This is a genomic window from Bartonella rhinolophi, assembly GCF_036576165.1.
Classification (GTDB): Bacteria; Pseudomonadota; Alphaproteobacteria; order Rhizobiales; family Rhizobiaceae; genus Bartonella.
Genome location: NZ_JBAFWY010000004.1, coordinates 1 through 57,671, shown reverse-complemented (window position 1 = coordinate 57,671; position 57,671 = coordinate 1). Strand labels below are relative to the sequence as shown.

Here is a 57,671-nt window from a genome sequence, read left to right as displayed (position 1 = left end):
AGCATCTTCACCAGCAATAGCTGTTTTTACAAGTGGTGAATTTGCAATGGACAGGGCAATAGTCTTGGCAGCATTATCTGTTGTAGCACCAATCACATTAACCTCAATTAAATGACGGGCACCTTCACCATCACAAACAATTTGTAACGCAAGCTCACGCAAAAGCTCACTTAATTGCTTGTAAAATATCTCATAACGCGAATCAGATTTACTTGTGAGACAGGGAAAATTTCCCTTTGCTTTTCCTGTCGCAAACAGCATGAGTGTATCTGATGTTGAAGTATCGCTATCGACAGTAATCGAGTTAAAAGAACTCTGAACCGCTTCTGATAACATGACTTGCAGGATATCTGAAGAAATTGCCGCATCACTCACCACAAAAGATAACATCGTTGCCATATCTGGTGCAATCATACCAGCACCCTTTGCAATCCCGTTAATGGTAATAGTTGTTCCTCCACAATCAAATCTGCGTGTAGCAAGTTTTGGAAATGTATCAGTTGTCATAATAGCTTTTGCAGCCTCCAACCAATTTCCTTCTTTTGCTGTCTTAGCCATATCTGGCAAAAGACTTATAACACTGGATGCATCCATTGGCTCCCCAATAACGCCTGTAGAAGCTACGAAAATTTCGTTCTCTTTAACCTTCAAAGCACTTGCTGCAGCACACGCTATTGCACCTGTTGTTTGTTTTCCTTTTCGTCCCGTAAAAGCATTTGCATTCCCAGAATTAACAACAACCCCCCTAGCAACCCCATGAAGAAGCGATGCACGACAATGATCTACAGGAGCAGACGAACATTTTGAACGTGTAAAAACACCTGCTACACTTGCTGGCTCATCGAATATAATGAAAAGAAGATCTTTACGACCTTTATATTTAATCCCAGCCTCAGCTGTTGCTATCCGCACACCAGACATTGGCAGAAGCTCTGGTATTTTTAGGGGAGACAAAGGCAATAGTTTTAGAACCACAACACGTTTTCCATAAAAATAAATGAAGCTGTCTGCAATTTAATGATTACGAAAAAATGACTTCTAGCAAAAAAGTTGCTGGGCTCTTTAATAATGTATCAAATTGCCCAGCCTTAAAAGGTACTATTCCACTTCTTCTTCGTTAGATGTTTCACTTGGAAACGAAATACCATTTTCATGAGGTAATTGCATAAGCTTTTCAACATTAGCGTCAGGATATTTTACATTTATCGTACTGCGTAAATCAGTAATAAGCTTTTGGTAGCGCTCCTTTATAAGCTGTGTACGCAACATCTCTTTAACATCATCAAATACAGGAGGTTGCTTTAAACGACGGTCTTCCACCTTAATAACATGCCAACCAAAAAGACTTTCAACGGGTTTTTTGGTGTATTCTCCAACTTTCAAACTAAATGCAGCATCTTCGAAAGGTTTGACCATTTGACCACGACTAAAGTAACCAAGATCGCCTCCAACAGAAGCAGAACCATCTGTTGAATTCTTTTTTGCAACCTCTTCAAAATTTTCTCCCTTATTTAAGCGTGTAATAATGGATTCTGCCTCTTTTTTTGTTTTAACCAAAATATGGCGTGCTTTCACTTCATCCTCTTTGGGCAAAGCAGCAACTTCCTTATCATAAAGAGCTACCAAATCAGTATCTGAAATTTGATCAACAACCATCTGTTTAAAATACAGCTGCTGAAGAACATTATCACGCATCACAGCCATACGTTTATCGTAAGCTTCAGTCTTATCAAGACCTTTGCTAATTGCCGCTTTAGTAAGTACTTGCATATCCAAGTAAGCTTTTAAAACCGTTATACGGCGTTGTTCATCAGGAATTCGCGCTAAGTTAGGATTTATTTCAAGTGCTAACTCATCCAATTGTCCTGCTGTAATCTCCTTCCCATCAATAACTGCCATAACATGAGAAGCAGCAACTGTTTTTTCAGAATCTTTCTCCAAAGCTTTTAAATCATTTGGAGCAGATTCTGTGCTTTTTTGAGCAGCCACCCCCAAATTTGTGCTCGCCAATAAAGCTGATATAAAAAACAGCGTGATAAAGTTAAATTTCATAAATATACTCCTTAAAAATAGACGCATGCTCAAAATTTCAGTTTTTATCATAACACTTTACATCTCTAAACATAGATAAATAAATTGGTAATATTATAAAAATATAAATTCTTCCTCTTATTTTAGTCTATCTTATCGCTCTTTATGATGCTGAAAACATGATGATATAGAAAAATGTCATATTATACCCTAAATTACTCCGTAATTATGTCAACTAAATAGCATTACTAAAGTTGACATAGTGCACTTAGCTCCTTATCTCTACTTCATAATTTTAAGTGAAAAATTACGCACAAATAAATATAATACATAATACCATCTGCATCTGGTTATATTAAACACCTTAGAAGATGTGGAGTATGGGGATAACATATGAAAAATCCAATTGTAGTGATAATCAATAAAGGAAAGGACCAGAAATGGTCGGTTTAGGTGTTTTTGCACGTAGTCTTTTTGGCTCTACTCATGAACGTCGTCTCAAAGCTTTTCGTCAAAAAGTCGTAAAAATTAATGCTTTGGAAGAACAATTCCAAAAATTAAGTGACACACAACTTTGCCAAAAAACCGATGAGTTTCGTCAGCGATTAACTGAAGGCGAAACCGTTGATTCACTCCTACCGGAAGCTTTTGCAACTGTCCGTGAAACAGCGAAGCGTGTTTATAATATGCGTCCTTTTGATGTGCAACTTATTGGTGGGATGGTACTCCATGACCGAGGTATTGCTGAAATGCGTACTGGTGAAGGTAAAACATTAATGGCAACGTTGCCAGTTTACCTCAATGCCTTAGAAGGAAAAGGCGTTCATGTCGTTACGGTAAACGATTACCTTGCTAGTCGTGATGCTGAAGCCATGGGAAAAATCTACGGTTTTTTAGGATTAACAACAGGTGTTATTCTACATAATCTCGATAATGATGCCCGCCGAGCAGCCTATGCATGTGATATCACCTATGCAACCAATAATGAATTGGGTTTTGACTATCTTCGCGATAATATGGCTTTTGATCGCAATCAAATGGTTCAGCGTGAACATCATTATGCAATCGTCGATGAAGTTGATTCTATCCTTATTGATGAAGCGCGCACCCCTCTTATCATTTCTGGTCCTCTAGAGGATCGTACCGATTTTTATAACCTTATTGATACATTTATTCCTGCCTTAACTCCAGAAGACTACGAAATAGATGAAAAACAAAAAACAACAACTTTTACCGAAGTCGGTACTGAAAAAATTGAAAAAATGCTCGAACAGGCTGGACATCTTAAAGGTGAGAGTCTCTACGATATAGAAAATGTTATGATTGTTCATCACGTCAATAACGCTCTCAAAGCCCATAAGTTATTCGTCCGCGATAAGGATTACATCGTCCGCAATGATGAAATTGTTATTATTGATGAATTTACGGGCCGTATGATGCCAGGACGACGTTACTCTGAAGGACTTCATCAAGCACTAGAAGCCAAAGAACATGTTGCTATTCAACCAGAAAATCAGACATTAGCTTCTATTACTTTCCAAAATTATTTCCGTATGTATAGAAAATTGTCTGGCATGACTGGTACTGCTACAACCGAAGCCGAAGAATTTAATAATATTTATGGTCTTGACGTTGTTGAAGTTCCTACAAATTTACCAATACAACGTTGTGATGAAGATGATGAAATCTATCGAACAGCAGAAGAAAAATATCGTGCTATTATAAATAATATTCGTCAGGCGCATGAAAAAGGACAGCCTATTCTTGTTGGAACAACCTCTATTGAAAAATCAGAACTATTGGCAGAACGCTTACGAAAAGAAGGTATTACCGACTTTAGAGTCCTGAATGCCCGCTATCATGAACAAGAAGCATATATCATTGCACAAGCAGGGGTTCCTGGAGCTTTAACTATCGCAACTAATATGGCCGGTCGCGGCACTGATATACAGCTCGGTGGGAATGTCGAAATGCGCATTCGACAAGAACTACAAGACATCCCTGAAGGAACAGAGCGAACTGCTAAAATTGAAAAAATAAAAGAAGATGTTCAACAGCTCAAAGAAAAAGCACTAGCAGCTGGTGGTCTTTACGTTATTGCTACTGAACGCCATGAAAGTCGTCGTATTGATAACCAACTTCGTGGACGTTCTGGTCGCCAAGGCGATCCTGGTCGCTCAAAGTTCTTTCTCTCTCTTCAAGACGATCTTATGCGTATTTTTGGCTCAAATCGTATGGATGGCATGCTACAAAAACTTGGATTGAAAGAAAATGAAGCCATTATGCATCCATGGATTAATAAAGCCCTCGAAAAAGCGCAAAAAAAAGTCGAAGCACGAAATTTTGAAATTCGTAAAAATTTATTAAAATACGATGATGTAATGAATGACCAGCGCAAAGTTATTTTTGAGCAGCGTATGGAGATCATGAATGCAGATGACTTAACTGAAATGATCATTGAAATGCGCAATGAAGTCATCGAAGATCTTGTAGAAATCCACATACCATCTGAAACATATGCTGAAAAATGGGATGTAAAAGCACTTCAAGAAGAACTTCATCAGCTCTTCAATTTAGAGCTTCCAGTAGAAAAATGGGCAACAGAAGATGGAATTGTTGCAGAACAAATTTTAGAACGCGTATCAGATGCTGTTATTAAACTTGAAAATGAACGTGCTGAACGCTACTCTCCAGAAATTATGGCTTATTTCCAAAAAGCTGTATTACTCGAAACCATCGATATCTTATGGCGTGAGCATCTGGTAAATTTAGATCATTTACGTTCTGCTGTTGGTTTTCGTGGTTATGCGCAACGGGATCCACTCAATGAATATAAGACAGAATCATTTGAACTTTTTCAGACTATGCTCAAAAATTTGCGTAGAAATGTCATTTCTAAACTCATGCGTTTCGAGGTCGTCCAGCAACCTACAGAATCAATGCCTATACACACTGACGCAGATGATTCTGCCCTAAATGACCAAGGTAAAAAAAATGATCCCATCTTATGGGTACAATCACAAGAAAATAGGTTTGTTAACCCAAGTGACCGCGACCCCAATGATTTAACTACATGGGGAAAAGTTGGACGTAATGAACGTTGTCCTTGTGGTTCAAAGAAAAAGTACAAACATTGTCACGGAGCTTTCGTCTGAAAAGCAAACAATTAAAATGAATAAGAAAAATTATGAAAAAGAATTACGCGCAGCAGGTTTAAGAGTAACACGTCAAAGACGTATTATTCTTGATATTTTGATCGACACAAACGACCACCCAAACGCGTTTGAAATTTTTCAGCATGCCAATAAAATAGATTCTAGTATTTCTTTATCAACCGTTTATCGAACCATGAAAATATTAGAAGAAAACGGGACAATCCATCGCCACACTTTTAGTGGTGGACCTTCTCGTTTTGAGCAAGCAGATGGAAAGCATCATGACCACCTTATTGATGTAGAAACAGGAAAAGTTATAGAATTTCAATCTGATATGATTGAAAAACTACAAGAAGAAATTGCAAAATCTCTTGGCTATAATATCATTCATCGCCGTCTTGAACTTTATGGAAAAAAACGCAACCCTTAAATCAATGATTTCGTACGTGTAATTAAAAAGCTTTTCATGCAAATCGGATTTACATAAGTTTACAATAAAAACCTACACTGTAGCTTTCATTGGCAAAAAAGCTTTTCTGCTTTATTGTCCCCTTCTATATGATGCTATAAAATAATCAGTTACCAGTACTTAATAAATTAGGCTAATATTATCATGGTTTCTCTGCCACAAGATCGTATAAAACAACTTGAAAAGCGCTTTGAAATAATTGAAAATCAAATGGCTAAAAGCCCAAACGCTGAAACTTATGTAAAATTAGCTTCTGAATATGCAGAATTACAGCCAATTGTCACTTCTATACGAACATTAAGCGCTCTTTATGCAGAAATTACAGAGCTAGAAACTATCATAAATGACAAACTAACAGATGTGGATATGCGCAATCTTGCCCAAGAAGAGCTTCCATCATTATGTCAAAAAATGGAAAAACTTGAACAAGAGCTCCAGATTCTTCTTTTGCCTAAAGATGTTGCTGATGAAAAAAGCGCCATTGTTGAAATTCGAGCAGGGACAGGTGGATCAGAAGCAGCACTTTTTGCAGGTGATCTTTTCCGCATGTATGAACGTTATGCCGCTTCTCATAGCTGGAAAGTTGAAGTTGTTTCGCTCAATGAGGGTGAAGTTGGTGGATATAAAGAAATTATTGCCACTGTTTCAGGCAAAGGGGTCTTTTCTAAACTAAAATTTGAATCAGGCGTCCATCGTGTGCAACGCGTCCCTGAAACAGAAACTGGTGGGCGCATTCATACATCTGCAGCAACCGTTGCTGTACTTCCAGAGGCCGAAGAAATTGACATCGAGATTCGCCCTGAAGATATCCGCATAGATACAATGCGAGCATCTGGAGCAGGAGGACAACATGTCAATACCACTGATTCAGCTGTTCGCATTACACATATTCCAACAGGAATTATGGTAGTGCAAGCAGAAAAATCACAACATCAAAACCGAGCACGTGCGCTTCAAATTTTACGTGCACGTTTATTCGATATAGAACGACAAAAAGCAGAAAGTGAACGCTCAGCATCTCGCAAAAATCAAGTTGGCTCTGGTGATCGATCAGAACGCATTCGTACCTATAATTTTCCACAAGGGCGTGTCACAGATCATCGTATTAATCTCACTTTGTATAAACTTGATCGCATATTAGAAGGAGATATTGATGAGCTTATTAATGCGCTCATATCTGATTACCAAACAACTCTTCTTACTGAAATGGATGATAAATGAATGAGTGATCATTTTCTTAATAAGATCATTCAGCAAACTCAAGAAAAATTGCGTTATCATAGAATTTCTGAAGCTAATCTTGATGCCAAAATACTTGTTGAATGGATAACGAATACAAATGCATCTGATAGAATCATTCAACCAAATTTACGTTTATCTCCTGAGCAAATGGTACAATTAGAACAAGCTGTACAACGACGTATTGCAGGCGAACCTGTTTATCGTATCATGGGGAAACGAGAATTTTACGGTATATCCTTTGCATTATCGCAAGATACACTCGAGCCACGACCTGATACAGAGACGTTGGTGGACCTTGTCTTACCTCTCCTAAAAAAATATGTAAAACAATCAGGAAAAACAACGCTACTTGATATGGGAACAGGCAGTGGCGCCATCGCTATTGCAATTCTTAAACAAATTCCTCAATCCTATGCAGTAGCTGTCGATATTTCTGAAAATGCTCTCAAAACCGCTATAAAAAATGCAAAAAATGCGGAAGTTATACATCGTTTTACACCACTTCTCAGTGATTGGTTTGATTCTGTTACAAATCGATTTGATCTCATTATTTCTAACCCACCCTATATTCCAGAACAAGATATCAAAAATCTTGCAAAAGAAGTGCGTCTACATGACCCATTACGTGCGCTAATCGGTGGAAAAGATGGTCTTGATTTTTATCGAAAAATCGCACATGACGCGGTGCATTATTTAAACAAAAAAGGCCATGTAGCTGTTGAAATTGGCTATTCTCAAGAAAAAAAAGTTTGTGATTTATTTGAAAAAAACGGCTTTCAGTGTATAAAAATGCACAGAGATTTGTGTGATATACCCCGCGGACTTCTCTTTACATACGATCATTAAAACTCCCAATCATCATCTACGGTAGCAACTGCCTTGCCAATAACATAGGAAGAACCAGAGCCTGAAAAGAAGTCATGATTTTCATCAGAGCTTGGTGATAAAGCTGCTAAAATAGCTGGATTAACACGACAAACCTCAGGGGGGAAAAGAGATTCAAAACCCAAATTCATTAAAGCCTTATTTGCATTATAATGAAGAAAAGCTTTAACGTCTTCCGTCAATCCAATAGAATCATAAAGATCTTCAGTATATTTGCATTCAATATTGTAAAGATCAAAGAGCAAGTCGAAAGCAAAATCTTTTATTTCTTGTTTCTTGGCCTCATCCAGCTTTGCAAACCCTAATTGAAATTTATAACCTATATAATAACCATGTACAGCTTCATCGCGAATAATAAGCCGAATTAGATCGGCTGTATTGCTTAATTTAGCGCGACTTGCCCAATACATAGGTAAATAAAAACCAGAATAAAACAAAAAGCTTTCAAGTAAAGTCGAAGCAATTTTCTTCTTTAGTGGATCATTCGCTTCATAACGCTCAAGTACTAGTCTAGCCTTTTTTTGCAAATAAACATTTTCTTCTGACCACCTAAAAGCATCATCTACCTCTACAGTTGAACACAAAGTTGAAAAAATAGAAGAATAAGAACGCGCATGAACTGCTTCCATGAACGCAATATTTGTTAACACTGCTTCTTCATGCTCTGTTATTGCATCAGCCATAAGTGAAATGGCTCCTACTGTATTTTGAACCGTATCTAAGAGAGTCAACCCTGTAAAAACACGAATCGTTAGCTTGCGTTCTTCTTCCTTCAAACTTGCCCATGAAGGAATATCGTTAGAAAGCGGAACCTTCTCAGGCAACCAAAAATTTCCAGTTAAACGATTCCAAACTTCAAGATCCCTCTCATCATGCAATCTATTCCAATTTACAGCAGAAACAACAGGATTCTTGGTTGTAATCTTTGTCATAAACTATCTCCTATAGACTGCATGAAACACAGCCATCCACTTGTGTTCCACTCAACGCTACTTGTCGCAATCGCACATAATAGATACTCTTTATGCCTTTTTTCCAAGCATAAATTTGCGCACGGTTAATATCACGTGTGGTAGCAGTATCAGGAAAAAACAGCGTTAACGAAAGACCCTGATCAACATGCTGTGTAGCAGCAGCATAAGTATCAATAATTTTTTCAGGACCAATCTCATAAGCATCTTGGTAGAAATTTAAATTCGTATTATCCATATAAGGAGCGGGATAATAGACGCGTCCAATTTTTCCTTCTTTGCGAATCTCAATCTTTGCCGCAATCGGATGAATAGAAGATGTTGCATGATTAATATAGGAGATAGATCCCGTAGGTGGCACTGCTTGAAGATTACGATTATAAAGCCCGTACTTAACAACTAACTCTTTAAGTTCTTGCCAATCTTTTTGGTCCGGAATCACAATTTTGTTACGCGCAAAAAGCTCTTGCACAAGCGGAAATTGTGGTTTCCATTCTTTCTCAATATATTTTGCAAAAAAACTGCCATCTGCATAAGTTGACTTTTCAAACCCTGCAAACATTTTTTGACGCTCACGTGCAATCAAATTGGAAGCACGTATTGCGTGATATGTCACAGTATAAAAATAAATATTGGTGAAATCAATCGCTTCTGGAGACCCGTAATAAATCTGTTCACGCGCTAAAAAACCATGCAAATTCATTTGTCCCAAACCAATTGCATGACTTTCAGCATTGCCCTTCGCAATAGAAGGTACACAAGCAATATCGCTCATATCGGAAACAGCTGTGAGAGCACGGACAGCAGATTCCACTGTTCGCCCAAAATCATCACTTTCCATTGCTTTTGCAATATTCATTGAACCAAGATTACAAGATATATCACTTCCAACAGTGCGATACGTTAAATCCGTTTCCAGTTCACTTGCTTCACTCACCTGTAAAATTTCTGAACATAAATTACTCATAACAATACGTCCAGCTATCGGATTGGCGCGGTTAGCAGTATCCTCAAACAAAATATATGGATAACCTGACTCAAATTGAATTTCTGCTAATGTTTGGAAAAAGACACGCGCACTTATTTTCTTTTTACGAATCTCTGCATTATCAACAAAAGACCGATAGTGCTCCGTCAAAGAAATATCGCTAAAAGATTGGCCTGTGACGCGTTCAATATCATAAGGTGAAAATAGATACATATCTTCATTATTACGCGCAAGCTCAAAAGTAATATCTGGAATAACTACACCAAGCGAAAGAGTTTTAATTCTGACCTTTTCATCAGCATTCTCACGCTTTGTATCTAAAAATTTCATAATATCTAAATGGTGTGCATGCAAATAAACAGCACCCGCACCCTGTCGTGCACCAAGTTGATTGGCGTAAGAAAAGGAATCTTCCAAAAGTTTCATCACAGGCAAAATACCTGAAGATTGATTTTTTATTTTCTTGATCGGTGCCCCTGCTTCTCGCAAATTCGTTAAACACAGCGCCACACCTCCACCGCGTTTCGAAAGCTGTAAAGCTGAATTTATCGAACGACCTATCGATTCCATACTATCTTCAACACGCAGCAAGAAACACGACACCAATTCGCCGCGCTGCTTTTTTCCTGCATTCAAAAATGTCGGTGTTGCAGGTTGAAACCGCCCTGTAATAATTTCATCCACAAGATTCTCAGCAAAAGCCTTATTGCCTTGCGCCAAATATAAAGCCACAAGACAAACACGGTCTTCATAACGCTCCAGATAGCGCTCCCCATCAAAAGTTTTTAGTGTATAACTTGTATAATACTTAAAAGCGCCCAAAAAAGTAGGAAAGCGAAACTTAAATGCGTAAGCGCGTTTAAAAAGTTTTTTGATAAAAGAGAAGTCGTAAAGCTCAAACAAAGATTTTTCATAATAGCCTTCTTCTATCAAGTAATCTATTTTTTCCTTGAGATTATGAAAAAAAACTGTGTTTTGATTAACATGCTGGAGAAAATACTGCCGTGCAGCAAGTCTATCCATATCAAACTGAATATGACCATTGTCGTCATAAAGATTAAGCATCGCATTTAATGCATGATAATCAATAACTTTATCGATATCATGCTTAAAAGAGATAGCTTCTAAAGAGGTAGCTTCTTTTTCTCCCAGTTCCAAAATATCTACCCCTTTTATTTCAGTACTACAAAGTATACAAAGTATATTTCGTAGATATTGTTAATCGTAATTTTGTCAATATTATAATTATAGTGGACTATATATTCTTCCTCTGCTAGATTCAAGATGTTTAGTTTTGCTATCGTTTAATGTAGACAAAATTACGATTTAATTTTTAGTTACGACATATAATGCTGAAATTTATTTTTTAATCTCTCTAGAATTCTTTTAACTTTTTTTGCACATAAGTAACATCTTCATCTGTCCCACGTAATTCAAAACGGTAGAGGCAAGGTACACGGCATTTTTCAGAAACGATCTTACCAGCTAAACCATAATTGCGACCAAAATTACGATTTCCACCACTGATGACACCGCGAATTAATTTGCGATTTTCTACTTCATTGAGAAAATGAATAACTGCTTTCGGCACAGCCATTCTCCCTTCACCATCTGCATATGTAGGGACAGCCAATACATAAGGCTCGTGAACTAATACAGATGGCTTTTTTTTATCAATCTTAAAAAGTCGTTGGCCAATCCGAGAGACAAAATGCTCAGTATTCCCTGTTGCATTCGAATAATAAACAATAAGCCCCATTAATCATAAACCTCATTAACCACAAAGACCATTAATCATATCTGGTCTAAATCCTGACCAATGATTTTCACCGCAAACAACCACTGGAACCTGACGATACCCAAGAGATTGAATAAAACTATATGCCTGTTCATCACGGGAAATATCAACAACACGATACTCAATGCCTTTAGCATCAAAGGCACGGTAAGTTGCATTACATTGAACACAAAACGGCTTGCTATAAATAATAACCGACATCTCTTCAACTTTCACAATTCTAAAAGCCCCTTAAAAGAATTAATATTAACAATTTCGTAGAATCAAAAATAACAAAAACCAGCACTTCTACATAAACGCATGTAGCTACAACATATGTAGCCATACCCTAATTTGAATAACATATAGCATTCTAAACTATAACTTAAATGCCCATACCCTTACGTCAATAATTTAAAAATTATGATGAGAATACATGATTACCCTACAACTTAAATAATAAACTCTTCCCTCAATTATAAAATAATCGCTTGCTTGCATTATACTTCCCTCCTTCTACCCTTTTAAAAATCAACAATGTAGTACACCAGCGCCCCAAGCCGCCATTCCCACACATCTTTATTTGCTTTTTTATGATACAAATTAACTGACTAACAAAGCTTCCCTTTAAAAGATACTTCAGTAGAAATATTACTTTACTCTTCAAAACTCTTCAAAAAAATATTTAAATATAAAAAAATACACTATTATTCTTTTTTGTACTTAATAAAATTGGCTATTTTAAATTAGAATCGCCAATAATTCTATAGCGCCACATCATCAAGAAGCATTCAATCACAGCTTTTTAATTTTTCATGACCCACTACTGAAAATTTTTACTCCACTCATTCCCAAAATATATGTAATTATATAACATTTTATTGACATATGTAATTATATAACTGTAATTATATAACATGGCTATCTCGGACAAAATAATGAAAATGGTATAGGTTATGGGTCTGCTTCTTGATGGTATAACATTAGGGTACATAAACAGGGTGATAATACAGAACTTTTCCGCACAGCTGATAGCTGGCTCGTTAGTTGCAATCACGGGTGACAACGGTTCTGGAAAATCTACACTACTTAAAGCCATTGCTGGTTTAATTAAACCCATGAGCGGTAAAATTACAAAATCAAAAAAAAGTCGTATTGCTTATCTTTCTCAACAGTGCGACATCGACAGAACATTTCCAATTGATGTAGAAACACTTATAAAAACAGGACTGTGGTCTTTTTGCGGATTGTGGAAAAAACAGCGTCCTTATCAACATAAAATTCAGAATGCACTTGAAATGGTTGGACTCACAGCACTCGCAACCAGATCGCTTGATGCGCTATCAAGTGGCCAATTACAACGTGCCCTTTTCGCACGTATCATTGTACAAGATGCCGATATTATCTTACTTGATGAACCTTTCAATGGTGTAGATCGTAATACTCAAAAAGACCTTCTTGCACTGATTACTTATTGGCAACAACAAGGCCGAACAATTCTTACAGCACTCCATGACCCCCTCATTGTGCAAGAACATTTTCCTCACATGATTCAAATTAACAAACAAAATGCTTTTTATGGAAAAACAGCACAATTTTTCATCAACAGCACTCATCACGTTATGTTACCTCTCATACCCAACTCTTTCCATGGCAATCCACTAAAACAACGCCCTCCCGTCAATGATTCTCACTACACTGGATTGTAATACGTGTACGCATTTTTTCTTGCACCTTTTATTGACTTCCATTTTATGCAAAACGCCCTGATCGGTGCGATTCTTTTATCCATCAGCGCCTGTCCCATTGGGGTATTTTTGATGTTACGTGGAATGAGTTTAACAGGAGATGCTATATCTCACGCCATACTCCCTGGTGTTGCCGCAGCTTTTCTTTTTTGTGGCTTCTCTCTCATATCTATGACACTTGGTGGAATTTTAGCTGGTATTATCGTTGCAGTAGCAACTGCCTTGATTTCACGAAATAGCATTCAAAAAGAAGATGCATCAATGACAGTCTTTTATCTTATTGCACTCGCAACAGGCGTCATTATTGTTTCACTAAAAGATTCAACGATTGATCTTCTCCATCTCTTATTTGGTTCAGTGCTTGCTATTAATACACAGACTCTCCACCTCATCACCACTATAATGCTGATCACGGTGTGCAGCCTCTGCATTTTTTGGCGCGCTCTTGTAATAGAAAGTTTTGACCCCTTATTTTTTAAATCACTCTCTCCATTAAGCAAATATGTTCATATATCGTTGCTTGGACTTGTGGTGTTAAATCTGGTTGGTGGTTTCCAGTCACTTGGAACATTACTCTCTGTCGGCATTATGATGATCCCCGCTATTACAGCCCGTTTTTGGCTTTCGCGCTTAGGTCCTATTTGCATACTTTCCATCTTTTTGGGAATCATCGCTAGCACATGTGGCCTACTACTTTCTTTTCATCTATCACTTCCTTCTGGTCCTGCTATCATTATCGCCGCAGGATTTATTTATCTTCTTTCCTGCCTCATAAGTCCGCGCGGTTTTATTGTAGCATGGTTCCCTCGCCTTATTTTATACTTCCCCCTCACCTTAAGGAGATAATGTGTCTAAATTTGTTCAACAAGTTGTTTTGCTAGGAATTCTCTTTTTGTTTTCCTCTTTTTCACCTTCTGCTTCTGCGCATAATAAAATTAGGGTTGTCGCGAGCTTTTCTATTCTTGCAGACTTAATAAAGAATGTAGGAGGCGACCATATTTCTATAACCACTTTTGTCGGGCCCAACGCGAATACTCACATTTATAACCCTACACCCCGTGACGCCAAAGCTCTTAAAAATGCTCATATCATTTTTATCAACGGTCTTCATTTAGAAGGTTTCATTGATCGGCTTATCACTGCAAGCGATACAAACGCACTTCTTGTCGAAGTTAGCGCCAATATCCCCCTCCTCAAAATCAAAAATCAAGAACATGACGTTGAACAAAATAGCCATAACAGCAACATTGATCCACATGCTTGGCAAACTATCCCTAATGTCGAAACTTATGTCAAAAACATCGCCATAGCTTTCTGTAAAGTCGATCAACCATCCTGTGCAAGCTACAGAAAAAATGCTGATGCTTACATCCAAAAGCTTCATGAGGTACAAACAATTATTACAACACAAATTGCTACCATTCCAAGAGATAAGCGTATTATTATCACTTCCCATGACGCTTTCGGTTATTTTGCTCAAGAATATGGTTTTACCATCCTTGCTCCTCAAAGTGCTTCAACAGAAGCTGAAGCTACTGCCGCTGATGTAGCAAAACTTATCAAACAAATTAAAACGAATAAAGCAACTGCACTCTTCGTTGAAAATATCTCCAATCCTCGTCTCATAGAACAAATTTCGCAAGAAACAGGTTTAAAAATTGGTGGCACACTGTATTCCGATGCCTTGTCAAATAAAAATGGTCCCGCTGCAACTTATCTCGACATGATGAAACATAATGTTGATACCATTATCGGCGCGATCACAAAACGCTAAGACATAAAATTATTTAAATACAATCAAACAATTTTCTTCAAAAATATCGTCAAGAAATTACAAAGTAAGTAGTGCAAAAGCTAAACAGCAATCACATCAGCTGCAAAACATTTACTGTTTATATCTTTGATTTCTCTTACTAATTTTCCCATTTTTAAATCATTTTTGTTCTTTCATCAAATAACTAAAACGGTTTCGTTAACATACGATAGTAATCACAAAGGAAAAACTAACAAATTTAAACGAATTCGTTTGACCTTTTGCTGGTTCCTGTTTAAATGAACCTACATATTTTTAGAACAGAACCTTCATGGCATGTTCATATGTAATATGTAATCTAGGGGAAATCTGTATTCCATAACTTCAAAAAGGGTGAACTATGGGTCGTCTTTATTTTTCCATAGCAGTATTTACGATCGCTACTACCGTAGCGACTGTGGGTTTTGCGCAAACGAAAATCAGCTTTTGGCATTCTATGAGTGGTGAGCTAGGAAAACAGACAGAAGAGTTTATTAAAGATTTTAATGCGAGCCAATCTGAATACGAAGTTGTTTCTTCGTTTCGTGGTGAATATGAAGAAGGTATGATTTCACTCATTGCGGCATTTCGCGGAAAACAACAACCCGTTCTCGCCCAAATCTACGAAGTTGGTACTGGAACTATGATGGCTGCAAAAGGTGCGGTTTATCCAGTTCATCAACTTATGACCGATACAAAACAAGAATTCGATCCTACAGATTATTTGCCTGCTATCAGCAGCTATTACTCCGATTCTCATGGGCGCATGCTATCTCTGCCATTTAATGCTTCAACGCCAATACTTTATTACAACAAAGATATCTTTAAAAAAGCAGGTCTTGACCCAGAACAACCGCCTAAAACATGGCAAGATATTGAAAATTTCTCAAAAAAAATTCTTGATGCTAAAGCAGCAAGCTGTGGTTTTACAATGGCTTATGCTGCCCAATGGGTTGGTATAGAAAATTTTTCAGCTTTGCATAATATTCCCTTTGGAACGAAAGAAAATGGTTTTAGCGGACTTGATTCAGAGCTCACGTTTAATGGGCCTTTACAAGTGCGTATGTGGACCGATCTTAAAAAGTGGTCTGATCAAGGTATTTTTCGCTATGGTGGCCCTTCTGGCGCATTAGATGCAACACCAATGTTTATGGCACAAAATTGCGCAATTTTTATACAATCTTCAGGTTCGCGCTCTGGGATTGTTTCCGAAGCTCAATTTAATGTTGGATTTGGTATGCTGCCTTATTATGATATAGGAGGCGCTCCACAAAATTCAATTATTGGTGGTGCTTCCATTTGGGTATTGAAAGGTCATACTTCAAAAGAATATGCGGGAGCAGCTGCTTTCCTTAAATTCCTTTCAAAAGCAGATAATCAAGCAAAATGGCATCAAAAGACAGGTTATCTTCCAATTACAAAGGCTGCTTATGAATTAAGCAAAGAACAACATTTTTACGATCAAAATCTGGGCGCAGATATAGCCATCAAACAGATTAATCTCAATCCACCAACAGTTAACTCAAAAGGAATAAGGTTTGGTAATTTACCACAAATTCGTTCTATTCTTGATCAAGAATTGGAAGCTGTTCTCAGCGGCTCTAAGCTACCAAAGAGTGGGTTAGACACAGCTGTTGAACGTGGTAATAAAATTCTCCGTGAATTCGAAAAAGCCAATCATTAAAATTTAATGATTGCCGTTAAAAATTAAAAAACCCAGCCTAAAAATTGGGTTTTTCTAATTCTTTTATCGCTAATTTGCTAATATGTCTCATTAAAGAACCCAAAAAATGCAAGAAAAATATGCATATTTTAAAAATAGCCGACTTCCTTATTGGCTACTCTTCCCTCAACTTACAGTAACTTTTCTGTTTTTTCTTCTGCCTGCTGCTCAAACAATAAAGCTTTCTTTTGTACGTGAGGATCCTTTTGGATTTACGACAACATTTATTGGCTTTGAAAATTATATAACGATCTTCTCTGATCCTATTTATATAAAATCATTGCTCACGACCGCGATATTCTCCGTCTCTGTTACTATTGTTGCAATGACAATATCACTTCTTTTAGCTGCTTCTGTTGATCGTGTTATCCATGCAAAAAAGGCTTATACGATGCTTTTGCTCTGGCCTTATGCAGTTGCTCCTGTATTGGCAGGTATATTGTGGTTGTTTATTTTTCATCCTACCATTGGAATTTTCCCTTTTTTTCTTGAAAAAATGGGTATTATATGGAATCATCGCATCAATGGTGTTCAAGCGATGATCCTTATTGTGATTGCTGCAAGCTGGCAGCAAATTTCTTATAATTTTCTTTTTTTTCTTGCTGCTCTTCAATCTATTCCGCGTTCTCAAATAGAGGCGGCGGCAATTGACGGTGCTGGTCCCTTTAAACGGTTTTGGACCGTGATCTTCCCGCAAATTTCCCCAACAACCTTTTTTCTTCTTATTATAAATATTCATCATGTTATGTTTGATACATTTGGTATTATCGATAACATGACCGCCGGAGGACCAGCACGTGCAACGAGCACACTCGTTTACAAAGTGTATGATGACGGCTTTAGAAATCAAATAATCGGTGGATCAGCGGCACAATCAGCCATATTAATGCTGATAGTTATCGTCTTGACATTTATCCAATTTCGCTGGATTGAACGTCGCGTACAATATTAGGAGAAGAATCATGGTTGAAAATCGTCCTATTTTAAGGTTTATGACCCATCTTATCCTGATTGCTGGTATTATCATTATTTGTTTTCCAGTTTATGTCGCTATTATTGCTTCAACCCATAGTTCAGCTTCGTTTAATACAGGAACAATTCCTCTCCTCCCTGGAAAATATGCTCTGGAAAACTATACAACAATTTTTAGTGATAAACTTGTACAGCTCGGCCTTCCGCGACTAGGACCACTTTTAATAAACTCATTTATTATGGCCTTTGGTATTAGTATTGGAAAAATTATTATTTCACTCTTCTCTGCTTATGCAATCGTCTATATGCGCTTTCCTTTCCGAAAAACTGCGTTTGCCCTTATCTTTGTTACATTAATGCTCCCTGTTGAAGTCCGTATCATCCCGACATATACTGTAGTTGCGGACTTAGGCATGATAAACACTTATAGCGGAATGATTATTCCACTCATTGCATCAGCAACTGCCACGTTTTTGTTTCGTCAGTTTTTTCTTACTGTTCCCGATGAACTTTTAGAAGCTGCACGTATTGATGGTGCAGGACCATTTAAATTTTTTAAGGATATTCTGCTACCTCTCAGCAAAAGCAATATTGCTGCTTTATTTATTATTATGTTCATTTATGGATGGGTACAATATCTCTGGCCTCTTATTGTTACAACAGACCAAGACCATCAAACCATCCTCGTTATTCTAAAGCAGCTTATTGTAGAATCACTTCAACATGATCCCCAGTGGAATATCCTTATGGCAATATCAGTCGTTGCCATGGTACCACCCGTTCTAATTGTCATCTTTATGCAGCGGCTTTTTGTCAAAGGCCTCATTGAAACGGAGAAATAACTGTGGCCACAATTCAGTTATCAAATATAAAAAAACAATATGACAATGGTATTTTGGTTATTAATGATCTTAGTTTAACCGTCGCAGATCGTGAACTTCTTGTTCTTGTTGGTCCTTCAGGATGCGGAAAATCGACCCTGCTGCGCATCATCGCTGGACTTGAACAAGTCACCTCAGGTGATCTTTACATTGACAACGAGCGTATCAATGACCGTGAGCCAGCTGATCGTGATATTGCTATGGTTTTCCAAAATTATGCACTTTATCCACACATGACGGTTCGTGGAAACTTAGAATATGGTCTCAAAAATCGGAAAACCCCAAAAGATGAAATTAAAAAGCGTGTTGCACATGCTGCAAAGCTTTTGCAAATAGAGCCATTTTTAGATCGTAAACCACGACAGTTATCAGGGGGGCAACGACAGCGTGTTGCAATGGGGCGTGTGATTGTACGCCAACCACATGTCTTTCTCTTTGATGAACCACTTTCAAACCTTGATGCGAAATTACGTGCACAAATGTGCATTGAGATTAAAGCGCTACAGCGCTCTTTAGGTACAACTAGTCTTTATGTCACTCATGATCAATTAGAAGCGATGACATTAGCTGACAGAATAGTTGTCATGAATAAAGGAAATATCGAACAAACTGGAACCCCTATGGAAATTTATGATCATCCAGCAACAACTTTTGTTGCTGAGTTCATCGGCTCTCCCCCTATGAATTTTCTGGATCGTCAAATTCTAGAACAATATTTGGGCAGTTCATTTTCTTGCAATAAAGAAACTGATCTCTTAGCATTTAGACCAGAAGCGGTTCTGTTAGGTGAATATCCAGATAAAGGGCCTGTTTTTCACACGCAAATTGAACTTATCAAGCCCATTGGAACGAGATGTCACGTTTTAACACGTTGGAATGATGATATTATCTTTACCGTTGAAACAAAAGAGCGCTTCACAGACGATTATGGACAAAGGTTAAGCTTTACCGTTGCCTATCAAAATTTTCACACTTTTAACAAAAGCACAGGAAACCGCACATAATTCATCATCGCGAAAATTTAGACCTGATAAATTTCATTCGCCAGTAACTCTCTTCATCACTTCTTTCTGCCCTTTCGTTTTATCTATATAGTGAATCTGTGTAGAATCGTTTTTATTTTTGTGAACGCAATTGTAAAGCAAGATCAGGCTGATCTGTTGTAATATAGTGCACAGGCATATCCAACCAATGTGATAAACGAGCCCTGCCGTTGATTGTCCACACACCTACCGTAAAGCCCGCATCAACCGCAGATTCTATAAAATCTTGTGAAGCAAGGGAGCCATACAAACTTAAATCACGATATCCTGATTTCTTCCATTCAGAAAAATGATGAAACATATCACCTTCAAAGTTATCAATACATGGACCAGAGGATATTCCTGCTTCAATGAAGGGACGAAGACAGGCAGGGTCAAAACTAATTGCGGAAACCCGTTCTGCTAAGTTTCGACTTTTTATCAACGCAAGTGCTTTTTGGGATAAAGTATATTCACGTTCAACCTCACCACATGTTTTGATTTCAAGATGCAGCGCAATATTGGTTGGCACTAAAAGATCAAGCAACTCTTCTAATAAAGGAGGAGATTCACTACTTCCTTTCACGCAAAGTTTTTTGCGTGTTTCATTATCAATATCGTGAATATATCCCTTTTTCCCCACCAATTGTTCCAAACGAAAATCATGAAACACAACCACTTCACCACTTTTCAGAAGATGGACATCACACTCAATTTCATCAACTCCCAATGCAACTGCATGACGAAACGCCGAAAGTGTATTCTCAGGATAGAGACTTGCTCCACCACGATGTGCAACAATTTTTTTCTCAGGCATATATTAGATTCCCTATTCTTGATGTTTTTTAGAATAATAATGGCTTACAAAATCAACTCCATATCCGCAAAAATTTAGATAAGGAATATTGCTAACTCAACCACTTTATTTGATAACGAGATGATTTGGATTTTCAATTTTTGACTCTAAGGTTATTATAAACTGCATGAGAGATATAATATAATATGTAATCAGTTGGCTTTCATCTTCATTCAAGAGCTGATTATCATGCGCAAGACTGTGGTAATTTCGTACGTTATTAAACTTTCCCATCACTTCAACGTTGAATTCCATAATACGCTCAGTCATAGAAGAATCTAAGTATTTACCGTTTTTTAATGTTTCCACATACTTTTCATAAATCACGTAAAGTGGCTTCTTCTCCTTCTTCTTACCTTTGACATCATAGACCTCAATATCATGCTTTTTACATATCTTACGGACATACCTTTCAAAATAGGTATGTAATGTATTTAACATACGATTAGATCTTCGCTCTCTAAGAGCTCCAAATATCTCATATGCAAATTCCCCAAAATCTTTACAATCAGCAATGAAATTGTAATCACTCTCATTTAGAAGGGGTAGACCAAGGAGACGATGAGAAATCATTTCGCAATCTATTCTCAATGGCAAACCACTTACGCTCGACAAATCCTGTGGTTTTGGAATACGCTTTATCAGTTCCTTAATGATAAGACCTACTGTGTTATTGTGCCCTATTTCCCAAAAAGCACGCATTCACTCCGCCTGTGAATTACCATATCTAGAGTATTCTTTTGCACTAATATCCACACCATACTGTTTGAAAAATTCTGAATAATCATAATCTGAAAAATTCAAAACGTTATTGCCACCCATCATAAATAACTTTTCAAGCTGTAAACGCTCTTCCTGAGTTAAATCAGACATACCATCCTCTCATAAATCAATAGGTTTAAAGAATAAAATTGATAATATTTTTTCTATTGGTTACACAGCACAAAGCACCATACTGATGCTTTAGACTCAAAGAAAACCATTACCATGCAATAGAAAAAAAGAGATTATTAATTATACCAAAACGTATCTAGGTACTAGGTAGCGCTACACAAAAAATGAAAAAATTCATATTTACAAGAGCTCATATGCTTTTAAATGTCATAAGATACTTGGTAAATACTCAATGTGTAATCATTCCCACTCGATGGTGCTAGGGGGTTTTGAAGTTATATCATACACAACACGGTTGATACCTTTAACCTCATTAATAATACGCGCCGCTGCCTTACTCAAAAATTCCATATTATACGGATAAAAATCAGCCGTCATACCATCTACAGACGTTACAGCACGAAGAGCACAAACAAATTCGTAAGTACGTCCATCACCCATTACACCAACGGTCTGAACAGGAAGAAGAACAGAAAACGCTTGCCAAATTTCATCATAAAGACCAGCTTTACGGATTTCATCAAGGTAAACAGCATCTGCTTCACGCAAAATTTCCAATTTTTCGCGTGTAACCGCACCTGGACAACGAATTGCGAGACCTGGACCTGGGAAAGGATGGCGACCAATAAATTGTTCAGGTAATCCTAATTCTCGCCCTAAAGAACGAACTTCATCCTTAAACAGCTCACGCAATGGCTCTACAAGTTTCATGTTCATTCGTTCTGGTAGCCCACCTACATTATGGTGGCTTTTAATTGTTACCGACTCACCAATAGCTGATACACTTTCAATAACATCTGGATAAAGCGTTCCCTGCGCTAAAAATTCTGCCCCTCCCATCTTTTGGGTTTCTTCTTCAAAAACTTCAATAAAAAGGCGACCAATCGTTTTGCGTTTTTTCTCTGGATCTGTTACCCCTTCTAGAGCATTGATAAACATATCGGCAGCATTAACATGAATAAGTTTTATGTTATAATGATCTCGAAATAATGTAAGAACTTCTTCAGCCTCATTTTTACGCATCAGTCCATGATCCACCAGAATACATGTCAGCTGATCTCCTATTGCTTCATGAAGGAGTACAGCCACAACTGATGAATCAACACCGCCTGAAAGACCGCAAATCACACGATTTTTTCCAACTTTTTTGCGAATATCGGCAATTGCGCGATCACGATAAGCAGCCATTGACCAATTGCTTTTAAGACCAGAAATTTTATGGACAAAGTTTTGCAACAGCTTTGCACCATCTGGCGTATGCACAACTTCAGGATGAAACTGCACCGCATAAAAATGGCGTTTTTCATCAGCAATAGCAGCATAAGGAGCACCTTTTGATGTCCCAATGACACGAAATCCTTCTGGCAAAGCCGTTACACGATCACCGTGACTCATCCATACTTGATAACAAGATCCTTTTTCCCAAAAACCATTAAAAAGTGCACTTTCTTCTTCTATCTCTAAAAAAGCACGCCCAAACTCACGTTCATGCCCAGCTTCAACTTTTCCTCCCAACTGAACACACATAACTTGTTCACCATAACAAATTCCAAGAACTGGAATACCAGCTTCAAAAATTTCCATAGGAGCACGCGGTGAATTATCATCAAGAGTCGAATAAGGACTCCCCGACAGAATAACAGCATCAGGCATCGTGTGCTTGATCCATTCTGAAGCCAACTGAAACGGAACAATTTCAGAATAGACACCCATTGCCCGCACTCGCCGCGCAATAAGTTGTGTAACTTGTGAACCAAAATCAATAATGAGAATAGTGCCTGAATGCGATGTACTCATAGAACCCCAATATAATTGCAAAAAATTAGTAAGTGAAATTTATTATTCAATCTTTCTCTTTTCACAAGCTACTTAGCACGAGAAAAATATTATTTTTATAAAAAAAGCATAAAAAGTAGATGAATGCTTCTATTACAAAATGGACTAATGCTTCTGTTGCAAAATAGATAAAAAAAAGCCATCTGTCTTCATTGCTGCTGGCGATAAAGTAAGCCCACAATTTGAAAAGATTGGTTGCACGGTCGCAAAACTAAAATGTCGCTGCCAAAGTTCTCGCATATTTATTGGATAAAAGTTAGGATTTTGCCGAAGAAAACGAGAAATTTGACCCTCATTTTCATCAACAAAAAGAGAACAAGTAATATAAACTAAACGTCCTTTTGGCTTAAGATAATCCAATACCTCATTCAAAATAATGCTCTGCTCTGTTTGACGCCGCTGCACTTGTTCTGGTGTTAAACGCCATTTCGCATCTGGACGACGACGCCATGTTCCCGTACCACTACATGGAGCGTCCAATAAAACAACATCCATCTGCCCTATTAATGGCTTTAATTCTTCTCTATGCGTCCTTGTCTGTACATTATGAACACCAGCCCGTCGAAGACGATCAAAAATAGGAGCTAAACGTGCTTTATCTAAATCATAAGCATAAATTTGCCCTTGGTTATTCATATCAGAAGCTAAAGCTAATGTTTTTCCACCAGCGCCAGCACAATAATCCAACACCTGCATACTTGCTTTCGCCTCGATAAGGTGAGCAACAATCTGAGACCCCAAATCTTGTATTTCAAAGTGTCCCTTTTGAAAAGCTGGCTCAACTTGAACATTAGGATGACGGCCAAATGCTTCAATCGGCGCAAATCTTAAAGCTTGCTTAAACCACGACAAAGATTGAACTTTGGTTCTTGCTAATTCTTTAAGCACCTTCTCTGGCGTTGCCTTCAAGTTATTGACGCGTAAATCTAAAGAAGGACGTGTTGCTAACGCAGCAGCCTCAATTACCCAATTGTCAGCGAATAAAGGAAGCAGATGCGCTTGACACCATTGAGGAATATCAGCACGAATATAGTCTGGTGCATCAACTAATTGCCGTTTTTGCCACAATTGACGCCGTTTAGCCTCTAATAACTGCGGAGCAAACCGATCTCCTTCTAACTCATCATCAATTTGCTCAATCGTCATTTTTCCAGTATCTAATAAAGTACCAAAAACAATATCCCGAATGTCATCACTATCCATACGCCACTGTAAAGAATAACGTCGCCTTAAGACATCATAAACGATTGTACCAATTGCTGCACGGTCACCTGCTCCAGCAAAACGATGAGAAAGCCCCCAATCTTTTAAAGCTTCACTTGCAGGACGGTGCCGAATTTCTATTTCTTTTAAAACATCTATTGCTGCCTGCAAGCGTCCACCTAATCGCATTCATTTCTCCTATTAAATTGCGAAAAATTTTAAACAATGTAAGCAAAAAAATTATCTTTTTCACTGCCAGCAGAACCTTCTCAAGATCATTCCCAATTTGCATTGAACACTAAATAATTTTGACCATACTTTTTCATAATACCCAAACTCTTCATCTAATACGCTATCCATTTACAATTTTTATCATTCTAAAACGTAATAAAATCCTATTGAGTTCTGCAATAGCAGAAATTATCAGCCATACATAAAATATCTTTTCCAGTTTGGAGCTCTATGCAAAAATTATCGAATCCTCGCTATTCCATAAACTTAAGTGTTTAATAGTTATATATAAGCAGCACTCAATATAAAATATTCAATATATTCAAAATGCTATCTTCCTGAAAAGCTAAGAAAATACATCTACCAAAACCATGGGAATTCATCTTATTCCCTAAAAAGCATAAGTTAATTTTTTACAAGCTGCTTGGAACTACTATTTAGCATAACCGTTTTCATTGTACTGGCAGCCTATGCCAGATAATTCAAAAGGAGAAAATAATGAATACTTACAATCATGGAAAAACAAGTTCCTCTAAATGCTCCCACAATACAGTGTCCTCAAACAATGGAAAAAAATCTATCCAAGGTGAGCAGACTAATACTCGCCAACGTACGCAAAAGGCAGGACGGAAAACTACAAAAAGTTAATCCTCTTTTCATATAATCCACGGAAAGAATTGGGATATTAACTTCCAATTCTTTTCCTCTGCATCCTTAGAATTTTGTATATAATTTATAAAAAGAAGAAATGGAAATTCCCATATCTTTTTCTAAAGGAGCTGTATATTATTGCAAAATGGGTCTAAACTTTTATACGTCAAACAGGTCTCCGATAGTTTGGGCTCTCCCTTGTAATAGAAACATCATGTGTATGACTTTCATGAAGTCCAGCATTAGTAATACGAACGAACGTTGCTTTTTCACGAAACTCCGCTAAGTTTTTTGCCCCAACATAACCCATTGAAGCACGCAATCCACCAGCCAACTGGTGCAGAACCGATGCTATAGGACCCTTGTACGCAACTTGCCCCTCGACACCTTCAGGAACTAATTTAAGTTCATCACGAACTTCATCTTGAAAATAGCGATCCGCTGATCCTCTCGCCATAGCACCAACTGATCCCATACCACGATATGCTTTAAAAGACCGTCCTTGATAAAGATAAACTTCACCAGGACTTTCTTCTGTTCCTGCTAAAAGAGAACCGATCATAGCAGCGCAGGCTCCACCTGCCAAAGCTTTAGCAAAATCACCTGAAGCTTTAATCCCACCATCCGCAATCACAGGAATACCTGCTTTATCAGCAATTTCTGCAGCACTCATAACAGCCGCAAGCTGGGGAACACCAACACCTGCAACAATTCGCGTTGTACAAATAGAACCAGGACCAATACCAACTTTTACTGCATCTGCACCATTATCAATTAAAGCTTGTGTTGCTTGCGGAGTCGCCACATTGCCAGCAATAACAGCTGTAGACAGTGCCATTTTTTTAATACGCTCAACCGTTTCTAGCACACGCTGAGAATGCCCATGAGCCGTATCAATTACTAGCACATCGACACCTGCGTCAATTAACCGTTCAGCTCGCTCAATCCCATCATTTCCCACACTACTTGCAGCTGCAACACGCAAGCGACCTTGAGAATCTTTAGCAGCATTTGGATTTAATTGCGCTTTTTCAATATCTTTAACTGTCACCAAACCAACACAACGATTTTGTTCATCTACAACCAATAATTTTTCAATGCGGTGATGATGTAAAAGATATTTCGCTTCATCAAGTTGAACATTTTCACGCACTGTGATCAAATTTTCATACGTCATTAATTCATGAATTTTTTGTTTTGGATCTGACGCAAAACGCACATCTCTATTCGTCAAAATGCCAACAAGCCGCCCAGCAGTTTTGCCCTCAGTACCATTTTCAACAACTGGAATACCTGAGATACCGTAAGAGCGCATCAAAGCTTTCGCTTCTTCAAGCGTTGCATCTGGTCCGATTGTCACTGGATTAACAACCATACCAGATTCAAATTTTTTTACCTGACGCACTTCTTCCGCCTGCTCCGCAGGAGACATATTACGATGAATGACACCAAGACCACCTGCTTGAGCCATAGCAATTGCCAAACGAGATTCTGTTACAGTATCCATCGCAGCAGAAAGCAACGGCAAATTTAGCTCAATATCAGCTGCTATACGCGTTTTAATATCAACTTGGCTAGGCATAATAAGAGAGTGACCTGGCTGTAAAAGCACATCATCAAAAGTCAGTGCCAATGCACCCGTCCCCGTTTCAACAATTTTTGCCATAACCAAATTCCTTTAATAACAAAATACCGCAAGTAACTCTACAATTGCGGTTTTCATAAATTGTAGATTGGCGGCGAATTATGCCATGCTACAAACAAAATGAAAAGGAAAATAAAAAAATTTGATATGTAAATTTGTAAGATTTATAATTGTGATTCAATAGGCAGCCAACTCACTATTTTTGCAAATGCGCGACGTCCAAAATTACTTTCTGGCTCATAATCAACACTATATTGCCTCTCATTTTCAATAAAGTCCCAATAAATATGGTTATTATCATCAAGGCGAAGACAATAACTCATTTCACCAGTTGTTTCCTCAGAAAAAAGCAAATCCAACATAGCTGTAATTGGAGCACATTCAAAAAGAATGCCCATTTCTGTATTTAACGCAGCCGAACGGGGATCAAAATTAAAAGATCCAATAAAAGCGGTTTTGTTATCAATTAAAAAAGCTTTTGTATGTAAGCTTGCTCTACTTGATCTAAACAACCGCAACCCATGGGTGTCTCCATCTGGCTTTAACTCATAAAGCTTAACACCACTTTTCAACAATGCCTTACGATATGGCACATAGCCACCATGCACAAGTGCTACATCAGTAGCTGCTAAAGAATTAGTAAGAATTTTGACATCAACGCCTTTTGAAACCAAATTGCTAAAGTTTTGCGTCCCTATCTTACCAGGAACAAAATAAGGTGATGTAATCTGAACAGTTTTTTTGGCATCCACAATAATCTGTGAGAGTACCTTCATAAGCCAATTTCCCGTTTTTTTGCGTAGTGCTTTTTCTGGAGGATCAGAAAGAACAACAACTTTATCTGCTAAAAATAATCGCTTTCCTGTTTGGATAAAATACTCAAAATTAACATGCTCTTTGACATAATCGAGGTAAACCTTGGCAACTTTAGAATCACGGAATTTTCGTAATTGATCCCTCCAATAGCCAAGATTGTTCGCATTTTTAGGAACAACTAAAGTATGGATCGGTAATACTACAGCGCTATTCCAAAAATCATCAAAGATAGTTTCCACTTTTTTAACCGACGGGCCGATTAACATCAAATCTAAATCTCGAAAACGTGATTTTTCACCTGCGTCAAAATAAGAATCTGCAAGATTGCGCCCTCCAACAAAAGCCACTCGACCGTCCACAATGAAAGCCTTATTATGCATTCTACGTGTTACAATGATTGCCCGCAATATAATCTCTAAACCACGGCGTAAACCACCTTTACGTGACCGTCCTGGATTAAACATTCTAACTTCAATATGAGGATGTTTATCCAACGCAATATAAGCTGGATCCCGTGCCTGAGCATTAATATCATCTAAAAGAAGACGTACTCGAACACCACGATCAGCTGCTTCCACTATTTCACTCAACAGCAAGCGACCTGTTAAATCATCATCCCAAATGTAATACATTAAATCAAGACTACGTCCAGCCTGTGCTGCTCCTATCGCACGAACACAAAACGCATCCAAATTATTGATAATGAGCGAAAGGGCATCTTTATCAACACCCAATCCATCCTTCTCCTTAGCTAATTTACTCACTATACGATCAAATTCAGTTTCATCTTTCTCAACGGTAAATGCGTAAGAACACTTCCCTCGAGCATTTTTAATAAAACGACCATATGTATAAATTGCTAACATAGACGCAACAAAAAAAAATATGATAAAATCGATAACAATCTGCAACAAAATCAAAGAAGATCAACTTTCTATTTTCAAGCCATCGCACCACCATTGATACGAACCATAATTAAAATTAAGGATTCTATCTCAAATCATACAATAAGCAAAATGCCATCCGTTTGCTTAAAAGAACATAAACACGACACCAATAGCTCTAAAACTTTAACTCGAGTATCGAAAAACATGAAAACTGTATCTCTTAAGTGCAAACTTTACTAAAATAATAAAAACTTATATAAACAAAAGAGGTAGCAATAGTTCCATTAAATAAAATTTTATACTCATTGAATTTACAAAATTATCCTCAATAATTGAGCCTTGCAATAAATGATATCCTTTTAAAAGCTTCAATTCCTCTACGCCCTTCACAGAAGCTACTATCCATTTTTGAAAATCACACTTTTTCTTTATTCATGAAGTGAAATTTGCCGTAGACTTTACTTCTGCTCTTGGCTGTTTATTGTTTTCAATTCATCTATTTTACGATAAAGTGTAGAGCGTCCAATACGAAGACGGCGAGCAGCCTCACTTATACGCCCCTTATAATGCTTAACTGCTTTCTCAATAATATCATGTTCAATGTCAGCAAAAGTACGGACATGCCCATCGGCATTCAAAAACTGTATTGATTCTTCATTATATTCTGAAACATGACTCTCAATGATATTTGGAACACTCACGACTGCATTTCCCATTAACTGCGGGAAGTCGCGAACAGTTAGCAAAGGCCCTTCACTAAGTAAAACTGCACGAAATAAAAAATTCTCAAGCTCATCCCGATTACCAGGCCAATCATATTGCATGAGCAATGAAAGAGCTGATCCTGCTAAACCATGCACATGCAATCGCCCTGTTTCAGTAATAATTCTATCAATCAAACGTTGCGTAAGCTCTGGAAAATCATCTCTTAATTCTCGCAAAGCAGGAACACTAATCGATAAGTGAGAAAGCTGTTCAAATAAACTGCGCGAAAAAAAATCTTCTTTCACCAAATCTGCAAGCCGCGATGTTGAAATAGCAATAATCCGAAAAGGAAAATTTTCGTCCTTTATAGTCTTTGCTCTCTCTTTAAGATAACGTGCAAAACGCTTTTGTTGTATGGGCTCTAGTCGATCAACATCACAAAGACAAAGTGTTCCCTTCTCAAGAGAAGTAACTAATGGTAAAAATTCTTCAACCCACTGACGATTTTCTTCTTCTGGATCAACAATAGCTGAACATTGGAAACGAATAAAAGCCCCTTCCGACAACAAACCTTCATGATGAATAATACGAGCTAATGTTTCACGACCAGTCCCCGCTTCTCCTTCAATCAAAAGATTCTGCAACGAAGCTGTCGCTCTTTTTGATTGTTCTAGAACCGTCTGCATTGCTTTACTTTTTATGCAAAGGTCAGAAAATTGTAAATGATTTTCATTCTTGCGCCGAATATAATGAATCTCACGTTCTAATGCAGAGACAGAAGCGAGCATATCTAGAGTGATTCTCAATCGTAGCGGTGTAACTGGATAAATCCAGTAATCAATAGCTCCAGCTGTTAAAGCCTTTTGGAGTAACTCTTGATTATCTTGTTGCGCTATCACAACAACAGGAATAAAAACACCAGCGACTCTAATCATTTTTATCAAGTCACTCACACTCAAATCGCTCATAACAATATCAAGAAGTGCAAGCACAATATTTTTACGTCTGTGTAAAAGATCAACCGTGCGCAGACCATTTTCTGCTTCAATAACACGGTAACCAAGGCCTCGAAGCATAGCAGAAAACTCTATACGTTTCCCGTAATCTTCGCTTGCAACAAGAATAGGACCAATCATAACTTTAATAATCTCCTTTGAGATTACCAAGCGGCTTAATGTAAGAATTGTTGTAAACCATAAGAATATATCTCACCTCTTGTGCTTCACGTACAAGCTTCATCAAGCTATTAATTAAATACAACATTAAGGCATTTTTTTCTAATTTTTTGTTTTTTCATTGATTATCATAAAATTTTTCGTATTGACTAATAGAGTAATTTAATAATGTTATAAAAGTTAAAACGCATAATAACAGAACTTAGAGTAAAACAAATGAAGCACAGCTGCCGCACTTTATGTCTTATAATCACCGCTTTGGCTTTAGTCTCGTGTGGTTTTTTGCAAGACTATGGACAAAATATATCAACTGGCATTAACGGTGAATGGGTAGATGAAAACGGTATCATTTCTTCTTTCCGTGATGGTATCTTTGAAACACGAGCAGCAGATACACGAGAAAAATTGTCAGAGGGCACCTATTATTATGTCAGTACTCAACACGTAGAAATTGAAATACATTCAATTCTTCGTGGCACAATATCCCGAGTAAATTGTGTGATATCGCATAACACAATGCAACTATTTTGCACACCAAGTGTAGGGTCACAATTTATCCTTAAACGAAAATTTTAAATAAAAGCCGAAGCTGCATAGAATATGCAGAACAGACTCAAAGGTCATGCTCTCTTCTTCTAATGCAGCTTTCCTTTCAGATATTTAAAACACTGACACAATTATTTGTTAGATATTTATTAGAGAAGCCTGCATACACGGAATATGTGAAACAATTATTTTTTCCAATAGGAACTTTAATGGCGCTGTTCTACAGTAAAATTTTTTTATTGTTGAAGCTATTTTTCTATCAAATAAAATTTTATCCGATATAGATACTCATCAACTCAAGCAGCGCCAATACGCAAAAGATCATGAAAGTGAACAATTCCTACGGGCTTTTTGTCTTCAACCACGAAAAAAGCTCCAATATGATGATCATTAATAAAAGCTGTTGCAGCACCAACAAGCATATCTGGACCAACAATTTTGGGATTTTTGGTCATCACCTCATCAACACTCAATTTCGATAAGTTCACGTGAATGTTACGTGCGATATCACCATCAGTCATAATCCCGATTAACTCACCTTTTTGATTTACGACGCCAACGCAACCAAAATGTTTTTTAACCAAAATATTCATAGCATCAACCATAGCTGTTCCCTGCACAACTAAAGGAATACTATCACCCCAATGCATAATATCACGCACATATTTAAGGCTTGCACCAAGAGAACCACCAGGATGATAAATTTTAAAATCCGTTGCAGTAAAACCACGCATTTCTAAAAGAGCAACAGCTAATGCATCTCCCATTGCCAATTGCATAACTGTTGAAGTTGTAGGAGCAAGCCCATGAGGACAAGCCTCTTCTACCTTTGGCAACAAGAGTACAATATCAGCTTGTCGTCCTAAAATAGAATGCTCACCCGCTGTCATTGCAATAAGTGGGGTACGAAAACGTGCAGCATGACTCATAATGCCACTTAATTCCAAGGTTTCGCCTGACCATGATAAAGCAAGAATAACATCATCAGACCCAATCATACCAAGGTCACCATGATTAGCTTCTGCAGCGTGTACAAAAAAAGCAGGTGTTCCTGTTGAAGCTAAGGTTGCAGCAATTTTCGTCCCTATATGACCACTCTTCCCAAGCCCCGTAATCACCACACGACCACTAGCATTCCTGATGGTTTGAACAGCAGCTTCAAAAGAGGAAGAAAGGCTTCCCAGAAGAGCTGCTTCAAGAGCTTTAAGCCCTTGTTTTTCACTTGTAATAGTTTTAAGTGCCGATATAACAGCGCTCTGTAAAACTGACATATGAGAAGAAGACTGTTGCGTCATAACCAAATCTGATAAATGAAATTAAATGGGAGACCTATATCATTTTTCAATTTTAATACCTTTAAGAAAATTCTTCAAGGAAGCAGAAACCTGCCTATGCATATCAGCGCGCGCTAAGGAAAATGCAATATTTGCTTCAATAAAACCAGCTTTAGAGCCACAATCAAAAGTGTGCCCTTCTAACTGAAAACCAAAAAAATCCTGCTCATTTGAAAGGCGTACCATCGCATCTGTTAATTGAATTTCATCCCCTGCTCCTCGCTCTTGATTAGAGAGAATATCAAAAATTTCTGGCTGCAAAATATAACGTCCATTGATGTACAGATTCGATGGTGCCGTTCCTTTTATTGGCTTCTCTACCATTTTTATGATTTCAAAACCATTTTCAATTTGTTTGCCTTTTTCAACGATCCCATATTTATGAGTCTCTCTAGGATTGCACTCTTGAACCGCAATAATATTACCCCTACCGATTTTTTCATAAAGATTAATCATTTCAGAAAGGCAACCTCTTTTCGCTTGCATCAACATATCTGGTAACAACAAAGCAAAAGGTTCTTGCCCAACTAATTCGCGTGCACACCAAAGAGCATGTCCTAACCCTAAAGGCTGCTGTTGCCGAGTAAAAGAAGTCATACCTGGTAGAGGTTGTAAAGCGTGCAAATGCTCAAGCTCTTCTTTTTTACCACGTTCAGCAAGCACTGTATATAATTCAACTTGCGCATCAAAATAATCTTCAATGACTGCTTTATTGCGTCCAGTAACAAAAATAAAATGTTCAATACCAGCTTCACGCGCCTCATCTACAACATATTGAATAACAGGCCTATCAACAATAGTCAGCATTTCTTTAGGAACTGTTTTTGTTGCAGGAAGAAAACGAGTACCAAGACCAGCTACGGGAAATACTGCTTTTCGAATTTTATGCACTCTTATCCTCCTGGTTAAACATATAATTTTTCACTTCCTACATCTTAACGAATTGTTTTAATTACTATTATAATAAACAAGAAAAGAACACAAATGAGATAATGTATGAGAAAGTATTTCTTTAAAAAAATAACCCACTTTAGTTTTTACTTATTTGCTTGAAAACATAACCAATTAAGCCAAATAAAAAAATGAAGTTATCGTATATCAAAATACTTGAACAGTAATGGAAATTGAAAATGCAAAAAATAGAACCTAACACTTTTTCTTCTTCAAGAAAATTTATAAATTGGAGCACTATTATCATTTCTTTAGTTATTGTTTTTTATGCTTTTTCAATGTTTTTTGCACCACTTTTATGCGCTGATAGCGGTTTTAAAAACTGGATTAAAGAATTTAAACAAACAGCTTTAGCCAACAATATTTCATCATCTACGTTTGATATGGCTTTTAAAAACGTCAATACAATTGATCCTGAAGTTTTAAAAAAAGCTGCATACCAGCCAGAATTTGTGGATTCTTCATGGAACTATTTCGATAATCGTGTCCATGATATTGCAATTGTAGAAGGACAACGGCAAGCTAAAAAATGGGAAAAATGGCTTCCTAAAATTGAAGAACGCTTTGGCGTTGATCGCCACATCCTCCTTGCTATTTGGTCAATGGAAAGCAGTTATGGAAAAGTTTTAGAAAACAAAGGTGTAATGCGTGATGCCATTCGTTCACTTGCAACCCTAGCCTATGCTGATAAAAAACGCGCAAAATATGCACGCACACAACTGATTGCTGCCATGAAGATTCTACAAAGTGGTGAAATTGAACGCTCCCAACTTACTGGGTCTTGGGCTGGTGCATTGGGACATACACAATTTATTCCAAGTAGTTATCTTGCCTACGCCGTTGATATGGATGGGAGTGGACGACGTGATATCTGGACCTCTATTCCAGATGCTCTCGCGACCGCTGCTAATCTTCTTCACATGAATGGCTGGCAGTCCGATCTCCCTTGGGGAATAGAAGTCAAATTACCACAAGAGAAAAATCTTCCCAACGATTGGCATTCCTTTGAACAATGGAAAAAGCTAGGTGTAAAACATGCAAGCGGCCATTCTTTTCCTTCATCATCTGAGCTCGCAATATTAAAGTATCCAGATGGCCCAAAAGGACCTATATTCTTAGTAACAAAAAATTTCTTTGTTATTAAACGTTATAATAATGCAGATCGTTATGCTTTCGCAGTTGCTCTTTTAGCTAACCGAATTGCAGGACGTCCGGGATTGGTTCAAGATTGGGATCGACCTTTTCAGCCTCTTACTTTTCAAGAATGTAAAGAACTGCAATCTCGTTTAGCTGTACGTGGCTATTATAAAGGAGAAGTTGATGGCAAAATCGGTACTGCCTCTAGAAAAGCAATTAAAGATTTTCAGCTGCACCATGGCTTAGAGAATAATGGACACCCTTCCCCTGAAGTTCTATTCCTCCTTCGAAAACAATAATTTGGAGTAAAGTGCTTGTTTCACTTCCGTTTAATGCACTTGATTTGCCTGCTTTTTTTTACTTTTTCTCTTATTGTAATACAGCAAGCTCCAAGTGAGGCACAAAATTTTTTCGAATCGTTGTTTGAACATAAAAAACAAGAACAACAACCACAAATTATAGAACAAAAAATATACAAACCACAAAAAAAAATTGTAACACAAAAATCTGTACAAAAACTAAAAGAAGAAAAAGTGAAACGTATTCTCGTAATAGGAGATTTTGTAGCTTTTGCGGTTGCTGATGCGCTCAAAAAGCTTTTTACTGAAAATCACGATATAATCATCATAAATAATACAGTGCCAGATTCTGGCTTAGTTCGAACGGATTATTATTCTTGGAAAAACAATATTTCTGAACTCATTGATAAAAATAAACCTCAAGTTATTGTTATGATGATCGGTGCAAATGATAATCAACCAATCACAACACCTAACGGCGTACTCAGAACAGTAGATCCAGAATGGATGAACATCTACAAGCAAAGAGTTACTGAAATTGCTGAAAGTCTTCATAATTCTGGCAAACCATGGATATGGGTAGGACAACCTGCTTTTAAGAATAATAATTTAACACAGAAAATGCGAATCTTTAATACATTTTATAAAAATGCAACAGAAACAAAAAAAGGATGTTTTATCGATATTTGGGATGGTTTTATTGATGCAGAAGGTCAATTTTCTTTTTCAGGCTATGATGTTAATGGGAAAACAATAACACTCCGTACTCATGATGGTATTAACTTTACTTCTGCTGGCAAGCAAAAAATTGCCTCTTATTTGAAAAGAAAATTGGAAATTATTTTAAATTTTCACCTATCATCCTATGAAAATATATATCCTATCAATACAAATACTCTGCAATTTATACAAGAGCCACATAATATTAAGCGCCAACCTCCAATAACCCTCGATAACATGGCACAACAAAATACCCACCTACTCAACAAAATAGATTCAAGCTTCATGAAAAAATCATGGTCACCTCCAAATGGTCACCAGATAGACCGAGCTGATAATTTTTCTTTTCCGTGATGCCCTTTAAAAACATAAAACTTGCCCTTTTTCAAAAACAAAGATTCATATAGAAAAAGCCTATTCTACATGATTATGGATGCGCCAAAAACTCATACGAATTTCAACCGCAAAAAGGAATATAAAATGGTATGGTATGAACCATACCATTATACTTTACAATCCACGTTTTTTTATCATCGCCTCTGATGAAGGCAACCGCCCCCGAAAAGCTTTATACAGCTCCTCTGGATCACGACTTCCTCCAGCAGAATAAATAAAATGCTTTAACCGATCAGCGAGCTCTGAATTAAACACATCACCTGTTTCTTCAAAAGCCTGAAAAGCATCAGCATCAAGCACTTCTGACCACATATAAGAATAGTAACCAGCAGCATAACCATCACCTGAAAATATATGTGTAAAATGTGGAGGACGATGACGCATGATAATTGTATCAGGCATTTGTAATCTTTCTAATTCCTGATGCTCGAATATTGTTGGATCAGTTACCGTTTCTCTCTGATGAAAAGCCATATCCACTAAAGCTGATGAAATAAATTCAACTGCAGAAAAGCCAGCATTAAATGTCTGTGCCGCTACAATCTTATCCATCAATGCTTGTGGCATGGGAAGTCCTGTTTTTGCATGCGTCGCGTAAGATTTTAATATCTCTGGTACAGTTAACCAATGCTCGTAAAGTTGAGAAGGAAGTTCAACAAAATCACGCGAAACCGACGTCCCCGACACAGATGGCCATGTTACATCAGAAAGCAAACCATGCAATGCATGTCCAAATTCATGGAAAAGCGTACGTGCATCATCAAGTGATAAAAGAGCAGCTTCCCCTTTGGGTGGTTTAGCAAAATTACAAATATTGTAGATAATAGGCTTTTGTCCACTATCCAATTTATGTTGCGATCGCAGGTTGCTCATCCATGCACCAGAGCGTTTTGAAGAACGCGCAAAATAATCACCAATGAAATGCCCAAGCAAACTGCCATCAGACTTTTTTACTTCCCATAAACGTGCATCAGGATGCCATAGTGCAACAGTATTTTTTTCTTCAAATGAAATCCCAAAAAGCTTTTTTGCTACGGTAAAAGCTGCTTCAATCATACGATCAAGCTGAAAATAATATTTAATTTCAGCTCCGTTAAAAGAAAATTTTTCAGTGCGAAGTTTTTCCGTATAATAGCGCCAATCCCAAGCCGCTAAGAACTCATTACTTCCCTGACTTTTTGCAACATTTTGCAATTCAACCTGTTCACTAGCAGCCTTAGTTTTTGCTCGTTCCCACACAGGTATAAGCAAATCCATAACTGTATCAACACTCTTTGCCATGGTATTATCAAGTTTCAGGTCTGCGAATGATTTATACCCTAATAATTTAGCCTGCTCATTTCGAAGTGCAATAATCTCCACAATAATTTTTCGATTATCATTATCATTGTTATTTTCACCACGTTTAGACCAAGCTTTAAATGCTACTTCGCGCAAATCGCGACGATCTGAGAATTTTAAAAATGGTTCAATAATTGAGCGCGCCAATGTTAATGCATAAGCTCCCTCATTGCCTCTTTCACACGCAATTTCCTTCATAGAAGCAATAAGATCATCAGGTAAACCAGTTAAATCTGTTTGCTCTAAAAATAAAATCCACTCAGCTTCATCTTTTAAAACATGCTGACCAAAAGTAGCACCTAAAAAAGCAAGCTTTTCATTAATTTCAACAAGCCGCTTCTTTCCTTTTTCATCAAGCTTTGCACCATTACAAACAAACTTTTTCCACCATAATTCAAGTACACGTGTCGTTTCACTATCGTACACACCCTGTCGCGACTGCTTATAGAGCACTTCCATTTTAGAAAATATTCGTGCATCCATCATAATTTTTGAAGAATACCGAGAAAGTTTTACAACAAATTCTTGTTCTAATTGCTGAATAAATGCATTACTATGAGCACTTGAATGCAAAAAAAATATTGAACATACACGATCAAGTGTTTTGCCAGAAAGTTCAAAAGGCTGCAAAAAATTCTCAAGCGTTGGTGATTCTTGTATTGTTGCAATTGCCTCTATTTCTTCTTCTGCTTCTTTAAGTGCTTGCTCAAAGGCAGGTTTAAAATCATTATCACTTATTAAAGTATAATCAGGAAGTCCCGCAAATCCCTTCCAGTTCAGCACTGCTGCTTTTGTCATAATACTCTATATCTCCATTATAAACTTTAAAATGTAATAATTAATCTCATTATATAAATAATAATAATTGATAATACTGTAAATTTTATTTATTTTACTTCAAAATAAACTTTCAAAATTATATTTAAATATAAAAAAATATTAAAATAACTTAATCATTAAAGATAAAGCAAAATAACAATTTTTACATATTGTACTTATAAAACTGTCCACCGGTTGTGATTTATCCTTGACTTTACTTTAAATATTAACAATTGAAAGCATATGTTGGGAGGGGTTTTTTTAAGCCTTCCATAACTTTTAATTCGTCTTAATCCATAATATCTAAATTTATAATTCTCCAGTCCTTTGGAAGGTATTTTATCATGACTGAAATTAAAACAACCCTTGAATTTAAAAAATTTTCTCCTGAAGCTCTTGCTGAAGAATTAAAAAGTCGGCATTTTGCCGATTCAATTGATATCATCAATGATCTTGATATCATGGAACGTGTGACTATTCTTAGTCTCTTACCCCTTGATTATACCATTGAACTTTTTGATAAACCAGAACTTGAACAATCTGCAGCTATTCTTGAACTTTTACCTGTAAATCGTTCTGTTGAAATTCTTGACGGTATGTCCGCAGACGCCGCTGCAGACGTTTTTCAAGAAATGGATGAAGAAACGCGCACACGACTTTATGCCTTGCTTAAACCCTTAACGCGATCTGAGCTAAAAAAACTCACAAGTTATCCTGATCACACCGCTGGTGCACTCATGACAACAGAGTTTATAGCAGTACCAGCAAACTGGACTGTAAAAAAGACTCTTGATTACATTCGTGATGTCGAACGAACACGCGAAACAGTTTACACAAGCTATGTTATTGATCCTAAAATGGGCACTCTTCTCAAAGCTATTTCACTTCGTAATCTTATTCTTGCTTCACCCGATGAGCCAATTCTCAATGTCCCTACACGTGATACACCCATCACAATATCGCCTTCCACGGATCATGAAGATATTGCTCGCCTTTTTCAACGTCACGACCTTCTCTCTGTGCCAGTTGTTGATGAAAACAACCATGTTATTGGTATTGTAACTGTCGACGATGTGCTGGATACTATGGTCGATGAAATGAATGAAGATGCCTATAAATTTGCAGGTATGGAAGCTCTCAATAAACCATATATGCAAATCGGCTTTCTTGAAATGATGCAAAAACGCGGTGGCTGGCTTGCCTTACTTTTTATCGGTGAAATGTTGACTGCAAGCGCCATGCAATATTTTGAGACAGAGCTTGAAAAAGCGATTGTCCTTACATTATTCATTCCTCTTATTATGAGCTCAGGAGGAAATTCTGGATCACAGGCAACATCGCTTATTATCCGTGCATTAGCTCTACGCGAGCTCACACTTAAAGACTGGTGGAAAGTTATCATTCGTGAAATTCCAGCAGGACTATCTCTTGGTACATTACTTGGAATCATTGGAATTACACGCATTATCATTTGGCAGCAATTGGGTATCTATAACTATGGTGAACATTGGTTTGCTATTTCCATGACTGTAGGTGCAGCTTTGATCGGAGTCGTTACATTTGGTTCCTTCTCTGGCTCTATGCTCCCTTTTATCCTCAAAGTTTTGAGATTTGATCCAGCAAGCGCTTCTGCTCCCTTTGTAGCAACCTTAGTAGATGTCACAGGTATTGTAATCTATTTTTCTGTGGCTTCCCTTATTTTGTCTGGCACCCTGCTTTAAAATGTTAAAAAAAATACAACTCATATGCAACCTATGATCTTGTTTAGTTAAGAGAATAGGTTGCATTATTTATTTTTTCATTGCATATCCCACAAAAATGCTCACATTATCAATGTGTTTTTTATAAAACTCTACAAAACCAATTCAATAAAATATAAAAAAACCTTTACAGACAGTTTGCCATAAAAATATTTACTCCTCTTCCCAAATTATAAAAAAACATGTAAAAGGCTCTATGAACATCAGGTAAGTAATGCAAAAGCTTTGCCTCAAATAAAATTTCATTAAACGAAAAGAAGAAAATTTATGCAATTGCGTAACATTGCCATCATTGCCCATGTTGACCATGGGAAAACAACGCTCGTGGATGAACTTCTCAAACAATCAGGAAATTTCCGTGATAATCAGCGTACTAGCGAACGCATGATGGATTCAAATGATATTGAAAAAGAACGCGGAATTACAATTCTAGCGAAAGCGACATCTGTTGTTTGGAAAAATACTCGAATTAATATTGTTGATACACCAGGTCACGCTGACTTTGGTGGAGAAGTTGAACGTATTCTGAACATGGTAGATGGAGCAATTGTGCTTGTTGATGCCGCTGAAGGCCCAATGCCGCAAACAAAATTTGTCGTTGGTAAAGCGTTAAAAGTAGGATTACGCCCTATTGTTGTGATTAATAAAATTGACCGACCTGATGCACGCGCTGACGAAGTCATCAACGAGGTTTTTGATCTTTTTGCTGCTCTTGATGCCACCGATGAGCAACTTGACTTTCCCATTCTTTATGGATCAGGTCGCAATGGATGGATGGCAGAATCTCCTGAAGGACCAAAAGATCAAGGATTGAGTCCTTTGTTTGATCTTGTCATTCGCCATGTTCCTTCTCCTACCGTAGCTGAAGGACCATTCCGCATGATCGGAACTATTCTTGAAGCTGATCCATTTTTAGGACGAATTATTACAGGTCGCATTCATTCAGGCTCTATTAAACCAAATCAAAGTGTCAAAGTTCTTGGGCAGGATGGAAAACTTTTAGAAACTGGACGTATTTCAAAAATTTTGGCATTTCGTGGACTAGAACGGCAGCCCATTGAAGAAAGTACTGCTGGTGATATTGTAGCAATTGCAGGTCTACAAAAAGGCACTGTTGCTGATACTTTCTGTGATCTTACAGTCAATGAACCACTCACAGCCCAACCAATTGATCCTCCCACTGTTACTATGAGTTTTCTTGTCAATGACAGCCCCCTTGCTGGGACTGAAGGGGATAAGGTAACAAGTCGTGTTATCCGAGACCGTTTGTTAAAAGAAGCAGAAGGTAATGTAGCTCTTAAAATTGAAGAATCCGCTGATAAAGATTCTTTTTATGTTTCAGGGAGAGGAGAGTTGCAACTTGCAGTTCTCATTGAAAACATGCGCCGTGAAGGATTTGAGCTTAGTGTGTCACGTCCACGTGTTGTTATGCAGACAGATGAAAACGGAGCAACTCTTGAACCCATCGAAGAAGTTGTAATCGATGTTGATGAGGAATACTCTGGAACTGTCGTTCAAAAAATGTCTGAACGTAAAGGAGAAATGATTGAACTGCGCCCATCTGGAGGCAGTCGTGTACGCCTTGTCTTTTATGCCCCAACCCGAGGACTTATCGGCTACCAATCTGAACTTTTAACTGACACACGCGGTACAGCAATTATGAATCGCCTTTTTCATGCCTATGAACCCTATAAAGGAGACATTAGTGGTCGTGTTAATGGTGTTATGATTTCAAATGATAGCGGTGAATCTGTCGCTTATGCTCTTTTTAACCTAGAAGATCGTGGGCCTATGATCATCGATGCTGGCGTTAAAGTCTATCAAGGCATGATTATTGGTATACACTCACGCGATAACGATTTAGAAGTAAATGTTTTAAAAGGAAAAAAGCTAACCAATATGCGTGCTTCTGGAAAAGATGAAGCCGTAAAACTAACTCCTCCTATCAGAATGACACTAGAACGTGCTTTGTCGTGGATACAGGATGATGAACTTGTAGAAGTAACTCCTAAAAACATTCGTCTACGCAAACTTTATTTAGATCCAAATGAACGCAAACGCTTTGAAAAGACACGCTCATCAATTTCAATCTAATTTCATGACTTCTTTGATCAAATGTTGCATTGTATCTAGCTTAATCATACTCCAGAAAGGATAATTGACATGAATATTAAGGAAATACCTGTTGGTAAAAACCCCCCAGAAGATATCAATGTTATTGTTGAAGTCTCTCTTGGTGGTCAACCAATAAAATATGAAATGGATAAAAAATCTGGAGCACTATTTGTTGATCGCTTTCTCCATACATCTATGGTTTATCCTGGAAATTATGGTTTTGTTCCGCATACTCTTTCAGAAGATGGAGACCCAATTGATGTTCTTATTTGCAATACCCGCCCACTTCTTCCTGGTTGTGTTATCAATGTTTGTCCGATTGGTGTTTTGATTATGGAAGATGATGGTGGTAAAGATGAAAAAATTATTGCTGTCCCTACTCCTAAGCTAACGCAACGATATATCAATGTGCATGACTATACTGATCTTCCTGAAATTACATTAAAGCAAATTGAGCATTTCTTCGAACATTATAAAGATCTTGAACCTGGAAAATGGGTCAAAATTGAAGGTTGGCGTGATAAAGACTTTGCCCATAAATTAATTCAACAAGCTATTAAGCGTGCTTAAGTAATATAATTATTACAAAAAAACAGAGCCTGTTTTTAAAGCAGGCTTTCATTTTTATTTACCTTTGCGTAGAAGCACAATCTTCTAAGGATTGTAATATCTTTCTTATCTCTTCTAAATATCCTGAAAAATGAAGTCGTTTGTAGCGTGATGTTGCGCCACTCTTAAGAGAAATATAAGAAAATGGAACTTTCCATTGCTTCGCTAAAAATCTCATTAATGCTTTATTTGCTTTTCCATCTTCAGGAACAGCACGGATACGTATAACCAAATGCTGCTTCCCATCATCTCTGCATTCAATCCCCATTATTTTATCAACTGAAGCCTTAGGAATTAAGTACACAAACAAAATTAAACCATTAGCATCAACTTGATAAAACATCCTCTTTCGTCCAATATAATACTTTATAAGTACATGTTTGCATAAGCACGCCACATAAAGGTACGAATAAAATAAATAATCATAAATACTGCAATAGGTGAAATATCAACCGCTCCAAGATTTGGCAAAAATCGCCGAATACGGACTAAAACTGGCTCTGTAACACGGTACAGAAAATCTCCTATCAAAAAAACAAAGCGATTACGCATATTCACGATATTGAATGCACAAAGCCAAGAAAAGATAACGCTTGCGATTAAAATATCAATATAAATCTTAAAAATTAGATCTATTACCTGCAGCAATGCATAAATCATTCTTTATTCCTCTTTTTATTTAACGGAATAGAAAGACCCCATATCATATAGGACATTTAAAGAAAACCTTCCTACTGAATGATGTTTCATACCCCCCATACATGAGCATTTTTTCACATAAACAGGAAATCTAAACGGAAAATAGTCAAAAAACAAAAGTAGCAAGAAAATTCCCTACAACTTTCAAAAAATTTTGCACACACAATACAGAAAAACTTTATTACTCTGACTTATAAATCTGCTGCAAAAATCGCTTTGCTTTAAATTAAAGACGGCCTTTAAAAGCCGTCTTTACTTTATTTAATATCATTTCAGCAAAGCAGTTAAACGGTTAAGTGCACTGCTAAAACCATTCAGCTGAATGAATAAATCATTTAAAGGTGGTTCACCTGCCATAGCTGTTGTCATAGCCAACTTCAAATGCTTTCCAGCACGCAAAGCTGTTACAAAATTTTTGTCAAAAGCTACTGGAACAACACAGCCTATTGTTTCACAAGTCCGAATACCAGTTTCGATAACAGCCTTCCCATCATCGACTTGTAAACGAACAGGCTTGGAAACCAAAATACCAAAAGGAACTACCAAATTGCCAGACACCATACCATCATCATTGAGAACAACATTCATAGCCACAACGACACGATTCTGGTTATTAACCTCCTGACGGTACATAAAACAAACTTTTTTGCCCGTCTGTACACCACAATTAATGCTCCACAAACCATAGGTCTCAGTTAAAGAAGAAGCACCATTTGGCAACGTAGCTGCTGCAGGCTTCGTTGTAGCTGGCTTTGGATCTAATGCAAATGCAGCAGAAGAAATACTCAAAAGAGTAAAAATTACAAATAAATTGAATAACTTTTTCATTTTATATTCCAGTTCTTTACATAAAATAGAATCATTTCTGATATTACACACTATAAAGCATCTTAACGAAAAAATAGCTTTCTACGGTTATATAATTTTTATAAACATCTAAGACTACTTCGAAATTCGTTAACAACTTTCATATAAACGTGCTTTTTAAAAGAAATAACAATTGAAGGTAAAATTTCTAGATCAACCCATTTCCATTTGTCAAACTCTGCTTTATTGCCGTCTGGTGGTGGATTGGTTGCGATTTCAGAATTCTCTCCCGTAAATTGAAAAGCAAACCATTTCTGTATTTGTCCACGATATTTGTCACTCAACATGCACCCAACAAGTTCTTGTGGAAAATCATAATGGAACCAATCTTTTGCTTCTTTAATCAGCTTTACAGATCGAATCCCTGTTTCCTCATAAAGTTCACGATGTGCTGCATCTAACGGCTCTTCACCCTCATCAATTCCCCCTTGAGGCAGCTGCCAACAATCAGACATTTCGCTATTGATATGGTTGCACGCCATTAAACGGCGTCCAACCCAAACTTTACCTTCGTGATTAAATACAAGGATTCCAACACACTTTCGATAAGGAAGATCTTCAAAGCGAACAGTTGCATCCATTTAATTATTTCCTAAAAGCATAAGCTGTACATATTTTTTCTTATTTTAAAACATCTTTATTGGGATCTGGCGGAAATGCTGCATTCGCCATTTCACCACGTAAAAGCTTATAAGCTTCGTTTAACTGAATATCCTCTTTAGGATCCTGCGGAACAAATGCAGCTGAACCAGACCCTTTATTGCTTTCTCGTTTCCCTTTAATATGTCCTTTTAACTCAGATTCACCAATTTTTACATCATAGCCCTTATATTTTTCAGGCAATGGTTGTTCTACAATAATATCTGGCGTGATCCCAGTTCCTTGAATTGAAGTACCAGCTGGCGTGTAATAAAGCGCTGTTGTCAAGCGTAAAGCACCATTTTCACCTAAAGGAATGATCGTTTGAACAGATCCTTTACCAAAAGATTGCGTGCCTAAAATTGTAGCACGACGATGATCTTGTAATGCTCCTGCAACAATCTCAGAAGCACTTGCCGAACCACCATTAATGAGCACAATGAGAGGCTTACCGTTAATGATATCCCCTGATTTAGCATCAAACCTCATCACATCATTTTTTTTACGCCCGCGGGTTGATACAATCTCACCTTTATCGAGAAAAGCACTTGAAACACTCACTGCTTGATCTAAGAGCCCACCAGGATTAAGCCGTAAATCAAGAACATAACCCTTCAACTTATCTTGAGGGACTTGAGACTGAATATCTTTAATTGCAGCTTGAAGATTGCCAAAAGTCTGCTCAGAAAACTGAATAAGTCTTAAATATCCAATATCATTCTCAACACGGTACTTAACCGCCTTTACCTTAATGATATCTCGAACAACTTTTATCTCAAGCGGTTTATCAACGCCAGAACGAATAATTGTCAATGTAATCGGTGTTCCCACAGCTCCCCGCATCTTATTGACAGCTTCATTTAATGTGTGACCATTTGTCTGTTCACCATCAATTTTTGAAATGAAATCTCCTGCCAAAATACCAGCTTTTGCAGCAGGTGTATCATCCATCGGAGAAACAACCTTAATTAAATTTTTCTCCATGGTTACCTCAATACCAAGTCCTCCAAACTCTCCCTTAGTAGAATCGCGCATATCCTTGGCTTCTTGAGCATTCATATAAGATGAGTGTGGATCAAGCGATGTCAGCATGCCATTAATAGCATTTTCAATGAGCTTTTTATCATCGGGAATTGTCACATATTGCGCACGTACTCGCTCAAAGATATCACCAAATATGGCCAGCTGTTTATAAGTATTATCTTCGTTATCCGCAGCAACAGACTGCACCATAATCATTGAACTGGCGCCGAGCAACACCCCAGCGACCAAAAAAATAACTTTACGAATCATTTTGGTTCCTTCTTAATTTTTCAGTCCGCCACCAAGGAGCTGGATTCACAGGCTTTCCCTGCTTTCTAAACTCAATGTAAAGCATTGGAGCAGTTTTGCCTATATCCAATGCAACACTGTTTGCAATAAATTGCATCCCCATCGTACCAAGAGGCTCACCTGAAAGAATAAATTGCCCCTGAGTTACGTTAATTCTAGACATCCCGATAAGAATAATATGATAACCATTTCCAACATTAAGAATAATTAATTGTCCGTAAGAACGAAACGGTCCAGCAAAAGCGACAAGAGCATCCGCAGGCGCTATAACAACAGCTGATGATTCTGTTTCAACCATTTCGCCAAAACGCGAAATCTGCGAACTATTATTAACGTGCTTAATTTTTTTGCCCAAAACAGGAAAAAGCAAAGAGCCTTTTTGGCTTTCAAAATTGCGCTGCTCTAATAGTTGTAAATTTTTTCGTACCTGCACGGATGTATCAAAACTAAGCTGTGACTGACGATCCAGTTCTAAAATTAATTCTTCCAAAGATTGCGCTTTTTTAGCAAGAGCAATATTTTTTTGACGCTGTTTAGTAAGTTCTTCTTCTGATTTTTTTTGTAATTGCGCTTTTTGGTCTACCAAAAGCTCTAAATGTTTTCGCTGCTCCGCTTGATTTTGTATTTTAATCTTCAGAGCTTCATATTCCGTGGTAATTGCGTTGCTCATATTGGTCAATTCTTTGAGACTCTCTGTCAAAGCTCGTGTTTTTTCTTGCATTTCAGGAATGACCGCCCCTAATAAAACAGAACTACGTACAGAAGCTAACACATCTTCAGGCAGCACAACAAGAGCAGGAGGTGGGTTAACTCCCATGCGTTCTAAGATAGCAAGAACTTCCGAAAATTCAGCCCGACGGCTTTTTAAATTTTGATAAACTTGTGCCTGTTTTTTTATCATTTTTTCAAGTTTTTTTTCCCTTTCAGCAATATCATTTGCTGCAAAACGTTCTGCCTGAGCTGCTTTTATCAATGCATCAGTCAAAGCACGCTGATCTTTTTTTAAACGCTCAACCTGACGAGCGAGAAAAGCAACACGCTCCCGCGAAATAGAGATATTTTGACGAACTTCTATCAATGCCTTATGTGCTGTTGCACTACTCACTGTATCTTCGGCATGCGATACAGACAAGAAAAAAACCACGCTCAATAGCAATATGAAAAATATCACGTATTCCTCATATGAACACCGCACTTTTCTATGAAGAAGCTTCTTCATTTGCCTAACCATTAAATTTCATCGCATAAACTAGAGATGATTTAAATGGTGTCACCTAAAACAATATTAATAAATGCGTAAATAAGTGCTAAAAACTGCACAAAAATGTTAAACACGATGATAAGGATGATTATTAGCAATTGTTACAGCCCGATAAAGCTGCTCTGTAAGCAATATACGTGCAATTTGATGCGGCCATGTCATAAGGCCAAAAGACAAAAGAAAATCAGCACGATTTCTTATCCATTCATTGTGTCCATCAGGTCCTCCCAAAGCAATTATTACATCACGAATCCCTTCATCACGATAAAACCCTAATTTATCAGCAAAAGCAGAAGATGAAATTGACTTTCCACGCTCATCTAATACAATTAATCGACACTTTTCAGGCAAAAACTCAATAAGCCTCCTTCCTTCTTCTTCCATGCGTTGACATGCCGTTTGAGCGCGACTTTCTGATATTTCCTGTAATGTTTTAAAATGAAAACCCACAGTTCCAGAACTTTTAGAAAAACGATCCAAATAATGATGCGCCAATGTGTACTCAGCACCCCTCTTCATGCGACCAACAGCAAAAATAGAAATCTGCATGTCAATGATCTCCGAAAAGAACTGACTTTGTTTTATCTAAATCTGGAGCGAGCCACATTTTCTCTAAATTATAAAAAAGACGAACTTCTGGACGAAAAAGGTGGACGATAATATCGCCTGTATCAATCAATACCCAATCACCTCCTGCAAGCCCTTCTACATTTGCTCGACCGCATCCATTATTTTTCCAAGTGCACAATAAATGATCTGCAATAGCAGATACATGACGCTGTGAATGTGCTGAGGCTATAACCACGTAATCCGCTAGAGATGATTTCCCTTGAATATCAATAGAGACAACATCTTCCGCTTTTGTATCCTCTAGACTATTGAGAATAATTTTAAGTCTTTCAGCTATTGAAAAAATTTTTTTTTCTGCTGAAACTACATTACCATAAGAACATTTTTGAGAGATGTTTTCCAGACCAATATCCTTTCTTATCATTTATAATATAAAAACAAAGAGAAACTTTTTCAAAGAGATTTGCAGAATCTTATAAAATGTTCAAGAAAAATCATTCTTCTTTAAACGAAGATCCGTTGAAGACTGAAAAGATAAAGATCCATGCAAATAAGTCCAAACTGGTGGCTTCATAAAAGGTAATCGCGCACTTTCTCTTTCATCTAAACGAAAGCAACGATAAATCTGTGCCATAGGAGCAGAGAGTGCTGACATACGTGCTGAAGGGCGATCGATAATCGCAATAGGAAGCATAGATATAATATCACGCCATCGGTACCAATGATGAATTGTCGCAAAACTATCTGCACCCATAATCCACACAAAATGCACACCACGACAGCGTGCAAGAATATAAGAAATTGTGTCGACTGATGCTGTACTCCCTATAGCCTTCTCAAAACCTGTCACACGAATCTTTGTATGATCAACAAGTTCACAACTTAATTGCATCCTTTCATCTAAAGATGGCAAATGTGTACAATCTTTTAAAGGATTCCTTGGAGTTACTATCCACCACAATTGATCAAGACATAACCGCTTAATTGCAGTTTTCGCAACGAGAAGATGCCCTTCATGCGGTGGATTAAAAGATCCACCAAAAAGACCCACAACATTGGATCTTTCAACATGTGGCATGCGATTTTTCCATGAGAAAAATGGCATTTTCAAAGCCTAATCTGTCCACTTCCTCTGACATGATACTGAAATGATGTCAACTGTTCAACACCTATGGGACCGCGCGCATGCATTTTCCCTGTTGCAATACCAATTTCTGCTCCAAAACCAAATTCACCTCCATCAGCAAATTGTGTAGACGCATTATGAAGCAAAATAGCCGAATCTAAACGATTAAAAAATATCTTCACTACACTCATATCCTCAGCAATAATCGATTCAGTATGTCCCGATGAATAACGTTCAATATGTGCAACAGCTCCCTCAATACCTTTAACCGTTTTTACAGAAAGAATCGCATCAAGATATTCGCATGACCAATCTTCTTCAGATGCTAATTTAACATCTGGCATAAGAGAAACAATATCTTCTGTTGCACGAATTTCACACCCCTTTTCCTGTAAAGCAGTCAAAACAGGAAGAAATGCTTTTAATGCTTGATGATCAATTAAAACTGTCTCGACAGCACCACATATGCCTGTCCGTCGCAACTTTGCATTTAAAACAATATCACGCGCCATCTCTACATCTGCCGATTGATCAATATAAATATGGCACAGACCCTCTAAATGCGCGAAAGTGGGAACACGTGCATCAGACTGAACGCGTGCAACAAGGTTTTTTCCACCACGAGGTATAATAACATCAATCATCCCCCCCAATCCCTTCAGCATTTCTCCAACAGCACTACGGTCTGTCGTTCCAATCATTTGAATAGCCTCTTCAGGCAAACCAGCTGCTTTCAAACCTTTCACCAATGCCGAATGAAGTGCATGTGCAGAATGAAAACTATCTGAACCACCACGTAAAATTGCAGCATTTCCAGATTTTAAGCACAGAGCACTGGCATCAACTGTAACATTTGGTCGACTTTCATAAATAATCCCAATTACACCAAGAGGAGTACGAACACGACTGATATGAAGCCCATTTGGGCGTGTCCATTCGCTTATCACTTGTCCAACAGGATCAGGTAAATCAGCAATTTTACGGACACTATCTATAACTGCACGTAAACGCAATTCATCTAGCTTGAGCCGATCAACCATCGCTGCATTTAAATTATTCTGAGCAGCATTTTCTAAATCCTGATGATTAGCCTGTAAAATCTCTGTTGACTGAGCCTCTAGACTCAGAGCCATCATCTCCAAAGCCTTATTTTTTTGCTCAGAAGAAAGAACCGCAAGTACTGAAGCAGCATGACGTGCCCTTCTTCCTATATTCTTCATTTGTTCTTCTAAAGACATGTTATTCATTCACTCCGCCAAAACAATACAGAAGATAAAAGGTCATTTTTTAAACAGAATTGGTCAAAATGCGTAAAACCATATCATTACGATGCACCATAGCAGAGCGTGCTGCATATCCAAGGACGGATTCAATTTCTTCGCTTTTACGCCCCATGATGCGTACAGCTTCATCTTTGTCATAACTCACAAGTCCACGAGCAATTTCAACCCCACTTTCATCAACGATTGCAACCGTATCTCCACGACGAAATGTTCCTGCAACCGCAACAACTCCTGCAGCTAACAATGATTTTCCAAATTCAAGAGCCTTCACCGCTCCTTGATCAATCATCAAAGTCCCAGATGGATCTAAGTGACCAGAAATCCAAGTCTTCCAAGCATTAACAGGCTTTTCACTGGCAGCAAAAAAACTTCTGCGTTCTCCCCTATCAATCGCTGCAAGAGGATTCATACGCTTACCTGACGTAATCACCATAGCAGTCCCAGCAGAATTTGCTATTTTCCCAGCATCAAGTTTAGTCTTCATTCCCCCCTTAGAAAATTCTGAAACCGCAACATCTGCCATTTTTTCAATATCACTCGTAATTGATGCAATAAAAGGGATAAATTCAGCCGTTGGATCACAACGAGGAGATTTTGTATAAAGACCATCAATATCAGATAAAAGTATTAAAAGATCCGACCCCATCATTGTTGCCACACGTGCTGCTAAACGATCATTATCACCATAGCGAATTTCACTTGTCGCAACAGTATCATTTTCATTAATAACGGGCACCGCTCCAAAGCGCAAAAGCGTATTAATCGTAGCACGCGCATTCAGATAACGTCGTCGCTCTTCTGTATCGAATAGAGTGAGCAAAATCTGACCAGTTTTTAGTCCATATTGAGCAAGTGCATCGCTATAGGTTTTAGCTAACTCAATTTGTCCTAAAGCAGCACATGCCTGACTCTCTTCTAATTTTAAAACACCTTTAGGAAGATGTAGTAATGTTCGCCCTAAAGCAATGGCTCCTGAAGATACCAGTAAAGCCTCAACACCTTTTTGACGCAACTCAGCAACATCACTTATTAAACTGCTGAGCCATTTCGTTCGTAAACCTGTCTGAGGATCAACCAAAAGCGCAGATCCAACTTTGATCACAATGCGTTTATAGTGCGCAAGTTTTTGCAATCCAACTGCCATTCTTCATTAACCCTGCTTATCCTCACTAGCATCCTCTTTGCGTGCTGTTTCAATAATATGTGCGCCAGCACGCAGCACATTTTCTAAACCTTCACGACTAACCGCAGAAAGTATCATAACAGGCTTACCAGCTACTCTTTGTAAAGCCTCTTGTTTCGTTTTACGCTCTTCAATAGTAAGAGTATCTATTTGACTTAAAACTACAATTTCAGCCTTATCACTCAAATTATTTCCATACGCCTCGAGTTCACTACGGACAATCTGATATGCTTTTGCCACATCTTCTTCTTGAGCAGAAATCAAATGGAGTAAAACACGACAACGCTCAACGTGCCCTAAAAAACGATCTCCAATCCCCACACCTTCATGGGCTCCTTCAATTAAGCCAGGAATATCAGCCAAAACAAATTCACGAGCATCAATGCGTACAACACCAAGATGAGGATGCAAAGTGGTAAAAGGATAATCCGCAATTTTTGGCTTTGCAGCCGTTACTGACGCTAAAAAAGTTGATTTTCCAGCATTTGGCAAACCAATAAGCCCCGCATCAGCAATTAACTTCAAACGTAGCCACAGCGTACGCTCTTCGCCAGCCAAACCGGGATTCGCATGGCGAGGTGCTCGATTTGTAGACGTCGTAAAATGAAGATTTCCAAAACCGCCATTCCCTCCCTTTGCAAGACGATAACGTTGTCCAACTTCTGTTAAATCACAAATTAACGTTTTATTATCTTCTTCAAAAATCTGTGTCCCAATTGGCACTCTAAGGATGATATCATCACCCTTTTCACCCGTCATATTACGTCCCTTGCCGTGCCCTCCTGTTTTTGCTCTAAAATGCTGCTGATAGCGATAATCAATCAACGTATTGAGCCCATCAACAACGAGAGCCCAAACATCACCACCACGCCCTCCATTGCCACCATCTGGTCCTCCAAACTCGATGAATTTTTCACGACGAAATGATACGGCTCCCGCCCCTCCAGAACCAGAACGAATATAAACTTTAGCTTGATCAAGAAATTTCATGGCAACGCTCACTGAGGAATCAATTTCTCTACCTTTATAAACAATGCGCCAATTTTGCCAGTTTTTCATTATCTACAAAAAACTGTCAATAATATCACGCACAATTACTTAGAAAGACCTTTAAACCTAAATTATAAGTAAACTCAAGCTTCTGAAAAAAGGAAGCTATTATTGAGTTTCGGTTTTTCCCTTAAATCCAAGAGCTAGAAGGTAAAGCTCAACGGATTCTGTTCGGCTTGCAGGTGGTTTTACATGATGAACTGTCTTAAAATTTTGCTTTAATGTAGCAAGAAGGGTATTTTCCGCACCTCCTTGAAAGGCCTTCGCTAAAAAATGTCCTCCAGGCTTAAGAACCGAGAGAGCAAAATCAGCAGCAACTTCACACAAATAAACCGTCTTTAAATGATCTGTTTGACGGTGCCCCGTTGTTGGCGCAGCCATATCAGAAAGAATTACATCTGGCTTTTTTCCTAAAGCATCAATTAATTTTTGCGATGCATCTACACATAAAAAATCCATTTTCAGCATCACCACTCCAGGTAATGGATCAACATGCAAATAATCAATACCAACCACACTAGGCTTTTGATCACTTGATCCCACTATACGCGCAGACACCTGACACCATCCCCCTGGTGCAGCTCCCAGATCAATAACATTTTGACCTTTTTTGAGAAATTTATAACGCTCATTAATTTCGATTAACTTATAAGCAGCACGTGAACGATAACCATCTATTTTTGACTGATGAACATAAGGGTCATTCAAATGCCTCTCTAGCCATCTGCGCGATGATGCTTTAATGGTTCCTGCCTTCTTTTTTACACGCTGATGTAATTCATGCGACCCTGAACCACCATATCCGCCAGTTGGTGTTTTGGTTGTTTTTCTCATCGTTATTTATTGTCTCCACATTTTGGTCACTTTAGCGCTTAGACACCCTCTCCTCATTATAGGCATACCATGCATCAGTACAAAAACATCAGCTCCATCATTTTTTAACACATAATTTGTTATCTAATTATTCATTTAAAGCCATGTCAGGCTAAAATCGCGTCTTCTTTCCCTCATTAAATCAGATACTTGTTTTAATGCCATAACAATCTGTTATCAAAAAAGTGTCGTCTATATTACTCATTTCAATATCATCAATTTTCCTTTAGCTTTAAAGCTCTGAATAAAATGCATTCCTGCTAAAATAAAAATCGTTTTAGAAATTTCTCAAAAATGCACCCTAAAATTTCTGAGCTAAAGCCTTTAATTTATGATAATTTGAACACCATTACTAAAAAACTATGCATCATTTTTTATCTTTTCAAAATTGTCTAAACTGCCATCACATATTCTAAAAATTCAGTAAATGTTATAACTATATAGTAATAGAAATTTCGGATAAAATGTGCTTTTAAATGCGAAAAATAATCTTGAAAAACACCAAGAACATCATTTTGGATGCCCCATACCAAATATAAAAAAGCGCAGCGATACTGGTACTTGAGCTCGACCCACTCCCGCGTCCTCAAGCAGTAAGCGTCCATCACGGTGATAACATTTAATACTCTTTATTTTGACTTTAAACAATAAACTCTCACTGCTTTAGTCATATAACCTACTGCTTATAGATCAAGAAAGCTGCCAAAGAATGCTCTGGTGATATTTAAAAATAAAATTTTTCTGCAATAGCAGAATTTTTTATGAGTTTTAAATTATTAGCTAATTTTTTATGTTCAAATGTATTTTTGTAAATTTTTCCTCTTTTTTCATATCATTAATGTTGAACGCAACTTTAAAAAATTACCATAAAAAGAGTAAACTTATATTTTAAAATTTTCTGAAACAGCATTCTTTTCTACACTCACAATATAGAAGCATTTTAAAAAAATAAACAAGCTCTTATGCTCTTTCAAAACTATTATCTTTTAAGCTTGAGTAATAGTTTTTTCCAAAACCGTATAAACTAAAAAAATAAAATAAATTGTGATCCACTCTTTATATAAAAAAGCGGATATTTTGCTTAATTTAACTTACTTTTAAATGTTCTCAGTAATTTTTTTTTACTATCAACTACTAACATAATTTAGCTTATAAATTTCACAAAAAATTCTAAATTATATTGTATTGTATATAAGACGTTTACTATGATTTCACATCTATAAAACGCAACAATTCATGAAATATAATTTTGCTAAATCATCTATACCGCTTATCGTTGTAAAGAGTAAAGTGCTGCACTAAGTCCCTTAAATGGTGCAATAAAAGATAGTGTATCTCCCTCTTCAATCTTATAAGAAATGCGTACATTTTTGTTCTGTTCTATTTGCCCACTTAAAGTAGGTCCTATAGGCAATTGTGCTAAACACACTCTTTGGTTGCATTGTGTATAATGAATAAGAATGGGCTTTTTAACACCATCCATAAACATTTGAATAGGAACATTTTTATCAGCTTTTGGTAATGCTCGAAAAAGCATCACTGCTTGACCATTTTTCGTAGAAACAAGAGACCAGCTAAAGATAGTATTATCCTCTTGGTCATGGACAGTCTGCGTCACATTACATATCCCTTGATGAATCGACTGTTTTTCATCACAAATCAAAGTCCAATTATAAAACTGCATAATAATTCGACGCGTTTCACCTGGAGCACCCTTAGGAACAGATAGTTGTGGAGGATGTATTGTGTAAGCACTATTATTTTGATCAGCAAAGCTCTCACTCTTGCCTAAAAAGAGAAAAATAAACAAAATCTTTGCTAAAATATTTCTCTTTTCTGTAATTTTATTAATTCTTTTTGCCACCATTTTTATATCAGAATGTTCCTGCTCCCCACAGTCCAGTTATTTTCTACTATTTGCTGTAATCATACAATTAGCCACCATTCGCTATTTCTGCGAACTTTTTCCAACTTTATCACTGGATATATTAATCATTTTACTAGGCTCCCCCCTCATAAAATGATAAGTGTCACACACCATTATCCTTATCCCAAATTTAAACAATTGAACGATACACTCTTTTCAATATTATAAATACAATCACCAATACCTCATATACTCTCATTGAGAATGTCAAAAATAGTATTATAGCTATTTTTCTCATAAAAATGATTGCTATTATACAATTTCGAATTCTGGAAAATCGATTACCTTTCCGTATATTCAGCATAACTTCCTAAAAACGCAGAAAGTATATTATTCACCAAAAGCTATACACTATTCACTGTTTATTGTGAGAATTTAGAAAGAACCCCAACCTTAATAATTTTTATCTTTTATTTTCAGTATCAATATTATGAAGCATCATTTTTAAACCATCAATAATCATGAGCAAAGCTAACAACTTCATGAATCAACTAAAACAATACTGTTAACATTTTCGAAAAATATTTTCTTTGAATTAAAACTTCTAAAAAACTCAAAGAAGCACTCAATAAAAATGCACCAATTGAAATCAATGAAGACATCTAAACATAAATGATCGATGAAATTAAAAAATTAACTTCACATACATAATATAGTACACATATTTTTTATAATACTACAAGTAAAGAACGTTTAAAAATACATTACACATTCAAATACATAATGTATGAAATTTCTATAAACACATTACAGATGATTTATTTTTATACATTAACTATTCATAAAATATATATTTTTAGTCACAAACTCAACGTTCAATTCACATTATACTTGTATTTATAATAATATAAATAAAAGAACAATAATAAAAATACATTTTTTCAGCTGCAATAAAAATAAACAAATTTAAAATAATTTTTTTAATGCGATTGGAACTTTTATTATACCTATTTCATTATAATTGCATGCACAGCTTTTTACCAAAAAGCCACTTACCCCTAACCTCAATTGAGGTAGGGGTAAGTAGAAACTTAGAAAAACTTTATATATCAGTTTTATCAGTTTAATGTGAAGGTCAATCCTATACCCACACCTAAATGACCTCCTGCACTGGTTACTGATAAATTAGAACGGATATTTCCACTCTCAGACGTATAACCAGCACCAAAAGCAAACGCGGATTGACTACGCCACATACCACTACCAAATGCAAGACTGAGTTTTCCTGGTGTGTCATCATAGCGCAGATTAGACACTGCTAATCCGATGGCAGCAGCCTGTCTTGCTTCTTTCCGAGTATTTTCAATATCATAACTTAACGCTTCAAATTTCATATCTGTATATTGCTTAGCCGCATTAAGACTATTATCTGTAATCTTTTTGAATTTCTCATCTGTATATTTGTTTGCTTCATTAAGAACAATCTCCATCTGATCATACAACTGACCACCATTGACCGCTTCTTTTGATCCTTTCTCAACTTTACCATCTGCTACATTGTCAATCAAAACTGGTTCACTCTCATCCCCACCACTTAAGGACAGAACCGTATTTCCATCTCCATCTGTACTATATTTCATATGTTTATTAATATTATCTACTTTCTCTCCAATTTCCGTCACCTTCTGATCTGTCTCCCAGAGCTGCCCTCCATTCACAGCATCTTGCGAACCATTGGCAATTTGTCCATTATCTACATTGGTAATCTTACTTGGTTGTCCATTATGACTAGCATCATATGCATTTTCACTTTCATTCCAACCTAAACCACCAGAGCCTGAACCACCAGAGCCTGAGCCACCAGAACCTGAACCACCAGAGCCTGAGCCACCAGAACCTGAACCACCAGAACCTGAACCACCAGAACCTGCATCACCAGAGCCTGAGTTGATTTGATCTGCAATCAAATCAATACGATTATTCATATCTAACATATTATTATTAATAACATCAAAAGCATCAGCAACAGTAGCATAGCTATTTTTACTAAAACGGCTATTGTTATTGAACTGCACAATATCAAATGCTGGGGCTTTCCATTCTCCATCTTCATATCTAGCGCCACCACCAAAATATGTAGCAAGCATGTTACTCATCGAGTAAAGCTGTGAACCGTTAACAGCATCTGTTGAGCCAACAGCAAGCGTTCCCCCCTTCACACCAGAGATAATACGCGCAAGACCATCACTGTTGGAAACTGTAATTTCACTACCAGCCATATTTCCACCAATGGTGATAGCATTTGTAAACTCATCTTGTTTAACAAGTCTATTACCGTT

Annotated in this window: 49 protein-coding genes (1 of these 49 running past the window's edge); 17 read left to right on the top strand and 32 right to left on the bottom strand. The window is 37.3% G+C overall.

Annotated elements, in window-relative coordinates; all coding sequences use genetic code 11:
• Together argJ and V5N67_RS03915 are read right to left on the bottom strand one after the other, a co-directional pair.
• Positions 1-975 carry the 5' portion of a bifunctional glutamate N-acetyltransferase/amino-acid acetyltransferase ArgJ gene (gene argJ, locus V5N67_RS03920; RefSeq protein WP_332060600.1) on the bottom strand. The gene continues 264 nt to the left of window position 1, outside the view, so 975 of the gene's 1,239 nt are visible here — the first part of the coding sequence; it begins with the start codon at positions 973-975; its stop codon lies beyond the left edge, outside the window.
• 123 nt (positions 976-1,098) lie between these two features.
• Complete coding sequence (locus V5N67_RS03915) at positions 1,099-2,052, bottom strand: peptidylprolyl isomerase (protein WP_332060599.1); 954 nt, start codon at positions 2,050-2,052, stop codon at positions 1,099-1,101.
• A gap of 419 nt (positions 2,053-2,471) precedes the next feature.
• On the opposite strand from V5N67_RS03915, the gene secA reads away from it, so the two are divergent.
• From secA to prmC, 4 genes are all read left to right on the top strand, one after another.
• Positions 2,472-5,186 (top strand): preprotein translocase subunit SecA, encoded by a 2,715-nt coding sequence (gene secA, locus V5N67_RS03910; protein WP_332060598.1) that lies wholly within the window; start codon positions 2,472-2,474, stop codon positions 5,184-5,186.
• Positions 5,125-5,616 carry a Fur family transcriptional regulator gene (locus V5N67_RS03905; protein WP_332060597.1) on the top strand — a complete coding sequence of 164 codons (492 nt, stop codon included), beginning with the start codon at positions 5,125-5,127 and terminating at the stop codon, positions 5,614-5,616. The genes secA and V5N67_RS03905 overlap by 62 nt, the downstream gene beginning before the upstream one ends.
• Before the next feature lie 183 nt (positions 5,617-5,799).
• On the top strand, positions 5,800-6,876 hold the full coding sequence (prfA, locus tag V5N67_RS03900) for a peptide chain release factor 1 (protein WP_332060596.1): 1,077 nt from the start codon (positions 5,800-5,802) through the stop codon (positions 6,874-6,876).
• Positions 6,877-7,743 (top strand): peptide chain release factor N(5)-glutamine methyltransferase, encoded by an 867-nt coding sequence (gene prmC, locus V5N67_RS03895; RefSeq protein WP_332060595.1) that lies wholly within the window; start codon positions 6,877-6,879, stop codon positions 7,741-7,743.
• Here the strand turns inward: prmC and nrdF are convergent.
• The 4 genes from nrdF to nrdH form a co-directional block, all read right to left on the bottom strand.
• Positions 7,740-8,714 (bottom strand): class 1b ribonucleoside-diphosphate reductase subunit beta, encoded by a 975-nt coding sequence (gene nrdF, locus V5N67_RS03890; RefSeq protein WP_332060594.1) that lies wholly within the window; start codon positions 8,712-8,714, stop codon positions 7,740-7,742. The genes prmC and nrdF overlap by 4 nt on opposite strands.
• A gap of 10 nt (positions 8,715-8,724) precedes the next feature.
• Positions 8,725-10,806 carry a class 1b ribonucleoside-diphosphate reductase subunit alpha gene (gene nrdE, locus V5N67_RS03885; protein WP_442879241.1) on the bottom strand — a complete coding sequence of 694 codons (2,082 nt, stop codon included), beginning with the start codon at positions 10,804-10,806 and terminating at the stop codon, positions 8,725-8,727.
• A gap of 310 nt (positions 10,807-11,116) precedes the next feature.
• On the bottom strand, positions 11,117-11,500 hold the full coding sequence (gene nrdI, locus V5N67_RS03880) for a class Ib ribonucleoside-diphosphate reductase assembly flavoprotein NrdI (RefSeq protein ID WP_332060593.1): 384 nt from the start codon (positions 11,498-11,500) through the stop codon (positions 11,117-11,119).
• Positions 11,501-11,515: 15 nt separating this feature from the next.
• Entirely contained in the window at positions 11,516-11,740 is a 225-nt protein-coding gene (gene nrdH, locus V5N67_RS03875) for a glutaredoxin-like protein NrdH (RefSeq protein WP_332060666.1), read from the bottom strand.
• 734 nt (positions 11,741-12,474) lie between these two features.
• On the opposite strand from nrdH, the gene V5N67_RS03870 reads away from it, so the two are divergent.
• The 7 genes from V5N67_RS03870 (at position 12,475) to V5N67_RS03840 (ending at position 19,638) form a co-directional block, all read left to right on the top strand.
• Positions 12,475-13,227, top strand: coding sequence for an ABC transporter ATP-binding protein (locus tag V5N67_RS03870; protein ID WP_332060592.1), 753 nt, complete (start codon positions 12,475-12,477; stop codon positions 13,225-13,227).
• A 3-nt stretch (positions 13,228-13,230) separates the two neighbouring features.
• Positions 13,231-14,112, top strand: a complete 882-nt coding sequence (locus V5N67_RS03865) for a metal ABC transporter permease (RefSeq protein ID WP_332060591.1) — start codon at positions 13,231-13,233, stop codon at positions 14,110-14,112.
• 1 nt (position 14,113) lies between these two features.
• A complete protein-coding gene (locus V5N67_RS03860; protein ID WP_332060590.1) occupies positions 14,114-15,040 on the top strand; it encodes a metal ABC transporter solute-binding protein, Zn/Mn family in 927 nt (308 codons plus the stop codon).
• A gap of 379 nt (positions 15,041-15,419) precedes the next feature.
• Entirely contained in the window at positions 15,420-16,742 is a 1,323-nt protein-coding gene (gene ugpB / locus V5N67_RS03855; protein ID WP_332060589.1) for a sn-glycerol-3-phosphate ABC transporter substrate-binding protein UgpB, read from the top strand.
• Between the two features lie 106 nt (positions 16,743-16,848).
• Entirely contained in the window at positions 16,849-17,733 is an 885-nt protein-coding gene (gene ugpA / locus V5N67_RS03850) for a sn-glycerol-3-phosphate ABC transporter permease UgpA (protein ID WP_332060588.1), read from the top strand.
• 10 nt (positions 17,734-17,743) lie between these two features.
• Entirely contained in the window at positions 17,744-18,595 is an 852-nt protein-coding gene (ugpE, locus tag V5N67_RS03845; protein WP_332060587.1) for a sn-glycerol-3-phosphate ABC transporter permease UgpE, read from the top strand.
• A 2-nt stretch (positions 18,596-18,597) separates the two neighbouring features.
• On the top strand, positions 18,598-19,638 hold the full coding sequence (locus V5N67_RS03840; RefSeq protein ID WP_332060586.1) for a sn-glycerol-3-phosphate import ATP-binding protein UgpC: 1,041 nt from the start codon (positions 18,598-18,600) through the stop codon (positions 19,636-19,638).
• A 112-nt stretch (positions 19,639-19,750) separates the two neighbouring features.
• Here the strand turns inward: V5N67_RS03840 and V5N67_RS03835 are convergent, their stop codons facing one another.
• The 8 genes from V5N67_RS03835 to V5N67_RS03800 all read right to left on the bottom strand — a co-directional run bounded on the left by V5N67_RS03835 (position 19,751) and on the right by V5N67_RS03800 (position 30,516).
• Positions 19,751-20,473 (bottom strand): glycerophosphodiester phosphodiesterase, encoded by a 723-nt coding sequence (locus V5N67_RS03835; RefSeq protein ID WP_332060585.1) that lies wholly within the window; start codon positions 20,471-20,473, stop codon positions 19,751-19,753.
• 105 nt (positions 20,474-20,578) lie between these two features.
• The gene (locus V5N67_RS03830) at positions 20,579-21,214 is read right to left on the bottom strand and encodes an abortive infection family protein (RefSeq protein WP_332060584.1); all 636 of its coding nucleotides are present in this window, start codon (positions 21,212-21,214) and stop codon (positions 20,579-20,581) included.
• Positions 21,215-21,385, bottom strand: coding sequence for a hypothetical protein (locus tag V5N67_RS03825; protein WP_332060583.1), 171 nt, complete (start codon positions 21,383-21,385; stop codon positions 21,215-21,217). It lies immediately after the preceding gene.
• A gap of 261 nt (positions 21,386-21,646) precedes the next feature.
• Positions 21,647-23,203, bottom strand: a complete 1,557-nt coding sequence (gene guaA, locus V5N67_RS03820) for a glutamine-hydrolyzing GMP synthase (protein WP_332060582.1) — start codon at positions 23,201-23,203, stop codon at positions 21,647-21,649.
• A 144-nt stretch (positions 23,204-23,347) separates the two neighbouring features.
• Positions 23,348-24,634: an RsmB/NOP family class I SAM-dependent RNA methyltransferase gene (locus V5N67_RS03815; RefSeq protein ID WP_332060581.1), complete on the bottom strand. Its 1,287-nt coding sequence runs from the start codon at positions 24,632-24,634 to the stop codon at positions 23,348-23,350.
• Between the two features lie 859 nt (positions 24,635-25,493).
• The gene (guaB, locus tag V5N67_RS03810) at positions 25,494-26,993 is read right to left on the bottom strand and encodes an IMP dehydrogenase (protein ID WP_332060580.1); all 1,500 of its coding nucleotides are present in this window, start codon (positions 26,991-26,993) and stop codon (positions 25,494-25,496) included.
• 143 nt (positions 26,994-27,136) lie between these two features.
• Positions 27,137-28,708, bottom strand: coding sequence for a phospholipase D family protein (locus V5N67_RS03805; protein ID WP_332060579.1), 1,572 nt, complete (start codon positions 28,706-28,708; stop codon positions 27,137-27,139).
• Positions 28,709-29,133: 425 nt separating this feature from the next.
• The gene (locus V5N67_RS03800; protein WP_332060578.1) at positions 29,134-30,516 is read right to left on the bottom strand and encodes a sigma-54-dependent transcriptional regulator; all 1,383 of its coding nucleotides are present in this window, start codon (positions 30,514-30,516) and stop codon (positions 29,134-29,136) included.
• Positions 30,517-30,771: 255 nt separating this feature from the next.
• Between V5N67_RS03800 and omp10 the strand changes: the two genes are divergently transcribed.
• Complete coding sequence (omp10, locus tag V5N67_RS03795; protein ID WP_332060577.1) at positions 30,772-31,131, top strand: outer membrane lipoprotein Omp10; 360 nt, start codon at positions 30,772-30,774, stop codon at positions 31,129-31,131.
• A 266-nt stretch (positions 31,132-31,397) separates the two neighbouring features.
• On the opposite strand, the gene V5N67_RS03790 is transcribed toward omp10, so the two are convergent.
• Together V5N67_RS03790 and galU are read right to left on the bottom strand one after the other, a co-directional pair.
• Complete coding sequence (locus V5N67_RS03790; RefSeq protein ID WP_332060576.1) at positions 31,398-32,396, bottom strand: KpsF/GutQ family sugar-phosphate isomerase; 999 nt, start codon at positions 32,394-32,396, stop codon at positions 31,398-31,400.
• A gap of 39 nt (positions 32,397-32,435) precedes the next feature.
• Entirely contained in the window at positions 32,436-33,326 is an 891-nt protein-coding gene (gene galU, locus V5N67_RS03785; protein WP_332060575.1) for a UTP--glucose-1-phosphate uridylyltransferase GalU, read from the bottom strand.
• Positions 33,327-33,565: 239 nt separating this feature from the next.
• Between galU and V5N67_RS03780 the strand changes: the two genes are divergently transcribed.
• Entirely contained in the window at positions 33,566-34,822 is a 1,257-nt protein-coding gene (locus V5N67_RS03780) for a lytic murein transglycosylase (protein ID WP_332060574.1), read from the top strand.
• Between the two features lie 33 nt (positions 34,823-34,855).
• Complete coding sequence (locus tag V5N67_RS03775) at positions 34,856-35,896, top strand: SGNH/GDSL hydrolase family protein (RefSeq protein ID WP_442879240.1); 1,041 nt, start codon at positions 34,856-34,858, stop codon at positions 35,894-35,896.
• Positions 35,897-36,052: 156 nt separating this feature from the next.
• On the opposite strand, the gene V5N67_RS03770 is transcribed toward V5N67_RS03775, so the two are convergent.
• Complete coding sequence (locus V5N67_RS03770) at positions 36,053-38,077, bottom strand: M3 family metallopeptidase (RefSeq protein WP_332060572.1); 2,025 nt, start codon at positions 38,075-38,077, stop codon at positions 36,053-36,055.
• 365 nt (positions 38,078-38,442) lie between these two features.
• Between V5N67_RS03770 and mgtE the strand changes: the two genes are divergently transcribed.
• From mgtE to ppa, 3 genes are all read left to right on the top strand, one after another.
• Entirely contained in the window at positions 38,443-39,819 is a 1,377-nt protein-coding gene (mgtE, locus tag V5N67_RS03765; protein ID WP_332060571.1) for a magnesium transporter, read from the top strand.
• A 306-nt stretch (positions 39,820-40,125) separates the two neighbouring features.
• Positions 40,126-41,952 carry a translational GTPase TypA gene (gene typA, locus V5N67_RS03760; RefSeq protein WP_332060570.1) on the top strand — a complete coding sequence of 609 codons (1,827 nt, stop codon included), beginning with the start codon at positions 40,126-40,128 and terminating at the stop codon, positions 41,950-41,952.
• Positions 41,953-42,021: 69 nt separating this feature from the next.
• A complete protein-coding gene (ppa, locus tag V5N67_RS03755; RefSeq protein ID WP_332060569.1) occupies positions 42,022-42,543 on the top strand; it encodes an inorganic diphosphatase in 522 nt (173 codons plus the stop codon).
• 58 nt (positions 42,544-42,601) lie between these two features.
• Here ppa and V5N67_RS03750 read toward each other — a convergent pair whose 3' ends face one another.
• From V5N67_RS03750 to V5N67_RS03680, 15 genes are all read right to left on the bottom strand, one after another.
• A complete protein-coding gene (locus tag V5N67_RS03750; protein WP_332060568.1) occupies positions 42,602-42,925 on the bottom strand; it encodes a DUF167 domain-containing protein in 324 nt (107 codons plus the stop codon).
• A 23-nt stretch (positions 42,926-42,948) separates the two neighbouring features.
• Positions 42,949-43,242: a YggT family protein gene (locus tag V5N67_RS03745; RefSeq protein ID WP_332060567.1), complete on the bottom strand. Its 294-nt coding sequence runs from the start codon at positions 43,240-43,242 to the stop codon at positions 42,949-42,951.
• Positions 43,243-43,548: 306 nt separating this feature from the next.
• Positions 43,549-44,109: an invasion associated locus B family protein gene (locus tag V5N67_RS03740; protein WP_332060566.1), complete on the bottom strand. Its 561-nt coding sequence runs from the start codon at positions 44,107-44,109 to the stop codon at positions 43,549-43,551.
• A gap of 98 nt (positions 44,110-44,207) precedes the next feature.
• Complete coding sequence (locus V5N67_RS03735) at positions 44,208-44,729, bottom strand: RNA pyrophosphohydrolase (RefSeq protein ID WP_332060565.1); 522 nt, start codon at positions 44,727-44,729, stop codon at positions 44,208-44,210.
• A gap of 40 nt (positions 44,730-44,769) precedes the next feature.
• Complete coding sequence (locus V5N67_RS03730) at positions 44,770-46,080, bottom strand: S41 family peptidase (RefSeq protein ID WP_332060564.1); 1,311 nt, start codon at positions 46,078-46,080, stop codon at positions 44,770-44,772.
• Positions 46,070-47,350: a murein hydrolase activator EnvC family protein gene (locus V5N67_RS03725; RefSeq protein ID WP_332060563.1), complete on the bottom strand. Its 1,281-nt coding sequence runs from the start codon at positions 47,348-47,350 to the stop codon at positions 46,070-46,072. The genes V5N67_RS03730 and V5N67_RS03725 overlap by 11 nt, the downstream gene beginning before the upstream one ends.
• 96 nt (positions 47,351-47,446) lie before the next feature.
• Positions 47,447-47,929, bottom strand: a complete 483-nt coding sequence (rlmH, locus tag V5N67_RS03720; RefSeq protein ID WP_332060562.1) for a 23S rRNA (pseudouridine(1915)-N(3))-methyltransferase RlmH — start codon at positions 47,927-47,929, stop codon at positions 47,447-47,449.
• A gap of 1 nt (position 47,930) precedes the next feature.
• A complete protein-coding gene (rsfS, locus tag V5N67_RS03715; RefSeq protein ID WP_332060561.1) occupies positions 47,931-48,374 on the bottom strand; it encodes a ribosome silencing factor in 444 nt (147 codons plus the stop codon).
• A 60-nt stretch (positions 48,375-48,434) separates the two neighbouring features.
• Complete coding sequence (locus tag V5N67_RS03710; protein ID WP_332060560.1) at positions 48,435-49,028, bottom strand: nicotinate-nucleotide adenylyltransferase; 594 nt, start codon at positions 49,026-49,028, stop codon at positions 48,435-48,437.
• A 29-nt stretch (positions 49,029-49,057) separates the two neighbouring features.
• The gene (locus V5N67_RS03705; protein WP_332060665.1) at positions 49,058-50,314 is read right to left on the bottom strand and encodes a glutamate-5-semialdehyde dehydrogenase; all 1,257 of its coding nucleotides are present in this window, start codon (positions 50,312-50,314) and stop codon (positions 49,058-49,060) included.
• Between the two features lie 49 nt (positions 50,315-50,363).
• On the bottom strand, positions 50,364-51,503 hold the full coding sequence (gene proB / locus V5N67_RS03700) for a glutamate 5-kinase (protein WP_332060559.1): 1,140 nt from the start codon (positions 51,501-51,503) through the stop codon (positions 50,364-50,366).
• 6 nt (positions 51,504-51,509) lie between these two features.
• Positions 51,510-52,532: a GTPase ObgE gene (gene obgE, locus V5N67_RS03695; RefSeq protein WP_332060558.1), complete on the bottom strand. Its 1,023-nt coding sequence runs from the start codon at positions 52,530-52,532 to the stop codon at positions 51,510-51,512.
• Positions 52,533-52,700: 168 nt separating this feature from the next.
• On the bottom strand, positions 52,701-53,426 hold the full coding sequence (locus tag V5N67_RS03690) for an RlmE family RNA methyltransferase (protein WP_332060557.1): 726 nt from the start codon (positions 53,424-53,426) through the stop codon (positions 52,701-52,703).
• 1,309 nt (positions 53,427-54,735) lie between these two features.
• Positions 54,736-55,332: an invasion associated locus B family protein gene (locus V5N67_RS03685; RefSeq protein ID WP_332060556.1), complete on the bottom strand. Its 597-nt coding sequence runs from the start codon at positions 55,330-55,332 to the stop codon at positions 54,736-54,738.
• Positions 55,333-56,450: 1,118 nt separating this feature from the next.
• On the bottom strand, positions 56,451-57,671 hold a 1,221-nt coding region (locus tag V5N67_RS03680; protein WP_332060555.1), incomplete at its 5' end, for a YadA-like family protein.

Coding starts and splice junctions, on each gene's coding strand:
- V5N67_RS03915 (WP_332060599.1), bottom strand. CDS start 2,052: ATGAAATTTAACTTTATCACGCTGTTTTTTATATCAGCTTTATTGGCG.
- secA (WP_332060598.1), top strand. CDS start 2,472: ATGGTCGGTTTAGGTGTTTTTGCACGTAGTCTTTTTGGCTCTACTCAT.
- V5N67_RS03905 (WP_332060597.1), top strand. CDS start 5,125: ATGAACGTTGTCCTTGTGGTTCAAAGAAAAAGTACAAACATTGTCACG.
- prfA (WP_332060596.1), top strand. CDS start 5,800: ATGGTTTCTCTGCCACAAGATCGTATAAAACAACTTGAAAAGCGCTTT.
- prmC (WP_332060595.1), top strand. CDS start 6,877: ATGAGTGATCATTTTCTTAATAAGATCATTCAGCAAACTCAAGAAAAA.
- nrdF (WP_332060594.1), bottom strand. CDS start 8,714: ATGACAAAGATTACAACCAAGAATCCTGTTGTTTCTGCTGTAAATTGG.
- nrdE (WP_442879241.1), bottom strand. CDS start 10,806: ATGCTTAATCTTTATGACGACAATGGTCATATTCAGTTTGATATGGAT.
- nrdI (WP_332060593.1), bottom strand. CDS start 11,500: ATGGGGCTTATTGTTTATTATTCGAATGCAACAGGGAATACTGAGCAT.
- nrdH (WP_332060666.1), bottom strand. CDS start 11,740: ATGTCGGTTATTATTTATAGCAAGCCGTTTTGTGTTCAATGTAATGCA.
- V5N67_RS03870 (WP_332060592.1), top strand. CDS start 12,475: ATGGGTCTGCTTCTTGATGGTATAACATTAGGGTACATAAACAGGGTG.
- ugpB (WP_332060589.1), top strand. CDS start 15,420: ATGGGTCGTCTTTATTTTTCCATAGCAGTATTTACGATCGCTACTACC.
- ugpA (WP_332060588.1), top strand. CDS start 16,849: ATGCAAGAAAAATATGCATATTTTAAAAATAGCCGACTTCCTTATTGG.
- ugpE (WP_332060587.1), top strand. CDS start 17,744: ATGGTTGAAAATCGTCCTATTTTAAGGTTTATGACCCATCTTATCCTG.
- V5N67_RS03835 (WP_332060585.1), bottom strand. CDS start 20,473: ATGCCTGAGAAAAAAATTGTTGCACATCGTGGTGGAGCAAGTCTCTAT.
- V5N67_RS03830 (WP_332060584.1), bottom strand. CDS start 21,214: ATGCGTGCTTTTTGGGAAATAGGGCACAATAACACAGTAGGTCTTATC.
- V5N67_RS03825 (WP_332060583.1), bottom strand. CDS start 21,385: ATGTCTGATTTAACTCAGGAAGAGCGTTTACAGCTTGAAAAGTTATTT.
- guaA (WP_332060582.1), bottom strand. CDS start 23,203: ATGAGTACATCGCATTCAGGCACTATTCTCATTATTGATTTTGGTTCA.
- V5N67_RS03815 (WP_332060581.1), bottom strand. CDS start 24,634: ATGCGATTAGGTGGACGCTTGCAGGCAGCAATAGATGTTTTAAAAGAA.
- guaB (WP_332060580.1), bottom strand. CDS start 26,993: ATGGCAAAAATTGTTGAAACGGGGACGGGTGCATTGGCACTGACTTTT.
- V5N67_RS03800 (WP_332060578.1), bottom strand. CDS start 30,516: ATGATTGGTCCTATTCTTGTTGCAAGCGAAGATTACGGGAAACGTATA.
- omp10 (WP_332060577.1), top strand. CDS start 30,772: ATGAAGCACAGCTGCCGCACTTTATGTCTTATAATCACCGCTTTGGCT.
- V5N67_RS03790 (WP_332060576.1), bottom strand. CDS start 32,396: ATGACGCAACAGTCTTCTTCTCATATGTCAGTTTTACAGAGCGCTGTT.
- V5N67_RS03780 (WP_332060574.1), top strand. CDS start 33,566: ATGCAAAAAATAGAACCTAACACTTTTTCTTCTTCAAGAAAATTTATA.
- V5N67_RS03775 (WP_442879240.1), top strand. CDS start 34,856: ATGCACTTGATTTGCCTGCTTTTTTTTACTTTTTCTCTTATTGTAATA.
- V5N67_RS03770 (WP_332060572.1), bottom strand. CDS start 38,077: ATGACAAAAGCAGCAGTGCTGAACTGGAAGGGATTTGCGGGACTTCCT.
- mgtE (WP_332060571.1), top strand. CDS start 38,443: ATGACTGAAATTAAAACAACCCTTGAATTTAAAAAATTTTCTCCTGAA.
- typA (WP_332060570.1), top strand. CDS start 40,126: ATGCAATTGCGTAACATTGCCATCATTGCCCATGTTGACCATGGGAAA.
- ppa (WP_332060569.1), top strand. CDS start 42,022: ATGAATATTAAGGAAATACCTGTTGGTAAAAACCCCCCAGAAGATATC.
- V5N67_RS03750 (WP_332060568.1), bottom strand. CDS start 42,925: ATGTTTTATCAAGTTGATGCTAATGGTTTAATTTTGTTTGTGTACTTA.
- V5N67_RS03745 (WP_332060567.1), bottom strand. CDS start 43,242: ATGATTTATGCATTGCTGCAGGTAATAGATCTAATTTTTAAGATTTAT.
- V5N67_RS03740 (WP_332060566.1), bottom strand. CDS start 44,109: ATGAAAAAGTTATTCAATTTATTTGTAATTTTTACTCTTTTGAGTATT.
- V5N67_RS03735 (WP_332060565.1), bottom strand. CDS start 44,729: ATGGATGCAACTGTTCGCTTTGAAGATCTTCCTTATCGAAAGTGTGTT.
- V5N67_RS03730 (WP_332060564.1), bottom strand. CDS start 46,080: ATGATTCGTAAAGTTATTTTTTTGGTCGCTGGGGTGTTGCTCGGCGCC.
- V5N67_RS03725 (WP_332060563.1), bottom strand. CDS start 47,350: ATGGTTAGGCAAATGAAGAAGCTTCTTCATAGAAAAGTGCGGTGTTCA.
- rlmH (WP_332060562.1), bottom strand. CDS start 47,929: ATGCAGATTTCTATTTTTGCTGTTGGTCGCATGAAGAGGGGTGCTGAG.
- rsfS (WP_332060561.1), bottom strand. CDS start 48,374: ATGATAAGAAAGGATATTGGTCTGGAAAACATCTCTCAAAAATGTTCT.
- V5N67_RS03710 (WP_332060560.1), bottom strand. CDS start 49,028: ATGCCACATGTTGAAAGATCCAATGTTGTGGGTCTTTTTGGTGGATCT.
- V5N67_RS03705 (WP_332060665.1), bottom strand. CDS start 50,314: ATGTCTTTAGAAGAACAAATGAAGAATATAGGAAGAAGGGCACGTCAT.
- proB (WP_332060559.1), bottom strand. CDS start 51,503: ATGGCAGTTGGATTGCAAAAACTTGCGCACTATAAACGCATTGTGATC.
- obgE (WP_332060558.1), bottom strand. CDS start 52,532: ATGAAATTTCTTGATCAAGCTAAAGTTTATATTCGTTCTGGTTCTGGA.
- V5N67_RS03690 (WP_332060557.1), bottom strand. CDS start 53,426: ATGAGAAAAACAACCAAAACACCAACTGGCGGATATGGTGGTTCAGGG.
- V5N67_RS03685 (WP_332060556.1), bottom strand. CDS start 55,332: ATGGTGGCAAAAAGAATTAATAAAATTACAGAAAAGAGAAATATTTTA.